The organism is Micromonospora sp. WMMC250 (assembly GCF_027460215.1).
Classification (GTDB): domain Bacteria; phylum Actinomycetota; class Actinomycetes; order Mycobacteriales; family Micromonosporaceae; genus Micromonospora; species Micromonospora taraxaci.
The window spans coordinates 4,348,842-4,406,512 of sequence record NZ_JAPZBJ010000002.1 but is presented as its reverse complement, the minus strand read 5'-3'; the positions used below and the strand labels follow the sequence as shown (position 1 = coordinate 4,406,512).

The window sequence follows — 57,671 nt, the reverse complement described above, 5'->3', positions numbered from 1 at the left end:
AGGACCTTCAGCGCCTCGCGCAGTGCCGTGAGGCTGACGTCGAACTCCTCCTGCAACGCCACGATGTTAAGGGTCGCGCCGGCGGGGATCTCACCGGTGAGGATGCGGCGGGCGATCGCTTCGACTGTCTGTCCGTGGATGCCGCGGCGGGCGTACTGTGCCAATGCTCCTGGCCTTTTCGCTGGTCGGTATCGATCTCTCAGGCCGAGGCTTTCACCGCTGTCCAGCCACCGTCCACCACGAGGCTCGCCCCGGTGATGTAGGCGGCGTCCGGTGAGGCGAGGAAGGCGACTGTCGAGGCCACCTCGTCCGGGGTGCCGAACCGCTTCGCGACGGTCTCCGCGACGCTCTGCCGACGGTCCTCTTCGGAGACGTCGTCCCAGGCGGCGGTGAGGATCGGCCCCGGCAGCACCGTGTTGACGCGTACCTGCGGGCCGTACTCCACGGCGAGCTGGCGGCCGAGTGCGACAAGGCCACCCTTGGCGGCGGCGTACGCGGGCCGGCCGGGCAGCCCGACCAGCGCGTGCACCGAGGAGATCAGCACCACGGCTCCGGAGCGGGCGCGCAGATCGTCCAGACAGGCGCGGACGCCGAGGAAGGAGCCGGTGAGGCTGACGCCGAGCTGGTGGTCCCAGGACTGTCGGCTGGTCTCGTGCGCCGGGGCGACCTGCACGGCGTACGCGGTGCTGACCAGGATGTCGACCGGGCCGAGGTTCGCCCGCGCGACCGACACCGCAGTCGACCAGTCGTCCTCCTCACTCACACTGCCCATTACGGACAGTGCTCGGTGCCCGGCGGCGGTCAGCTCGTCGGCCAGCGGAGCCGGATCGTGGACGTCGAGCAGCGCGACTGCTGCCCCCTCGGCTGCCAGTCGTCGGGCGATGGCCGCACCGATCCCACCCATAGCGCCGGTGACCAGCGCGTTTTTGCCTTCAAGCCGGCGCATAGGCTGATCCACCTGACTCCCGCCCTGGTCTCATCTAATCATTAATTACGAAGATATCTTGACAGCCGCCAACGGCCGATGCAACCTTCTGGTCACAGCATTCACATGGACGACACATCGCGCGGTGACGCTCCGTGTCGTAGAGGAAGGGATACCTCCGTGAGCGACTTCGACCCCGGTCGCCGGCGATTCCTTGGTCACCTAGGGCTCGCCGGCCTGGGTGCACTCGGCGCCAGCTCGTTCCTCAGCGCGTGCGCCAGCTCCGCCAGCGGGCCGACGACGAGCGGCGGCTCCGGCGCGGTCACCATCCAGTCCAACCTCTCCTCGCCGCAGGCCAAGGCCGCGATGGAGAAGCTGATCGAGACCTTCAACGCGCAGGGCAAGGGCACGGCGAGCCTCAACACGATCGCCTCGGAGACCTTCCGGACCCAGCTCCCGACCTACCTGACCTCGGCCAACCCGCCGGACCTCTACACCTGGTACGCGGGCTCCGTGGCCAACGACTACGCCAGCAAGGACCTGTTGCTGGACGTCTCCGACGTCTGGAAGTCCCTGGGCGACTACCCCGAGTCGCTGCGCACCCTCTCCACCGCCGCCAGCGGCAAGCAGGTCTTCGTGCCGATGAACAACTACTGGTGGGGCTTCTTCTACCGCAAGTCCAACTTCGCCAAGTGGGGAGTGCAGGAGCCGAAGACCTGGGCCGACTTCCTGGCGCTGTGCGAGACGCTGAAGAGCAAGGGCATCCCGCCGATCGGCATCGGCCTCGGCGACACCCCGTGGGTGGCCTCGGCCTGGTTCGACTACCTGAACATCCGGATCAACGGCGCGCCGTTTCACCGCGAGCTGCTCGCCGGCAAGCAGCGCTTCGACGACCCCAAGGTCAAGGCGGTCTTCACCCGCTGGCGCGAGGCGCTGCCCTACTTCGACCCCAAGGGCAAGGCCTACCCGTTCCAGGAGGCGACCACCGCCCTGCTGGCCGGCAAGACCGGCATGTTCCTGATCGGCACGTTCTTCGCCGACGCGGCACCGAAGGACGCCCTCGGCGACCTGGACTTCTTCCGATTCCCGATCATCGACCCGGCGGTGCCGCTGGCCGAGGAGGCCCCGACCGACGGCTTCTTCGCCAGCGCGAAGACCGCCAACCCGACCGGCACCAAGGCCCTGCTGACCTACCTCTCCGGGGTCGAGGCACAGGAGGCGTACGTCAAGGCCAGCTCCGGCATCGTGCTGCCGGCCAACCCCAGGGCCAAGGCTTCCGACTCGCCGCTGGTGGCCAAGGGGAAGGCGATGCTCGGCGAGGCCAAGGAGCTGACCCAGTTCTTCAACCGGGACTCCAGCGACGCCCTCCAGCCGACCGCGGACACCGCGCTGACCAAGTTCATCGACAAGCCGGACCAGATCGACGCGATCCTGCGGGAGTGGCAGGCCGGCGCCGAGAAGGTCTTCAAGGGCTGACGTGACAGCAACGATCTCCCCGACTTCGGTCACCCCCACCCGGCGGCGGCGACGGTCGGCTCGACTGTCGCCGCTGCTGGTGGCGTTCGTCCTGGTGCCGTTCGCGGTCGAGAGCATCTGGGTGTTCTGGCCGGCGCTCCAGGGCTTCTGGTTCTCGCTCACCCGCTGGGACGGGATGTCGCCGCCGACCTTCGTCGGCACTGACAACTACGTCGAGCTGGCCGGTGACGCCACCTTCCGGGGCGCGCTCGTCAACACGGTGATCTGGCTGGTGTTCTTCGGCGGCCTCTCCGTGCTGGGCGGGTTCGGCATGGCGCTGGTCCTTCAGAAGGAGCGGCGCGGGGTCGGCTTCTACCGGGCCGCGCTGTTCACCCCCGTGGTGTTCTCGCTGGTGGTGACGGCGCTGGTCTGGCGGGTCTTCTACCAGCCCGACGGCATCGCCGACACGCTGCTGCGGGCCGTCGGCCTGGAACACCTGATCCGGCCCTGGCTGGCCGACCCGCAGACCGCCCTGTACGCGGTGATCCTTCCCGCCCTGTGGCGGCAGATCGGCTACGTCATGGTGCTGTTCCTGGCCGGACTGAAGGCCATCGACCCGGCGCTGCACGAGGCCGCCCGGATGGACGGGGCCAACTCCTGGCAGCGGCTGCGGCACGTCACGATTCCCCAGCTCAAGGGGGTGAACGCGGTCGTGCTGTCGGTCATCGTGATCGACTCGCTGCGCTCGTTCGACATCGTCTGGTCGCTGACGAAGGGCGGCCCGTACCACTCGTCGGAGCTGCTCAGCACCTACATGTACTCGACAGCGTTCCAGAGTCTGCGGCTGGGTTACGCCTCCGCCATCGCCGTCGTGATCTTCGTGCTCGCGCTGGCCGTCATCCTCGGCTACCTGGTCCGCGCGTTCCGGGAGGAAGCGTGATGAACAAGCTCCGTACCGGGGCCTTCCACACCGGCATGATCCTGCTCTCGCTGCTCTGGCTGGGTCCGGTGCTCTGGGTGGTGGTGATGTCCACCCGGTCGTTCGACGACATCGCCGCGCACGGCGTGGGCAGCCTGCCCCGGTCGTTCACGCTGGACACCTACCGGCAGGCGTGGACCGACGGCGGTGAGCTGCGCGCGCTGATCAACAGCATGCTGGTCACCGTCCCGTCGGTGGCGTTGAGCCTCGGGCTGGCCGCGATGGCAGCGTTCGCGCTGAGCCGCTTCCGGATCCCCGGCCGGCGGACCATCCTGCTGCTGATGCTCGCCGGCAACCTGCTGCCACCACAGATCCTGCTCATCCCAGTGGCCAAGTTCAGCGAGCTGACCGGCCTGTACGACACGCTCTGGGCGCTGATCACGGTGCAGGTCGGCTTCGGGCTCGGCTTCTACACGTTCGTCCTGCACGGCTTCATGCGGGACCTGCCGGGTGAGATCCAGGAGGCGGCGACGATCGACGGCGCCGGCACGGCGCAGATCTTCACCAGGGTGATGCTGCCGCTGACCCGCCCCGCGCTGGCCGCCCTGGGGGCGCTCTCCTTCACCTGGATCTTCAACGACCTCCTGTGGGCGATCACCGTGCTGCGTACCGACGACAACATGCCTGTCACCCCGGCGCTCCTCGCCCTCCAGGGGCAGTTCGTCTCGTCCTGGAACGTCATCGCCGCCGGTACGGTCATCGCGGCCGTACCCACCGTCGCGGTCTTCCTGCGTTTCCAGCGGCACTTCGTCTCCGGCCTGGCGCTGGGAGCGGTCAAGTGACCGGGCAGCGGTGGACGCTGCGCGGCGCGCACACCGAGTACACCGTGACGGTGCCGGCGCACGGACGCTGGTTGGAGCTTGTCGCGTGGGGCCCCCACGGCGTCTCGGACGGGCCGTCGCCGGTCGCCTACGACGGCCCGGTGCCGTTCCTCACCGCCGGCGACGCGGCCCCCATCGAGTACGCCACCGACGCCGACCGTCCGTTCACCGGCGCCGACCTGGTGATCGAGACCTCGAACGGGCAGCGCCGGGTGGGCTTCGTCCACACCGGGGAGCGGGTCGACGCCGACCAGCGGGAGTTAACCGTCGACTTCGCCGACCCGGTCACCGGGCTGCGCGCCGCGGTGCACTACCGGGTGCCCGCCGGCACCGACGTGGTGCAGCGGTGGGTCGAGCTGGCCAACGACGGCACCGACGCGCTGCGGGTGGTACGGGCCGGATCGGCGGGGTTCTGCGTACCGACACCGCACGGCGCGTTGCTCAGCCACCAGTGGGGGCAGTGGGCGCAGGAGTTCCAGCTCTCCCACGTCGAGTTGGGCCACGGCGCGTTCAGCATCGGCAGTTCCCAGGGCGTACCCGGGCATCTGCACGTGCCCTGGCTGGCCGTGCGCGACACCGCGGACCCGGCCGGCTCGGCGTGGGGGATGGGGTTGGCCTGGACCGGCTCGTGGGAGATCAGCGCGGAGCGGGACACCGGTGGCCTGACCCGGGTCCGGGCCGGTCGCCAGCTGGTCGACGGCCCGTTGGAGCTGAACCCTGGCGAGATCCTGACCCTGCCGGTGGTGACCGGCGCGTACAGCCCGGACGGCCTCGACGGCCTGGCTCGGGTCTGGCACACCCACCAGCGGTTGCTCGCCGGAGAACGGCTCACCCCGCGTCCGGTGCTCTACAACTCCTGGGAGGCCACCTACTTCACTGTCGAGGCGCAGAGTCAGCTCGCGCTGGCCCGGATCGCCGCCGAGCTGGGCGTGGAGACGTTCGTGGTCGACGACGGCTGGTTCGTCGGCCGCAACGACGACACCGCCGGACTCGGTGACTGGACGCCCGACCCGGCGAAGTTCCCGGCCGGGTTCGACGCGTTCATCGCCGACGTGCGCGCGCTCGGGCTGAACTTCGGGCTCTGGGTCGAGCCGGAGTGCGTGAACCCGAAGTCGACCCTCTACGCCGAGCACCCGGACTGGGTCTACTCCGTCGACGGTCGACCTCTCACCCCGGTCCGCAACCAGTACCTGCTCGACCTGGGCCGGCCCGAGGTCGCCGAGTTCGTCCACTCCACTGTCGATGGTCTGCTTCGTCGGTACGACATCGACTACCTGAAGTGGGACTTCAACCGTCCACGTACCGAGCCCGGTCGTCCCGGCGGGATCGCTCCGCTCGACCTGGACGGCGCGCACGTCGCCAACCTGCACCGCATCTACGAGCGACTGCGTCGGGACCACCCCGGCGTGCTGATCGAGGCCTGCGCCGGAGGTGGCGCGCGCACCGACCTGGCGATGGCCGCCCGGGCCGACGTCTTCTGGCCCAGCGACAACACCGGGCCCCTGGACCGGCTCGCCATCCAGTACGGCTTCCTGCACGCCAACGCACCGCACCTGCTCAGCTCCTGGGTCACCGACGCGCCTGGTCTGTTCGATCCCCGACCGCGCTCGCTCGCGTTCCGCTTCGTCCTCGCGATGGCCGGCGTGCTCGGCATCGGCGCGGACATCCGCGCCTGGACTCCCGACGAGCGGGCCGAGGCGGCCGACTGGATCTCCCGGTACAAGGAGATCCGGGACGTCGTCACGACCGGCGAGGTGCATCTGATCGGTGGCCCCGACCAGGCGCGCTGCGCAGTGCAGTACACCGCGGCGGACGAGACCCAGGTCGTCGTGCTGGCCTGGCACACCGGCCGGCTCGACGGCGCCGGGCTGCTTCCGTCCCGCCCGGTCCGTCTGCCGCTGCGCGGCCTCGACCCGGCAGCGCGTTACTCGCACGGCGGTCAGCACTACTCCGGCAGCCACCTCGCCACTGTCGGCCTGCCCGTGCAGTGGAGCGCGACCCACGACGCCGACCTCATCGTGCTGACCCGCGACTGAGGCCGGAGCACCACCACCCCCACCCCCGAGGGACAGGAGTACCTCCATGCGCCTGAACCGACAGCTGACCGCCGCCCTGGCCGTGCTCGGCCTGGGCCTGGTCAGCCCCACGCCGGCGATGGCCGGCCCACCCCAGGCAGCCCCACCGCAGGCCGGCTCCTCTCCCGCCGGTCCGCCGGTTGCCGGCCGGCCCCCCGCCGGCCCGCCGCCGGCCTCTTCCGGCCCAGGTCGCCCCGGTCACGCTCCGGCCGGCACCGGCGCGGAGGACCAGGGCGCGCCCGCCTACTTCAACAGTGGGCTCGCCCCGACGCCCTACCAGGGCTGGAATACCTACTTCGGCCTCGGTGGTGACCCCACCGAGGCCGAAGTACGGTCCGTCACCGACTTCATGGTCCACAGTGGCCTCCGCGACGCCGGCTACACCTACGTCTGGATCGACGGCAACTGGGCCGCGCCCACCCCACGCAACGAGGCCGGCCAGCTCGTCGCCGACCCGGCCCGCTTCCCCGGCGGGATGGCCGCGCTGGCCGCGTACATCCACAGCAAGGGGATGAAGGCCGGCATCTACACCGACGCCGGTCCCTACCTGCCGGGGCAGTGCGGGCTGGGCAGCAACGGCCACTACCAGGCCGACGTCAACCAGTTCGCCGGCTGGGGCTTCGACGCGCTCAAGGCCGACTGGCTGTGTGGGCGCGCTGCCGGCCTCGACCCGGAGGCCACCTTCCGTGAGCTCGCCGAGGCGGTACGCCAGTCACCGCGCCCGATGCTGCTCAACATCTGCAACCCGGTCAGCTCCGACTGGGGTGGCGGCCCGTACCCCCCGGAACAGCTCTCCACCTGGAGCTACACGTACGCGCCCACCATCGCCGACTCCTGGCGCACGTACACCGACGTGGGGCTCACGGACCCGACCCCGCAGTGGGCGTACCCGTGGGTGCTGCGCAACATGGACGTCAACGCGTACCACCCGGCGGCCACCGGGCCGGGGCACTACAACGACCCGGACTACCTGCTGCCGATGCGCCCACTGCCCGACGGCGGGTACGAGTTGAGCCTCGACGAGTCCAAGACGCAGCTCGGCATGTGGGCCATCATGGCCGCGCCGCTGGTGATCGGCTCCGACCCGCGTGGCCTGCCGAAGGAGATGATCTCGGCGTTGACCAACCCGGAGATCATCGCCGTGGACCAGGACCCGCTGGTCCGACAGGGCGTCAAGGTCGCCGACACCGGCACCGACGCGCAGGTCTGGAGCAAGGTGCTGAACGGCTCCGGCAAGCGGGCCGTCGCGCTGCTCAACCGGCACGACATCGCCCAACGGATCACTGTGAACTTTTCCGATGTCGCGCTCGGCGGCGCGGTCCGCGTCCGTGACCTCTGGTCCCGCGCCGACGTGGACGCTCAGCCTGGCACCGCCGGAATCCAGCCGTTCACCGGCTCGTACACCGTCGAGGTGCCGGCGCACGGGGTGGCCATGCTCCGTCTGACCGGCGCCGACCAGGTGGCCGGCGCCGACCTCGGGGGCACCGCGAGCGCCAGCCCGGCGCTGGTCCGGGTGGACGACACGCACGCCACCGCCTTCGTCCGCGACGCCTCCGGTGCGCTGGCCGTCAACACCCGTACCGGTACGACGTGGGGAACGCACTGGACCTCGCTCGGCGGCCCGGTCGGCGGCCGGATCCTCGGCCAGCCGACGGCGTACGCCTCGGCCGGTGGACGGCTCGACGTCTTCGTCCGTGGCACCGACAACGCGGCCTGGCAGCGCAGCTACACCGCCGGCACGTGGGGACCGTGGCGCAGCCTCGGTGGCACGTTGACCGACGCGCCGACGGTGGCGTGGACCAGCCCGACCCAGTGGACGCTCGTCGGTCGCGGTGCCGACGGCAAGCTCTGGTCGCGTACCCCGAGCAGCGGGTGGACGGGCGTCGGAGCGCCCGACGACCGGCCGTTCTACGGTCGGCCGAGCGCCGTGGTCGACGACGCCGGTGTCCTGCACGTGGCGGTCCGCAGCCGCACCGACGAGGTGTGGTGGAGCAGCCGCACCGGCACCACCTGGTCGGCCTGGACCAACCTGGGCGGCACCACCAACGGCAGCCCGACCCTGCTCGCCACCTCCGGCCGGGTTTACCTGTTCTCGCTGGCCGCCGACAACCGGCTCTGGCAGCGCAACCTGACCGACGGCGCCTGGGGCGGCTGGTTCCAACGTGGTGAGTTCGCCACCGACGCGTTCCGGGGTGCGCCCGGCGCCGCCGCCGGTGCCAACGGTAGTGCCTGGCTGGCGGTACGCGGGGTGGACAACCGCGTACACCAGGTCGTCCTCTGATGCGCGGGTGGCGGGCCGTCGACCAGGTCGCGGCGGCTCGCCACCCGGGGCGTTGACCAGCCAGTGACGGAGGTCGATGATGGGAGGCGGTCACCCTCCGTCCACCCCGGGCGGGTGGGGCCACCGGGGACGGAGGACATGCGATGCCACGCACCCGCCGCTTGACCGCATTCACGCTGGCACTCGTACTGCCAATGCTCGCGCTCGTCGGTGCCGCACCGGCGGCCGCCGCCACCCCCACCCTGGAGATCAACTCGGTGACCCTGGTGGCCAAGGGCGCCGGTGTGCGTCTGGACTACCAGGTGACCTGCGACGAGGGCTCCTACGGCAGCCTGCTGACTGCCACGATCACCCAGGCCGTCGGGAACCGCATCGCCTACGCGTCCGAGCCGCATCCCGGCGGTTGGACCTGCACCGGCCAGCCCCAACCGTTGTGGGCGCTCTTCCCGGCCGATGTCGCTGGTGTTCCGTTCCGTACCGGCGAGGCGCTGCTGCTGGTGTGGCTCTCCGCCTGCCCCGGCGCCAACTGTGAGTACGGCCGAGCTGAACAGGTGGTGCGGATCGTCCGCTGACACCGGGTAGGCCGCTGGTGCGCGGCGCCGGTTCAGGCCGGGACGAGGTCGCGGCACCGGCGCAGGGCGGCCCGGGCCAGTGGCGTGTCACGGCCGGCGATCCCGGCTTCCAGTTCGGCGACGGCCGCCGCGGCCCGGGCCGGTTCACCCGCCGCGGCTGCGGCCTCGGCCAGCACCAGCACCGCGTCGGCAGCCCACGCCAGGATGCCCTTGCCGCGCACCACTGACAGCGCCTCCGTCGCGTGCCGGACCGCCTCGTCCGGCCGCCCCACCACGGTCAGTCGGGCCAGCGCCGAAAGTGCCTGCACCAGCGGCCAGACGGCGCCCACCCGGCGGGCGTCGGCGACCACCTCGCGCAGCGCCCGCTCGGCCGACTCCACCTCGTCGCGACCTCTGCCGCTGTCGCCGAGCCCGGCGCGTCCCTCGGTGCGGCTGTCGGGTCTGTCGTGCCCCCCGGTGCTGCCAGCTCGTTCGGCGGTGGCGGTGAGCGCCAGCACGGTGGCCAGTTCGGCCCGCGCGTCCAGCAGGGTGACCGGCATCCGTTCGGCGGTGGTGACCAGCCGGGTGAGCCGTTCGGCCAGCCCGTCGAACCTCCCGGCGGCCCGGCTCAGCGACAACTCGGTCGCCTCCACCAGCGCGGTCAGCCGCTCGTACCCGGTCTCGTCGACCAACGCCCGACCGGCAGCCAGGAGCGTCTCGGCCTGCTCCGGATGCCCGGCGTGCAACGCGCCCTGCGCCCAGTTCAGGCAGGCTCGGGCGTGCTCCCTGGGTCGGTCGGCCAACGCGGCGGACGCGCGCAGTTCGGTGATGATCGACCAGGCTGCCGGGTCGCCCAGCTCCAACAGCAGCGACGCTCGGGCGATCCGGGCCGCGAGGTGTGCCGCCGGGTCGCCGCTGGCCGTCGCGGCGCTCTCCGCCTCCGTACACCTGGCCAGGTGGTCGTCGACGTGCCGGCCGACGACGGTGTCCGGGGCCGCCAGCACCGCGAGCGCCGGGGCCTTGCGGCGCGGTGCGCGCAGGTACGGCACGGCCCGCTCGATCTCGGTGTACCCCCGCAGCGCCTCGCCCTGTTGACGCAGCATGCGCCCGAGCACCAGGCCCAGTTCGCCCCGGGCGCCGGGTGGCAGCCGTCGGTCGGCGAGCAGCCGCTCCAGCACCGGGATCGCCTCCGCCTGGCTGAGCCCGTCGATGGCCGACCGGCCCAGCTTCGCGGCGAGCCGAACCCGCACCGGTCGGGGAAGCTCGGCGACGTCCATGGTCTGGAGCAGGAAGCTGGCGGCGGTCGCGTCGTCGCCGCGTTCGGTGGCCAGGTCGGCGGCAGCCTCGGCGTTGCGGACGAAGTCGGCCCCGCTGCCGGCCAACCGATAGTGGTGCGCCAGTTGGGCGACAGGCCTCGGTAACTCCTGTTCCAGCACCCGAGCGACCCGCAGGTGCAGCCACTCGCGATTCGGCCGGGGAACCAGGTCGTACACCACCTGTCGGGCCAGGTCGTGACGGAACCGCAGACCGTCCCCGCTGTCGTGCAGCAGTCCCGCCCGGTGGGCGGCGGTCAACGCCGAGCCGACAGTCACCCGGTCCAGGTTGAGTGTCGAGGCGAGAACGCGCTGGTCCGGTGCCATCCCCAGCACCGCAGCGGCCCCGAGCACCTCCCGGGTGCCCTCGTCGAGCGGGCGCAGCCGCCAGAGCAGCACGTCGCGCAGGACGAACGGGACGCTGTCGTCCGCCAACGGGTCACCGCCGCGCTCGGCGAGCGTACGCAGCACTTCCTCCACCACGAACGGGATGCCCGCGGTCCGGTCGAGCAGCGTGGTGGTGAGCTGCTGCGGAGGGTCGTCGAGCCGCAGGGTCCGGGCGGCCAGTCGGCGTACGTCGTCGGCGTCCAGTGGACCGAGCGGAACCCGGGTGACGCTCCATGGTGGGGTCCGGGCCAACGCGTCGTGGATGGGCGTGCTGCCTCCGGGCGCCGCCGTGCGGGCGGTCAGCACCACGGCCAGTCCGTCCACCGGGTGGGCGGCCAGGTAGCCGAGGAACTCGCAGGTCGCCGGGTCGGCCCAGTGCAGGTCTTCGAGGAGCAGCGTGGCGGGGCTCAGCGCGGCGAGCACCGAGGCGACGGCCCGGATCAGCCGGTGTCGTTCGGCCGCCGGATCGGTCAGTGGGGGCGGCGCGGCCGGCAGCACGTCGGCCAGTTCGGGGAGCAGCGGCGCGAGAGCGCCGGCGACCGGGCTCACCGCACCGAGCCGGTCGGCGCTGCCCCGGATCGCGTCCAGGAGTACGCCGAGCGGGAAGGGTTCCGGTACGTCGTCGCACTCGCCGACCACGTGGTGCCCGGGAAGTCCGGTGAGCAGTTCGGCGACCAACCGGCTCTTGCCGATCCCGGGTTCACCCTCCAGCAGGATCAGGCAGGGTGGGGCTTCGACGAGCCGGCGGAGCTGGGCCAGTTCGGAGGCTCGGCCGACGAACTCGACGGGTCCACGCAGACGTTCGGGGCGGACGGGAGTTGGGCCCCCGCCGCCCCGCGTCTTGTCATCGTCGCCGTCGATCACCGTGCGCCGAGCAGATCACCTCCACGGATGGCGCCGATGGTCCGGCGGACCGGCAGTGACCTGGGTCACACGCCGATCCGCCGGGTGGGGGAGCGGTCAGGACTGGATGGTGACGGGCACGGTCTTCAGCGAGCCGTCACCGTTGCGGAACTCCACCACTCCGACGTAGCGCTGCCCCGGGGCGAGGTCGACCCAGCGCATTGTCAGGTTCGCCGTCGTACCCGGTTGCACGGTGCGCTGCTTGGGGTCGACGGTGAACCGGCCGGTGGACGTGCCGGGCGCCCCCGGCAGGTAGCTGGTGATGGTGTACGCGTTGGCGCCGTCCTTGATGTTCTCGGTGAACTCCTGCTCGACCACCACGATGTAGTCACCGGCACCGTCCGGCAGGCTGACCTTGGCGCCGATCCGGGTGCTGGCCGTGGCGGTGACGAACTTCCCGGACGTGTCGTAGACATTGAGGCTGAACTCGGTGCACTCCATCACGCCCTCCTCGTCCTCCCAGTCGATGTGGGAGCAGGTGGGTCGTGCCGACGTCACGTGGATCTCCGGGCTGCGGGTGCCGGCCGGTACGTGCAGTGTGGTCCTGCTGATCGACGCGGGCAGCGGCACCGGCAGGTTGTTCGACGTGCTCCAGTCCCAGCTCGGCCCGTCACCCTTCAGGGTCACCGCGGTGCTCGTACCCGAGGTCAGGCCGGAGACCTGGGAGATCAGCTGACCCTTGTAGCCGACCTCGGCGGGGATCCGGACGCTACCGAAGGTGCCCTTGCCGGTGAGGGCGTCGGGGGTCACCAGTCCGGAGTTGTGCACGACCAGCGGGCTGCGTACCTCGTGCTTGAACTGGTCGCGCCAGGTCAGCGAGCCGTCCGCCCAGGTGTCGAATGCGCCGCCGGTGTTGGTGACCTCGACCGTGAAGCGGGCGCTGTGGCCGGGACGGATCTGCATCTTCGCCGGGGTGACCTTGACCTTGTAGCCCGGCGGGGCCTGCACCGACGAGGTGTAGGTGCTGGTCTTGTCGCTGACGTTGGTGACCGTGCGGGTCACGCTCTGCTTGCCCACCATCCGACCCAGCGAGATGGACGGGTAGTTGAGCTGCGCGGTGTCGATAGCGCCGATCGTGTCGCAGCCGTCCAGGTCGCCGAGCCCGTAGTCGCTGCCCCGGTCGGCGGACACCCCGCAGAGGTACTTGATCCAGTCCTGCTGGTTGGAGTCGTAGACCAGGCCCGGGTCGAAGGCGCTGCCCGGCTCCACCTGGCCGGCACCGTAGTTCAGGGGAGTCGCGTCGTACGTACCGATCTTGATCGGGTTGCCCTTGTCGGTCTTGTCGACGGCACTGGTCATCAGCGCCGAGCGGACCGCGGCCGGCGACCATCCGGGGTGCTTGGCGAGCAGCAGCGCGGCGATACCGGCGATGTGCGGCGCCGCCATCGAGGTGCCCGACTCCAGGGCGAAGTCGTTCCCGCCGATGGACGGGGAGAACGCCGCGACGATGTCCTGACCGGGCGCGCTGATGTCCGGCTTGAGCAGTTCACCGGCGTTCAGGTTCGACGGGCCCGCCGAGGAGAACGCCGCGACGGCGGGGGCCTCGACGGTCTCCAGCCTGCTCGGCGAGATGGTGGCGGTGGCGTTGCCAGCGGCGACGTACGCGGTGACGGTGGCCAGGTCGACCTCGTTGATGTGCACTGTCGGCACCGTCTGCACGTCGGCGTTGAGGGAGTTCAGCTCCTCGTTGTAGAGCACCATGCCGACGCCGCCGGCCCGCGCCACCTCGATGCTCTTGTCGGTGCGGGGGATCTCCCCGCGTACGCAGAGCACGATCGCGCCCTTCACCTTGGCCGGGTCCAACGTGTCGTCGGCGCAGAGGCCGGCACCGTAGGCGCCGTCGGGGTCGAGCGCGCTGTCCTTCGCGAAGACCAGTCGGGCCGGGCCGACACCGGTCTCGCCCATGCCCACGCCGGCGATGGTCGTGCCGTTGCCGAGGGTGAGCTTGCGGGTGTTCTGCCGGTCGGTGGTGCTCGCGGCCACAGTGGTCAGCCAGGGCGTCGAGTTGTCGACGGTGTTGGCGAACGGTCCGGAGTTGCCCGCGGCGGCGGCGACGAACACCCCGGCGGCGGCGGCGTTGAAGAACGTCGCGTCGACAGCGCCGAACTGTTCGGTGTCGTCACCGATCGAGTAGTTGATCACGTCGACACCGTCGGCGACCGCGTCGTCGATGGCGTGCACGATGTCGATGTCGGTTCCGGTCGCGCCACCGGCACCGTTGTCGTACAGCGCCTTGTAGATCGCGAGCCGGGCAGCCGGCGCCATGCCGGAGATCATTCCGAGGTCCTGGGTGCCCGACGTCGCCCGTACGCCATGGATGCCGGCTGCGGTGCTGGCGGTGTGGGTGCCGTGACCGTTGCGGTCACGGGGCGAGGAGTAGTCGTCCGGGAACGCGTCGGCGATGCCGCTGTCGTTGTACCAGCGGGCCCCGATCACCTTGTTGTTGCAGGTGACAGGTGCCTCGATGCCGACGTCGCAGGTGCCCTTCCACTTGGCGTCGATGATCGCCTGGTCGGGGCGAGGGCTGGGCAGCGGCGCGAAACTCGCGCTCTCCGGCCAGTAGCCGCTGTCGATGACCCCGATGATGACGCCCTCGCCCGCGCGGGAGTCCCCGCCGAACTCCTTCTTCCACACCCCGCCCTTGCCGGTCAGGCCCAGGTAGTCAGGGGTGTGTGAGGTTGCCGCGTGCACCTTCCGGCTCTCGTACACCGCCCGCACACCGCGCGTGGCACGTAGCCGGGCGGCCTGCGGCCCGGTCAGGTCGGCGGCGAAGCCGTTGAACGCGGTCTCCATCGTCACGCGGGTGCGCTCGGCCGGCACGCCGACCCGGTCCAGCACTGACGTGCGCTGCTGGCGCAGGTGGTCGCGGTACGCCTTGGCGCTTCCCGATGTGCGGTTCAGCTTCGCGCCGTCGGTGGGCTTGGTCGCCGCGATGCCCGGAACACCACCGGTGTACGTGGCCAGCGGCTCCTCGTCGAGCTGGACGAGGTAACGGGCGGTCGGTCCGCTGTTCGTCGGTGCGGCGGCGGCGCTGCCGGGCAGACTGGTCAGGCCGGCTGCGGTCAGCGCCACGGCAGCCAGCATGCTGACCCCGCGCCTGGCCCGTCCGGTCCGATGTGCGTTCGTTTGTGGCACGTCGTTTGCCTCCACGTTCGGTGCCGGCCGCCACGACTGATGACGGTGGCCGAAACCTAGGAGCGGTAACGATCATCGAGAAGCGCCCGTAACCTGTCCGTAACGTCGGAAACAAGCTCGTAACACAACGGGTACTTTGCGCGTCATTTGGGAGCTGATTCGGGGTGTTGATGCGTCGGTTGTCAGTGCCGTCGATCGAGACGGCCTTCGTCGTCTTCGACGCCCAAGGCTCCGGGTGTCGCTCTTACGGTGTCGAAGAGGCGGGCCAGCGCTGGTTCGTCAAGACGGCCACCACGGCCACCGGCCGCGCGTCCCTCGACCGCGCCTGCGCGTTGCACGCCGCGGTCCGGCACCCGGTGATCGTCCGTCCAGTGCGGACATGCCACGGGCCAGCCGCTCCGACGCTCGTCTACCCCTGGTACGACGGTGACGTCCTGAACCACGCCACAGCCCACGGTGCCGACCGCAGAGGACTGGCCCGATTCCAGCAACTGCCAGTGCCACAGGTGGAGGCGGCGCTCGACGCGATCCTCGACGCCCATCTCGCCGTCAGCGCCGCCGGGTTCGTCGCTGTCGACCTCTACGACGGCTGCTTCCTGTACGACTTCTCCACCGGTCGGATGCGGCTGATCGACCTCGACGAGTACCGGACCGGGCCGTTCGTGCTCGACGCTGACCGCCTTCCCGGCTCTCGCCGCTACATGGCACCGGAGGAGTTCGTCCGTGGCGCGGTGATCGACGAGCGGACCACAGTGCACCTGCTCGGCCGCACCCTGGACCACCTTCTCGACTCTGCGAAGGGCTGGCGGGGCAACGGCGAGCAGCGTCGGGTCGTGGAGCGGGCAACCAGAGAGATGCCCACCGCCCGGTACGCCGACGTGCCAGCGCTGGTCCGCGCCTGGCGCTCGGCAGCGACCTGACGCCCTCGACCGTGCGGCTGCGCTGGCCTGCCGAGTTGAGCGTCGGTTCGGGCGCTCGGGCGCTCGGGCGATTGCCGATCGGCCTACGTTCGTCGGTGGTAGTGGTTGCGGCGGGGGATTTGATCGGGGTCGAGCCAGGCGGGCGGGATGAACTCGGGGCGCCCGTTGTCGCGGAGGCGGACTGTCCACTGGCTGTGGTGGAGGTGTCGGTGATGGTGGCCGCAGAGTAGGACGGCGTTGTCGAGGTTGGTCGGGCCGCCGTCGGCCCAGTGCCGGATGTGGTGCGCGGCGCACCAGCGGGGTGGGCGGTCGCAGCCCGGGAAGGCGCATCCGCCGTCGCGCAGCACCAGCGCCCGACGCAACGCACCGGTCACGAGTCGGCGTTGTCGGCCGACGTCAAGGACCTGGCTGGTGCCGCCGAGGACGGCGGGCAGGATGGTGGCGTCGCAGGCCAGCCGGCGCACGGTGTCGGGGGTGAGGTGGAGGCCGATGTCGAGGGCGCCGGCGCCCAGTTGCCGGGTCAGGGTGTCGTAGCTGGTGGTGACGACGATCTGGGCGGGGTCGCCGCCGTGCTCGGGTAGGTCGCCGGTGCGTAGGGCGAGTCGGCAGATGTCGCTGAGGGCGTCGTGGCGGCGTTGCCCTGGGCTGCGGGTGTCATCCGGGCCGGTGGGTGCGCTCAGTGGGTCGATGGCGGCGCGCAGCAGACCGGCGGCCTCGGCGTCGAGGATGCCGGTGAGCCGCAGGCGACCGTCGGTCTGCGTGGACAGGGTGAGGTGTCGGTCGCGGGTGGCGCGGGCGTCCTCGGCGGCCAGTGCCGCTGCTGCGGCGGCGTCGGCGAGGTCGGGGGCGACGTGGTCGAGGATCCGGGTGCCCACGCGACGCAGCAGGGTGGGGTCGAACTGCCCGGCCCATTCCACGAGGACGCCGACGGCTTTTTCGGCGGTTTCGGCGTCAGCTGACCTGTGCACGGTGGTGACGGTGTCGGCGATGACACGGGCCTGGTCCAGGTTGATGGCACCGTCAGCCAGTGCTTGTCGGATGCCGGGGTTGCCGGTGTCCAGGGCGGTGGCGAGGTCGACCAGGCGGCGCGCGGCCGGAACGGTCATCCGCAGGCGTTCGCGTAACCACACGGCGGTGGTGGAGGCGCCGTGGGTGCGGGCGGTGCCGCGGCCGTCGATCTCACGGACCAGGGTCAGGGTGACGGCGGCGAGGCGTTGCTGAAGGCGGTGCGCGGCGTCGAGCGCGGCGACCAGTTCATGCTCGGTGAGAGGCCAGGCGGCGGCGTCGACGCAGGCAGCGACCGCGTCGTCTGCCTGCGCCAACTCCTCCACCATGACCAAAGATTAGAACAGGTGTACGACACTTTCAGTCATCATGGTCGACTCAGTGTCGCGGTTACGTAGCTGATTGCGCAGCACGCGATCCAGTGACCTCGGCAGGGGTGTGTGCTCGGGAGTATTGATCGATGCACCGCGTGCCCGCCGCATCCACCGCGTGCCCGCCGCATCCTCAGCTGCCGAAACGGCTGCCGTCGTGGCGCAACGCCCAGGCTCACCCTCTAGGTGACATCTGCATCGACTCCCGAGGGCGGGATTCGCCAAAGGTTCCAGGAAAGGGTTCTTCCGACCCGGATGTCGGCGGCGAACACGTCCTCTGCGACACCGAATACGGCCTCTGTGGCGCCGGGCACCGTCGCCTTCACGTCGTTCGATTCCGTGGGCGGATCTAGGTTGATCCACGCCACAGGGCTGAGTTCGCCGGTGCACAGCAACAGCCCGTGTTCGTAGGTCTTGAGGAGTATCCGTCGGTCGCTCAGGAAACATCCGTACAGGTCGAATGCGAAGTCGTCGGTCGCCAGATCGTCCGCGTGGCGCTGAGCGAGAGGACGCCGGCTTGGCCACTCCAGGACGGATACCTTGTTGTCGAAGCTGGGGTGAGGCATAAGCAGCAGACGATCTCCGGACGGTGTGAAGTCCGCCGCGACGACGTCCTCGGCGACAGGCTGCACCTTGATCCTGTCGTTCAGCACCCGAGCGACATAGATCAAAGCGCCGTCCTGACCCATCGCCGCGTCCAGGACCACCGACCCATCATGCGGATGAGGCACTGTGGTCATGCTGGCGTCGACCGCATCGAGGACGGCCCGGTCCAGAACGTGTCCCGAGCCTGAATCCACCAGGAAAACCAGGTGCTCGCCCTTGGCGTCGTACTCGCGACCCTTGTGTTCAAGCCGCTCGAGGGTCGGCGCGGTGACCAGTAGACGGCCGCCCGGCAGCAGTGTGGCAGAGTCGGCCGCCGGAACCTCGACCGGGATCTGTCGGCCCGCCGCCATGATGATGACCCGACGGGTGTCAGTGACGACGATAGTCTCCAGGTCCGGACTTGCGGTGAGAAGCTCTGCCGTGGGCGGCACGTCCAAGGACAGCCGCTTGCTCGGCTGCAACTGCTCATCCAGCACGCTCACCGTTCGGTCGAGTAGGTGGTATCTGACCACCGGCCCCAGCGACCGTGGTGCAAGCACGCGATCCAGTTGCATTTCCGGGAGTCGACGCACCCATTCCGCTTTGATCCGACGCATCCGATCAGCTTGTCAGCATCGGAGCGAGCGTCGCCAGCCTCGTGGCTCCGACAGTCAGGCATCGGCAGTCATCATCTGCTGCGGCCCTGCTCATCGTGGCGGCCCTGCCGCCGCGTCAGGCGCGTCGGATTGCTCCCGGCCCGGCGTTGACGTCGATGTCGCCGCTCTCCACGTCGTGGCCGGCTGCGCAGCGGAGCACTGCGCGTACCGGCTCTCCGCAGTTGCGGTGGGTGGAGGTGACGGACGGGCCGGCCTCGTCGGCGGCCCAGGTGTCACCCCAGTTACGCAGTGCGGTGATCACGGGCAGGAGTTCGCGGCCCTTGCGGGTGAGTTGGTACTCGTGGCGGGTGCGCTGCCCCGGCTCCCGGTAGGGGATCCGTTCGAGCAGGTTGGCGGCGACCATCTCCTTGAGGCGGGCGGCCATGGCGGGCTCGCCGACGCCTACCCGGCGGACGAAGTCGTCGAAGCGGCGTGTGCCGAGCAGTGCCTCACGCATGATCAGGACGGTCGACCTGCTGCCCACGATGTCCATCGCCCGGGCCACCGAGCAGTTCGCAGTCGACCAGGAGTCGCGATCTTCCCGTAGGTCTTCCATGTGGTCCAGCCTACCTGACTTGCGTCAGCGCTAGCCAGGTGTTTCACTGGGACGCTGCTGGCTTATGCAGATGCAAGTCAGCCCGACCAGCACCGAGGACGCCAGTGACCACCACCAGCGCAACAATCGCGCCAGCCGCCGCGCGGCCGTCGCTCCGCGGCTCTCGCCCGATGACCCTGATCGCCACGTGTCTGGGCGCGATGATCACGTTCCTTCAGATCACCGCGACCGTTTCCGCCCTGACGACCATGCAGCGGGACCTTCGGATCGACCCCACCACCGTGATCTGGATTCCCAGCGCCTACACCCTCGTCGTGGCGAGCATGGTGCTGTCCGCCGCCACGCTGGGCAACCGCTACGGACGGCGGCGCATGTTCGGCGCCGGCGTCATCGCCATGATCGTTGGAGGTGCCGTGGTGGCCGGTGCCCCCACTGCTGCCTGGGTGATCGTCGGCCAGTTGGTCGCCGGCCTCGGCGGGGCCCTGATCCTGCCCAACAGCCTCGCGATCCTCGGCGCGACCTTCACCGACCCGCACCGGCGTACCGAGGTCGTCACCGCGTGGTCCGCGGCTTCCGGCATCGGGCTCGCGGTCGGCCCGCTCATCGCCGGCGCGCTGCTGCGGCACTACCAGTGGCACAGCGTCTACCTGTCGACGATCGTGCTGGGTGTGGTCACCCTCGTCGTCGCCGCCATCGGAGTGGCCGAGTCCCGGCCGAGTGCCGCCCGACTCGACGTACCGGGCCTGCTGCTCGGCACCGTCGCCATAGCCGCCGCCGTCTACGCGATGATCCAGGGCGGCAAGGACGGCTACACCAGCCCGGTGATGGTGGCCGCCTGGGTGGCGGCGGCCGTGGCACTCGTCGGGTTCGTGCTGGTCGAGTTGCGCACCAGCGCGCCGATGCTCGACGTACGGCTGTTCCGGTCCGGTTCGTTCAGCGCCGTCATGGTCGTCGCCGCGGTGTCGTTGTTCGGCTTCACGGGCGTGGCCATCCTGCTGGTCCTGTTCCACGAGCGGGCGCAGGCACTCAGCCCGCTGGACACCGGCTGGCGCATGCTGGCGCTGTTCGGCGTCTACGCGGCTGCGGCCTTCGGCGCCGGGCGGCTGATCCGTCGTACCGGATTCAAGGCGCCCCTCACCGCCGGCCTCGTCCTCGGCGCCCTGGCCAGCTTCGGGCTGGCCGCCCAGGGTCCGACCACCCCGTTCGGCCAGCGTTGGCCACTGCTCGCGCTGTTCGGCGCGGCCAGCGCCCTGGTGGTAGCCCCGGCCACGGCGGCGGCGTTGGCCAGCGTCGCGCCCGCCCAGGCGGGCATGGCCTCCGGCGCGGTCAACGCCGCCCGCCAGGTGGGCTCGGTGATCGGCTCGTCGCTGCTGGGGACGCTGCTCACCACCACGATGCTGGCCGACCTCCCGGACCGGCTCGCCGCCCACCAGGTGGGTGAGCCGACCCGGACGGCCGTGCAGGCGGCGGTGGCCGCTGGCGTCACCGGCGACCAGCCACTGCCCGATCCCGTCCGGTCGGCGCTGGCCGAGGCGCTGACCTCTGGTGTCCAGGCGGGCCTGCGGATCAACGGCATCGTCTTCCTGGTGACCGCCGTGCTCGCGCTCACCGTGATCCGCAACCGGCCTCACGAACACTAGAGCCGGCTAGGCGGCAAGTGCGTCCAGTTCCTCGATCGCGTCGGCTGGCAGCTTCAGGTCGGCCGCGGCGATGTTCTCCCGCAGGTGCGCCACGCTCGACGTGCCGGGTATCAGCACGGTGGTGGGGGAGCGCTGGAGCAGCCAGGCCAGGGCGACCTGCTGCGGCGAGGCACCCACTCGGGCGGCGACGCCGTCGAGCGTGTCGGACTGCAGCGGCGTGAACCCACCGAGCGGGAAGAACGCGGCGAACGCGATGTTCTCCGCCGCGCACCTGTCGACGAGGGCGTCGTCCTGTCGGTTGGCGAGGTTGTAGAGGTTCTGCACGGTGACCACCGGTGCGATGGCCTGGGCCTCGGCGAGCTGGTTCAGCGTGACGCCGCTGAGCCCGAGGTGCCGGATCAGGCCCTGCTGCCGCAGCTCCGCCAGCGCGGCGAACTGCTCACCGAGGGGCGCGTCAATGGTGCTCTCCGACATGCCCACCCGCAGGTTGACCACGTCGAGGACGTCCAGGTCGAGGTGCCGGAGATTGTCCTGGACCTGGGCCTTCAGGTCCGCCGGGGCCAGCGACGGAATCCAGGAGCCGTCGTCGCCGCGCCGCGCGCCGACCTTGGTGACGAGGTGCAGATCTTCGGGGTACGGGTGCAGGGCCTCCCGGATCAGCTCGTTGACGACCACCGGGCCGTAGAAGTCGCTCGTGTCGATGTGCCGGACACCTAGGGCGACGGCCTCGCGGAGCACCGCGAGCGCCTGCTCACGGTTGCGGGGAGGGCCGAAGACCCCGGGGCCGGCCAACTGCATCGCCCCGTAACCCATCCGGCTCATGGTGAGGCCGTCGGCCAGGGTCAGTGGGCCGCCGGGAAGGTTCTCGCTCATGTCGTCCTCGATCCGTCATCGCAGTGGTCAGCTGCGACTGTGCGCCGGCAGTCGTCTCGCCGGCAGGGCGAGTCGTTCCTGGTAGTGGCACGACCAGTCACCGGTCGCTGAAGCGGCCTACCGTCGAGGACATGGACGCGACCAACCAGCTCGGCGACTTCCTGCGTGCCCGTCGGGAGCAGATCCGACCCGAGGACGTCGGGCTCGGTCCGGGCGTGGGTCTGCGCCGGGTGCCGGGGCTGCGGCGCGAGGAGGTGGCGATGCTGGCGGGCATCAGCGCCGACTACTACCTGCGGTTGGAGCAGGGTCGCGAACGGCACCCCTCGGTGCAGGTCCTCGATGCGCTCGCCGGGGTGCTGCGGTTGGACCCGGAGGCGACCGCGTACATGATCGGGCTGACCCGGGTGCGTTCGCGTCGGGCGGCGCGGCCGTCCGCCGAGCGGGTGCCGGCCAGCATCCTGCACCTGCTGCGGCAGCTCTCCATGCCGGCGTTCGTGCAGAACCGCTATCTCGACATCCTGGCCTCGAACCCGATGGCGAGGGCGCTGTCGCCGAATCTCGCCCCGGGCGTCAACCGGCTCCGCGCGGTGTTCCTGGACGAGGCCGAGCAGAACCTGTTCCGGGACTGGCGGCAGGCGATGCAGAGCGTGGTGGGGCAGATGCGTGCCGACTCGGCCGGAGACGCGGACGACCCGCGGCTGGCCGCGCTGGTGGGGGAGTTGTCGATCAAGAGTGACTGCTTTCGCCGATTGTGGGCACGCCACGAGGTGCGTCGCCGCGAGGGCATCATCAGCCGACTCCACCATCCGGAGGTGGGTGACCTCGACCTGTACTGCGACAAGCTGGCGGTCGCCGGCGCCGACGGGCAGCTGCTGGTGATCTACCACGCGGAGCCCGGTACGGAGTCGGCGCGCTCGTTGGCTCTGCTCGGCTCGATCGCCGCCAGCAGGGCCGACGACGTCCCGGACAGCCTCCGGCCCGGCGATCCGGCCCGTCTCTACCCGCTGGAGTGAGCGTGGCCGGTCAGCGTTGGCGCGCGGTCGTCTGGGTGGGGAGGTGCTCGTATCGCTTGCGCATCGTCTCGCTGGCGGCCGGGCCGGCGGCGAAGACGAAGTCGGCGTCGTCGAGCGGGCGGGCGGTGCTGCGGTCCACGATCACCGGGTCGGCCTCCACGCCGGTGTTCCGGTCGACCAGGATCATGCTGCGCTCGCTCGGGTCGAGGCGTGAGTTTCCCCAGGCGGCGAGGGCGACGACGACGGGCCGCAGACTGCGGCCGAGTTCGGTGAGGACGTACTCGTAGCGGTCGGGTCTGGTCTGGTAGCGGCGTCGTTCGAGCAGCCCCTGGCTGGTCAGCGTCTTGAGTCGGCTGGTCAGGATGCTGGACGAGGCGCCCAGGTTGGCCTGGAACTGATCGAACCGGGTGTACCCGTCGAAGGCGTCATGCAGGATCAGGAGCGTCCACCACTCACCCACGTAGCCGAGTGCCGTGGACAGCGGGCATTCACGGTCCTCCAGCCGGATCTTCCCTGCCACCGATGTGCCTCTCCCGAGTGGGTGCTAGCGCCGAAGCTAGTAGGTTCTTTTTCAGAAGTAACTATACGGCGTGCACTTCCCTGAGCGCGGGCTTGACGAGTCATTGTTTGTGAGTGCACACTTACAAACATGCGATCGACCGCCGAGGCCCGCCGGGTCACCGTCCTGAACGCCGCCGTGTCGGCGTTCGCGCGCACCGGCTTCCACGCCACGCCGGTCACCGCCGTGGCCGCCGCCGCCGGCATCTCCGAGGCGTACGTGTTCCGACTCTTCTCCGGCAAGCTCGGGTTGTTCGTGGCGGCTGCCGGCGCGTGCTTCGAACGGATCGCCACGGCGATCGAGGCGGGGGCGGAGCGTGCCGCGGGTGGAAGCCCGGAGGAGGTGCTCGACGCGATGGGCGGTGCCTACGCCGAGCTGATCGCCGACCGCGACCTGCTGCTCTTCCAAGTCCAGGCGCAGGCCGTCACGGACATTCCCGAGGTCGCCGAGGCGGTCCGCGCCGGCTACCGCCGGGTCGCGACCTTCGTGCAGGACCGGGCCGGTGCCAGCGACGCGCAGGTGCAGCAGTTCTTCGCGTACGGGCAGCTCTGCCACCTGATCGTGACCGCAGGTCTGGAGCAGGTGCCGGAGCCGTGGGCTCGCGCCCTGACCGCCGGCATCCGCCACCCCTGATCCGACCCTCGACAGTGGGCCGCGCCGGCGGCCCGTTTTTCGGACTTCACAAGTGTGTGAGTGAACACTTACAAACAAGAGGAGAAAACGATGACCACCGACACGACGGTCACCGAAGTGGTGCTGCCCGGCGTGGTCGAGCCCGACGGGCTCCAGCTGCACCGACGCGCCATGCCCGTACCTGCCCGGGGGCAGGCCCTCGTCCAGGTCGAGGCCACCGGCATCTCGTTCGCCGAGCAGCAGATGCGCCGGGCCCTCTACCCCGGCCAGCCGAAGTTCCCGTTCGTTCCCGGCTACGACCTTGTCGGCACGGTCCGGGCCGTCGGCCCCGGAGGTGACGACTCGCTGGTCGGCACCCGGGTGGCGGCGGTCACCAAGACCGGCGCCTGGGCCACCCACGCGCTCGTCGACGTCGACGTCCTGACCCCCGTACCGGTGGACCTCGATCCCGCCGAGGCCGAGACCGTAGTGGTCAACGGAGTGACCGCCTGGCAGATGCTGCGCGGCGCGGACCTGCGGGCCGGGCAGACCATCCTGGTGCACGGCGCGAACGGTGGCGTCGGAACCGTGCTCGTCCAACTCGGCCGCCACCTCGGCCTGCGGGTCATCGGCACCGCCGCCGCGCGGCACCACGCAGACCTGCGCGACCTCGGCGTCCAACCACTCGACTACCGCGATCCGGACCTGGCCGCACGGGTCCGTGAGCTGTCCCCGGGCGGCGTCGACGCGATCTTCGACCCGGTCGCCGGGCCCGGTGTCCGCACCTCCTACGGTCTGCTCGCCCCCGGCGGCAAGCTGGTCGTCTACGGCAACGCCGCCGCGGTGGGCACCGGGCAGTCCGTGCTGTGGGTCTTCGTGAAGCTGCTGGCCCGCCTCTACACCTGGAACGTGTTGCCGAACGGCCACCGGGCCGGCTTCTACAACTTCTGGGCCGGCAGCCTCACTCGACGCGCCTCGTTCCGGCGTCGCCTGCGCGGCGACCTGGGAATCGTGCTCGACCTGCTGCGGCAGGGAGTGATCGTGCCGCAGATCGCCGCCCGATACCCGCTCGCCGAGGTCTCCTCCGCACTGGTGTTCGCCGAGACCCGCAGTCGGGCCGGCAAGGTGGTGCTCGAACCCTGACCCGAGAGCCCGTCGAGGGCGCTGGTGCGGCAGCCCGCGCCGCTCCGGCTACTGTCGGCAGGCGACGGGCTGTCGCGCTGTTCGCCGCGACCAGGTCGACCGCCGGTGACAGGGACGCCACCGTGCTCCTACGGTGGGTACGACACGGGGAGGTGGGCGTGGCCGACGTCGGCGAAGTGGTGCGTTGGCTGCAGCTCAACGCGCCCCGAGGTGGGCCGGACGAGCTGTCCCAGCTGGTCGCCCGGGCAGCTCCCTCCATCAACGCCAGTGAGATCGTCATCTATCTGGCCGACTACACGCAGTCTCTCCTCGTGCCCCTGCTCGGCAACGGTCTGGTCCGAGCCGAGCAGTCGGTCGAGACGACCCTCGCCGGCCGGGCCTTCACCACCCTCGACATCCAGCGCGCGCCCGAGAACCCCGATCGGATCTGGGTCCCCCTGTTGCTCGGGTGCGAGCGGATGGGTGTGCTGGAGATCGTCTCGCCGGAGGCCGCCACCGAGACGATGGACGGCCCCGCCTGGGAGGTGGCGGTCAACGTCGCTCAGATCCTGGTCAACCGCCGGATCTACGGTGACGTGGTCGAGCGGATGCGGCGTCGTCTCCCGATGCAGGTAGCGGCCGAGATCGTATGGGGCCTGCTCCCGCCGCTGACCTTCGCGACCGACGACCTGGTGATCACCGCCATCCTCGAACCGTGTTACGACGTCGGCGGCGACATCTTCGACTACGCGCTGAACGACGACGTGCTCAGCATCGGGCTCTTCGACACGTGCGGGCACGGCATCAAGGCGAGCACGATCGCCTCACTCGTCGTCAGCGCGTACCGCAACGCCCGCCGGAGTGGCCTCGGCCTGGTGGACACGGCGATCAGCATCGACAGGTGGGTGCGATCCGAGCACCCGAACTTCTTCGCGACCGGGTTGCTCGCCGAGTTGGACCGCCGGACCGGTCGACTGAGCATGATCAACGCGGGTCATCCGGGCGCGATGCTGTTGCGCGACGGCAAGGCCATTCGCGAGCTTCCGGGGCCGACCGCGCTGCCGCTCGGCCTGGGCCACCTCTCACCCCGTCGCCCGAGGGTGCACGTGGAGGACCTGCACCCGGGCGACCGCATCCTCGGCTACACCGACGGCATCACCGACGCGCGCAGCGCCGACGGGGAGCAGTTCGGGCTGGACCGGCTGGTCGACTTCGTCAATCGGGCCCTGAACGACAAGTTGCCCAGCCCGGAGACGATGCGTCGGCTGGTACGCGCCGTCGTCGGATACCAGGACGACACGCTCGAGGACGACGCCACGGCGCTCTTCGTGGAGTGGCGACCGCCGCACCTGCCGCTGGCGCACCTGCGCGATCTGGCCGCCAACCGCTACTGACCGAGCGAGTGGGATTTTGCACTCGCAGTGCACTTGTCTCCTCTCGTGGTCGTGTCTAGCGTCACCTCATGGCCGACTCATGGACCTTCGCGGTGACGCGTGACGACCTCGGGCAGACAACGCTCGTCGACGGTGCCGCGCCGGTCGCGGCCGACGGCGAAGCCGTGCTGCGGGTGAATCGCGTCGGAGTCACCGCCAACAACGTGACCTACGCGGTTCTCGGCGACGCGATGCGCTACTGGGAGTTCTTCCCGCCGGCGTCCCGCGGGCTCAGGCCACAGTGGGGCCTGCCGCCGCTCTGGGGTTTCGCCGAGGTGGTCGCCTCGACGGTTGCCGGCGTCGAGGTGGGGCAGCGGGTCTACGGATACCTGCCGCCCGCGGGTCACCTGCTGGTGCGTCCCGACCGTGTGGACGGCTCCGGCTTCCGCGACGCGAGCCCGCACCGGGCCGAGTTGCCGTCGCCGTACAACGCGTACCGGTCGACCAGCGGTGACCCGGCGTACCGGCCTGACCAGGAAGACCTGCTGATCCTGTTCCGGCCGCTGTTCTTCACCTCGTTCATGCTGGCCGACCAGGTCGTCGACAACGACTTCTACGGCGCCGAGTCACTGCTCGTGTCGTCGGCGTCGAGCAAGACCGCGTACGCCGCCGCGTTCGAGCTGCGCGGTCGCGGGCCGCGCCTCGTCGGGCTCACGTCGCCCGGCAACCTGGCTTTCACCCGGTCGCTGGGCTGCTACGACGAGGTCGTCTCGTACGACGACATCGACGGTGTCGACGCCGTCCCGACCGTCTACCTCGACCTGTCCGGCGCGCCCTCGACCCGTGCCACCCTGCGCCGGCACCTCGGCGACCGGCTCGTCCGGGACATCGCGGTAGGGCTCACCAACCAGACACCGAACGCCGACGCCGCCGAGGAGGTGTTCTTCGCGCCGGTCCAGATGCGCAAGCGCAGCCAGGACTGGGGCCGCGACGGTCTCGACGGACGGTTCACCGAGGCCTGGCAACGGTTCACCGCTGTCGTGGGCGGGTGGCTCGACGTCCAGGTGGGGGTGGGTCCGGAGGCCCTCCGCGAGGCGTGGCTCGATGTGCTCGGGGGTCGTACGCCGCCGCGGGTGGGCCGCGTCGTCCAACTCTGAGCGGTCTCAGAAGTCGCTGTCGTCGGAGAGATGGCGACGCAGCGTGGCCAGCGATCGAGTGATCAGTCGGGAGACGTGCATCTGCGAGACACCGACCTGGTCGGCGATCTGGGCCTGGGTCAGGTTGCCGTGGAAGCGCAGGCTCAGGATCTCGCGTTCCCGCTCCGGCAACGTGGCGAGGGCCGGGCCGAGGGCGACCCGGATCTCGACGAGGTCGAACTCGTGGTCGTCGCCGCCGAGGGTGTCCGAGAGTTCTCGGTCGCCGTCCACCCCGATCGGGGTGGACAGTGACGTGGCCCGGTAGGCGCGGGCACCCTCCAACCCCTCCAGCACGGTCTCCTCGGAGAGGTCGAGGTAGGACGCGATGTCGGCCACCGTCGGCGAGCGGCCCAGGGTCTGGGTCAGGGTGCTGTTCGCCGCGCTGATCGACAGACGTAGCTCCTGGAGGCGGCGGGGAACGCGTACTGCCCAGGTGCGGTCCCGGAAGTACCGCTTGATCTCGCCGATGATGGTGGGGATGGCGTACCCGGTGAAGTCGATGCCCCGGCTGGGGTCGAAGTTGTCGACGGCCTTGATGAGCCCGACCGACGCGGTCTGGGTCAGGTCCTCGTCGGCGGCGCCCCGCCCGGCGTAGCGGCGGGCCAGGTGCCGGGCGAGCGGCAACCACGCCTCGATGACGTGGTCCCGCAGGGCTGGGCGGCGAGGGTCGTCGGCCGGGGTCGCCGCCATGGTGGCCAGCAGGTCGTCCGGGCTCTGGTCACTGCTCCGCCGGTGGAGGAGAGTGCTGGTCGCTGTTCCGACGATGCTGGCCATGGGGGTGGTCCTTCCCGCAGACGCCCGACGATCGGATCGACCGGAAGACATCTCCGAACCGGCTGCCGCCGGAGCGCACGTGCGGGCGAGGGTGCGCTGTCGCAAGGCCACGATCACGGGCCTCACCGCCGCGTCATGTCGTTCACTTGATGACGTGAACGCTACCCGAAAGACTGAATATTTACTAGCCGAAAGTACGATGCCGCGAGGGCGGTTGTCGCTCGACCCGCTGCCTGCGGCCCTGGGTGGCCTTCGGCCCTCCGGCAGCCCGACAATTCTGTAATCCGACCCGACGCTGCCAGTCTCCGATCCTGAGGGCGGTCAACGCGCAGCGTGGGCGCCGCGCGGACGAGCACACGAGGAGTGACGCAGATGTCGCCAGCCGGTCGAGCACTACCCGATGCCGGGTTGGTCGTCGCGGCCCGACAGGGCGACCAGCGCGCGCTCGACGACGTCGTCGCGGCCTCGCTACCGCTGGTCTACAACATCGTCGGGCGTGCGCTGCGCGGCCACGCCGACGTCGACGACGTGGTCCAGGAGACGTTGGTACGGGTCATCAGGTACCTCCCCGCGCTCAACGACCCGGCGGCGTACCGATCGTGGCTGGTGGCGATCGCCATCCGTCAGGTGCGCGACTGGGAACAGCGCCGACGCGTCGCGCTCAACCGCGACGCCGGGCTGGACGCGATCCACAACGTGCCCGACCCCGCCTCCGACTTCGCTGGCATGACCATCCTCCGGCTCGGCCTCACCGACCAGCGGCGGGAGGTCGCCGAGGCGACCCGTTGGCTCGACCCGGACGACCAGGAGCTGCTGTCGCTGTGGTGGCTGGAGGAGACCGGCGAGATCGCCCGTAACGAGGTCGCCGACGCGCTCGGACTGTCACCGGGGCACGTCGCGGTGCGGATCCACCGCATGAAGGAGCAGATCCAGAGCGCCCGCGGCGTCGTACGCGCGCTGCGTGCCCGACCGGGCTGCCCCGACCTGCAGGCAGTGACCGCCGAGTGGGACGGCACGCCCAGCCCGCTGTGGCGCAAGCGACTGGCCCGACACGTCCGTGACTGCTCGGTGTGCGGGCAACTCGGCTCCACGCTGCTGCCGATCGACAGGTTGCTCGCCGGCCTGCCGATGCTGCCGCTGCCGGCGGGCCTCAGCGCCCACTTCCCGGGCACGGCCGCGCCGACCGCCGCCGCGCAGGTCGTCGGGCCGCCGAGCCCGACAGGCGCACCCGGTGCCGGGCCGACCCCACCCTCCGACGCGGGCGGCGGGTCCAGTGTCGTCGACCTCGCGATCAACCGGCCCCGGGGCCTCGTTCCATCGCTGGCCGCAGGTGTGGCCGCGGCTGTCCTGGCCATCACCATGGCGGTCGTGATCCTGCCGGACGATCCGTCCGCACCCTCCTGGGCCGCTCCGCCGTCCGCGGCGCCGACCGCCGCCGCCCCGCCGAGCGTCGCTCCGTCACCGAGCGCACGGCCCTCGTCGAAGGCCCCGGTCGTCCCGGCCGTCAGCTCCGCCCGCAAGGGCGTCGGAGTGTGGAACTTCGCCGGAGCCAGCCAGGCGCTCGCGGCCTCGAAGGCCGGCTGGTACTACACCTGGGGCACCCAGCACCCGGGGATCAGCACCCCGAGGGGTGTCACGTTCGTGCCCATGATCCGCAGCGCGGAGAACGTCACCGCCCCGGAACTGGCCAGGGCGAAGGCGGCGGGGCCGGATCTGCTCACCTTCAACGAGCCGGACATGCCCGAGCAGGCGAACATGACCGTCGAGCAGGCACTGGACCTGTGGCCGCAGTTGATGGCGACGGGCAGCAGACTGGGCAGCCCGGCGGTCGCCGTCGGCGCGGCCGATCCGCAGGGTTGGCTCGACCGGTTCATGACCGGCGCCCAGGCCCGAGGTCACCGGGTGGACTTCGTCACCGTGCACTGGTTCGGTGCCGACTTCGCGACCGCCGCCGCGGTCGACCAGCTCCGGCAGTACCTCCAGGCCGTCTACCAGCGGTACCGCAAACCGATCTGGCTGACGGAGTTCGCCCTGATCCGCTTCGACGGCGGTGGTGCGCAGTTCCCCGGCCAGGAACAGCAGGCGGCCTTCCTGACGGCGGCCACCGCCATGCTCGGTCAGCTCTCCTACGTGCAGCGCTACGCGTGGTTCGGCCTGCCGGCCACGGACAGGGACCGGTCCGGGTTGTTCAGCAGCGGAACCCAGACGACAGCTGTCGGCCGCGCCTTCCAGGCCGCCCGTTGAGCGGGCCCGCGCCGGTGGAGTCGCCGGTCACCGCCGGACGCTCCGGGGTCGACGGCCGTGTCTGGCGGATCGTCGGTGTCGTCGCGACCCTCGTCGCGACGACACTGGCCGTCGGCCTCAGCCAGAGTTGGGGCCGTGCCGACCGAGCGGCGGACCGAGCGGCTGCCGTTCCGTCGACGACGGCCGCCTCGCCGGCCGCCGTGCCGACCGTGCCCGTGGTGCTCAACGGCACCGACGACGCCTTCATCCAACTGCTGATCCCGATGAACGAGGGCGCGCTCGCGCTGATCGACCACGTTGACACGCGGCCGACGGGAGTCGACCCGTCACTGCGGGCCCTTCTCGACGACCTCCGGCAGGCGCACCAGGCCGAGTTGCGGGACCTGCGCGGGATCCTCGCCGCAGGCAACGTTCCGGAGCTGAACATCCACGAGGGGCATCAGATGCCCGGCATGGTCACCGCTGCCAGTCTCGACGAATTGCGAGCCACGCCCGACGCCGAGGTGCCGTCCCGGGCGGCTGCCCTGTTGCGGGCGCACCTCGCGCAGACGGTGGTGCTGTGCCGGGGCGAACAGACCGCCGGCGGTAGCCCGGAGCTGAAGGCGCTTGCCGGCCGGATCCAGCAGACACGGGCCACCGAGCTGAGCGCTCTGGACGGCCGGCCGGGCGCTGCGCGGGTCGACTGAGTGCCCGAGCTGCACGCCGTCGTCCGTACCCCGACCCGGGCGTCACCGGCGGCCCACCGTGCCGAGGTGTCGCCGGTCGTCCGTCCTGCTCGGCGCGCGACACACCGCACCCGGACCTCGTCGCCACGGGGTGCGGTCACGACGGCGACCTCGGCGCCGACCGCGCGGTGGCGGGGTGGTCATCGCCGCGCCGCCGGGCGGACCGCGATCGTCGCCTCGATCCTGACGATGAGTGCCGGGTGGTTGTTCGCGATCCTTGTCGCGCCGCACCTCAGCCTCTCCCCGGGTTGGCGGATGGTCGCACTCTTCTGCCACCTGACCTGCCTCGTGGTGGGCTTCGGCGCGGTGTTGACGGTGGACTGGATCAGCCTCCGCTGGCTGCTCCGCCGGGAGTCGCTCGGGAACGTGCTGACCGCCGCACGCGGCGTGCACCTGCTCATCTGGCTGGGCCTGGTGGGTCTCCTGGTCAGCGGCGCGGCCCTGGGCCCGGACACGTCGTCCGGGCTGGTCCGGGTCAAGCTGCTCGCGGTGTTGGCGGTGGGCGTCAACGGGTTGTTCCTCGGCCGTGTCCGGGACCGACTCACCGCCCTGGACGGCCCTCCGCCCTGGTCGGCTCTGCTCGCCGGCGTCGTCGCGGCCACCGTCTCCCAGGTGGGCTGGTGGACCGCGACCCTGATCGGCTTCTGGAGCGCCAACAGCTGACGCCCGCCGCCCAGGTGCTCAGGCCGGTGTGGGGTGGTCCGCCTCGAACCGGTCGCGCGTCAGGAACGCGAGCTGGGCCCGCTTGTCGGGCATGTCGATCTCCGAGTCGAAGGTGAACCCCTCGATCTCCAGCCGGCGTAGCGCGAGGTGGTTGCGCACGTCCGGCTCGACCACGATCCGCTGGGCGGACGGGTCACGGAACAGGAAGCGGGCGAGGGCCGGGCCGACGACGTTGGTGAGGCCGCGGGCCAGACGTCGGTCCGGGCTGAGCAGCAGGTGCATGCCGACGTCGCCGGGCTGGACGCGGTAGCGCTCGCCGACCGGGTCCGCCTCGGGCTGGTAGGTCTGGAAGAGGCCGACCGGCTCCGCGTCGACCATGATCAGGTACGCGTGGTGCGTCGGCAGGCTGTCCACGAAGGCGTAGATCTCGCGCACCTCGTCCACTGTGTGTGACCCCATGCCCCAGAACGAGTTACGGGGAAGGGTCACCCAGCCGTGCAGGAGTGCGGCGTGGCGGTCGGGGTCCACGGTCACCAATGACAGCTCGCCGAGACCGGCGACTTTCTCCAGGTACGTCATCGGGCGCTGTCCTCTGTTCCTTCCAGGACGCAACTTAGGTTAACCTCCCCTAACCAAGGATGACCTTACCTGGAGGGGTGCGTGAAACGGAACTGGGAGGCCCTGGTCCTCAAGGCCATGGGCGGCCGGGACTTTCGGTTGACCGTGCTGGGCACCGAGTCGATCGATGGTCACTACCAGCGGCTCCTGCTCGACGGCGGCGGCCTGCTGGAGGCGTGCGGGGTGCACCCGACGATGTGGATCCGGCTGTGGTTCGACAACGACGGCCGGGCGCACCAGCGGGCGTACACACTCGTCGACCCCGACCCGGTCACCGGCCGCTTCACCCTCGAATTCGCCATCCACGACGGCTGCGCCGCCCGCTGGGCCACCACCGCCCAGATCGGCGACACCATCAGCGCGACGGTCCAGGGCAGCGCGTTCGAGCTGCCCGACCCGGCGCCCGAGCACCTCTACCTCGTCGGCGACGCGGCATCCCTGCCCGCCGTGAACAGCCTGCTCGACGCCGGCGCCGACATCCCGGCGACGGTTTGGCTGGAGTACGCCCACGACGGCGAGAAGGCTCTCGCGCCGCGCGCCCGAACGCACCACGACGTCACCTGGGTCCCCCGGCGTGACGGGGGCCAACACCTCGTCGACACGGTCTGCGCGGCACTGCCCACCGGCGGCGAGGGGCACTACTGGGTGGCCTGCGAGGCCGCGACGACCCGTGGCATCACCCGGCACATCCGGCGGACGTTGGGAGTCGACAAGGACCGGGTTACCTCCCTCGGCTACTGGAAAGCGGCATGAAGGGCCGGCTCGGCACGCTGACCGCGCTGTACGTCACGCAGTACCTCGGGGTCGGCTTCATCACCGTCGGTCTGACCGCCATCCTGCGCGACGGCGGCACCTCGCTGGACACCCTGGCCCTGCTGCAGATCGTCGGCCTGATCTGGCCCGTCAAGTTCCTCTGGGCGCCGATCCTGGACCGCTACGGTTCGCGGCACCGGGGTCACTACCGCTCCTGGTTGCTGGTGCTCCAGAGCGCCCTGGTGCTCGCTCTGCTGGCGTTGCTGCCGTTCTCCGACCCGGCCGACGCGCTCGGCCCGATCGTCGCGATCTGCGCCGCGTACGTCTTCTTCTCCGCCACGCAGGACATCGCCGTGGACGCCGTCGCGGTCCGGATGCTCGCCGAGTCGAGCCGGGGGGCCGGTAACGGGATCCAGGTCGCCGCGAGCTACCTCGGCAACCTGCTCGGCGGCGGAGCCTGCGTCCTGGTCTACGACCAGTTCGGCTGGGTGCCAGCGATCGGCCTGCTGGCCGCGATGACGGCGGCTGGCCTGCTGGTGGTGTGGCGGTTCCGGGAGCCACCCCGCACCGATCGGGTGGCCGGGATCGGCACCGCCTACCGGGCGTTGCTGTCGGTGTTCGGCCAGCCGGGCTGCCGGTGGTGGACGTTCGGTGTGGTGCCGCTCGTCTACGTCGGGGCGGGGATGGCGTACGCGCTGGTGACGCCCGCCCTGGTCGACGCCGGGTGGTCGTTGGGCCGGATCGGCGTCGTCACCGGGGTGGTGATCAGCGTGCCGGCCATCGTCGCCGGTCTGGTCGCCGGTCTGGGCATCGGACGGTTCGGGCGCAGCGGCGTCCTCGTGGTCGGCGGTGCGGCCCTCACGGTGTCGACGCTGCTCCTGCTGCCGCTGATGAACGGCCGGGCGCCGTTGGGTGCGACGGTCGTCGCGCTGTGCTGCTTCATGGTGGCCTACACGATCGCCAACGTGGTGCTCTACACCGTCAACATGGACTACTCCCGCCCGGACACCGGCGGCACCGACTTCACCGTCCTGTCGTCGTTCGGCCTGGTCTGCTCGTTCGTGGCCGCGTCCATCGGCCTCGCGGCCGCCGACCGGGTCGGCTACCCGGCGGTGGCGGTCGCCGCCATCGTGCTGGTGGTTGCCGGAGTCGTCCTCGGCCTGGCCCACCAGCGGCGGTTTCCGCCCGTTCCCGGTGCCGCCCCCGACTCGGCGGAGCAGCCGACGACGGACGGTGTGAAGGCCGTGGCGTGACCACTGTCGGCGGTCGACGGAGGCGTCGTTGCGGCTGTACCTGACCGCGCTCAACCCCACCGACGCCGTGGTGGAGGGGCTTCTCCCAGCGGCGTCGGCGCTGGGGCTCTCGGCCACCGTGCTGACCGACCGGCCCGCCGAGTGGCCGGCGGACGTGCCGGTGGCGCTCTGCGCGGTCCGCGACCCGGCTGCGGTGGTCGCGGCGACCGCACCGACCCGACCGGTGGCGTTACTGTCCAATAGCGACCACCTCCAGGAGGCCACCGCGATCGCCGCCCGACAGCTCGGCCTGCCCGGCAAGGACCCCGACGCCGCCCGTCTGTGCAAGGACAAGGCCGCGGCCCGCCGGGCGATCGCGGCTGCCGGGCTCGACCTGGTACGCACCGTCGCCATCGATCCCGGTGCCGTGCCGGAGGTGCCGGCCGGGATGTTCCCGGCCGTGGTCAAGCCCCGCTCGGGGGTGGCCAGCGAGGACGCGTACCTGGTCGTCGACAGTGCCGATCTGGTCGCCCGGGTCACCGAGATCCGTGGCCGTCGGCCGGAGGTGGCTCTGGTCGTCGAGGAGTACCTCGCCGGTGAGCTGCGGACCTTCGAGACCCTCGGCGACGGTGACGCGCTGGCCTCCCTGGGCGGTTGGTGTACCGGCCTCGGGCCGCCGCCGACCTTCACCGAGGAGAGCCTCTCCTGGTCGCCCCCGGCGGAGCGCGAGAGCGCCCAGTTGCGGGCGTGCCTCGACGCGCTGGGGGTGGGCTTCGGCGCCTGCCACACCGAGTACGTCGTCTCCGACGGCCGGGTCCGGCTGATCGAGGTGAACTACCGGCTCATCGGCGACCGGATGGACCTGATCCTCGCCGAGCTGCTCGACGTGCCGTTGTTCGAGCACGTCATCCGCCTGCACCTCGGCGAGCCGTTGGCCGCGTTCGACCTGCCCGCCACTGTCGAGAGGTACGCCCAGGTCGAGTACGTCTGCGCGGACCGCCCCGGCCGCCTGGTCACCGCCCCGGGGCGGGTGGAGGCCGTGGACGGCGACGTCCGGCTGGCCTGCCATCCGCTGCGCGAGGTGGGCCACGTCGCCGACCTCACCGGGACGAACCGTGACTACCTGGCCGTACTGCACGCCGTCGGCGCTGACGAGGGCACCGTGCGGCGGTCGTTGGCCGCCTTCCGCAGAGACCTCCACTGGACCATCGTCGCGTGACCGACGACTGCGAGCGGGAGCTCTTCGCCCGGGTGCTCGACGCCCTGCTGCGCGAGGACCACCTCGGCCTGGTGAGCACCGGCCGCCCGGACGGCCCCGGCTGGTGGCAGGTGCCGCATCGCGCCGGCCTGCTGCGCGTTCCGGTGCGGGCGGACGGGTTCCAGCAGGCCCTCCGCAGCGCCGCGCCGTTGGTGCTGCTGCTCGACCGTGACGGCGACACCCACCGCACCGACACCCTCGAAGGGCTGTTGACGTTGCTCGCCCCGGGCGACAGCCCCGAAGCTGAGGCCGGCTGGCGGGACTTCGGCGTCGAGTGTCGCGCCGACCTGCGGGCCCGGCGGCTCGCCGCCCGCAACCGGCCACTGGTGCTCGCCCAGGTGGCCGCCGACCGTGCGGTCGCCCCGACCGGTCTGCCGGCGGCGCTCCTGGACGACGTGCTCGCCGCCCACCACGGCCACCCCGTCTACCCTACCGACCGGTGCCGGCACGGCCTCGACGACGACGAACTGCTCCGGTACGCCCCGGAGCACGCCCCACGTCTCACGCTGCGGTGGCACGCCGCCCCCGCCGAGGACGTCCGGCTCAGCGGTGAACTCCCGTCCTGGTGGCCGCCCGCGCAGAGCCCGGACCAGGTCCTGATCCCGGTGCATCCGATCACCGCGACACGCGACGCGCTACCGGTGACGGACCTGCCGGCGATCACCGTACGACCCACCCTCTCCATGCGGACCGTCGCGCTCGACCGCGACCCGTACCTGCATCTCAAGCTGCCGTTGCCGACCGCGAGCCTCGGCGCCCGCAACCGACGCACGCTGCGCCCGGGCTCACTCGCGGACGGCGCGGCCGTCGCCGCGCTGCTCGACCGGATCGCCGACACCGAACCCACCTTCGCCGGACGGATCCGGCACGCCGACGAGGGCACCTGGGCGGACGTCGACGGGGACGAGCGGCGCAGCTTCCTCCTGCGCCGACTCCCGCGCGATCTGGCGGACGTGCACGTGGTGCCGGTGGCGGCCCTCGCCGCGGCCGACCCGGTCGCGGGAACGGTCCTCCAACGAATCCGCCCCGAGCAGCCGGTGACGCTGTTGGAGTCCTACCTGGACCTGCTGCTCGACTGGCACGTCCACCTCTGGCTCCGGCACGGGATCGCCCTGGAGGCGCACCCGCAGAACATCCACCTGCTGGTGCACCCCGACGGCACCGTCGGGCTGCTCTACAAGGACAACGACGGGGCCCGGCTCGACGCGCGGCACGGCGGCGCGGGCGGGCTCGTCCTCGACGACGACCGGATGTGGGCGCGCGACCCGCAGGAGTTGGCCGACGTCTTCATCACCATCACCCTGCACCTGGCCGCCGCCGCGCCCCTGGTCGCGCTGGCCGCCCGAGGGCTGCCCGTGCCGTCGCCCGCCGAGGCGCTGGCACCCCGGCTCGCCGCCGCCCGCGACCGTTGGGGTGACGGGCCCGCGGCGCGAACCTTCACCGAGCAGGTCCTGCGGGCCGCCCACCTGCCCGTCAAGGCGATGCTCACCGCCGGCACCCTGCTGCCCAAACAGCGGCTCGGCTGCGCCGACATCAACAAGTACTACCTGCGTACCGGCCCGAACTACCTCCGGGAGACACGATGACGGGCGCTCAGCTGCGCACCCGGCCGGCCACCGACACCCATCGGATCGCCGACCTGGCCGCCGCGCACGCCGTCTTCGGCTGCCTGATCCGCGAACTGGCCCCGCCGGACAGCACACCCACCGTGGTCGACGGTGCCGCACACCTCCTGCTCCCGCACCTCGACGTCACTGTGCGCTGCGAGGTCGCGCGGCACTCGCCACTCGGGGCACACCGCTACGTCGGCCCGGTGCAGCGGACGACCGGCAGCGGCCGGTGGGCGGACCTCGACGCCGACGGGTTGGCGCGCCTGGTCGCGGCCGAGCTCACCACCCGTACCGACCTGGTCAACGACGAGTTCGTGGAGCAGGTCCGGGCCAGCCGGGACACCGTCGCCCGGCTGTTGGCGGACCGACCGGCGAAGGACCCGGACCCCACCGGCGAGCCCGCCATCGACGCGTACGTCGACTCCGAACAGTCACTGGTCTTCGGCCACCCGCACCACCCCACCCCGAAGTGGCGCAGCGGCGAACCCGACCGTTGGCGGGCGTACGCGCCGGAGCTGCGGACGTCGTTCCGGCTGCACTGGCTCGCCGTACCTGACGATCTGGTCGTCGGCGCCGGGCCGTTCGACGCGCTCGTGGCCGCCCTCGACCCGCCGCGACCCCCGGCCGGGCACCGCGCCCTGCCGGTGCATCCGTGGCAGCTGTCCCTGCTCCCGCCGACGCACCCGCTTCTGCGCGACCTGGGCGAGGCCGGCGCGCCGGTGCGACCGACGGCGAGCGTCCGCACTCTCTACGCCCCGACGGCCGACCTGTTCGTCAAGACCAGCCTGCATGTGCGGATCACCAACTGCCTACGCAAGAACGCCCGCTACGAACTCACCGGGGCGGTGGCGCTGACCGACCTGCTGGCAGGGGTGCCGATGCCGGCCGGCGTCGGGCTGCTCACCGAACCCGCCTACCGCACCGTCGACGTTCCCGGCCCGGACGAGGCGTACGGGACGATCCTGCGCACCGGCCTACGCCCGCACCTGCGTCCCGGGGACACCCCGATGCTGGCGGCGGCGTTGGCCGCCACGCCGCTGGTGACACCGGACCCGGTGGACTGGTGGCGCGCGTACATCGGATTGCTGGTGCCGGCGGTGCTGCGGTGCTGGCTCCGCCACGGCGTCGTGCACGAGGCGCACCTGCAGAACGTGGTCGTCGTGCTCGACCGCGACCACCGCCCGGTCCGCATGCTGTTGCGTGACCTGGAGGGGGTGAAGCTCGACGCCGACCGGCTGGTCGGCTGGCCCGACGGTGTCCCACAGCAGGTCCGTTACGGGTCCCGGGACGCCCGTCGCCGGATCGTCTACTGCCTGTTCGTGAACCACCTCGGTGGCATCTGCGGTGCCCTGGCCGACGCGCGACCCGGGATCGAACGGAGGCTGTGGCAGGAGCTACGGACCGTCGTCGAAGCGGTGGCGACCGACCTCGATGATCCACCCGAACTGCGGGCGCTGCTGAACGGGGAGCCGTTGCTCGCCAAGGCGAACCTCCTGGTCCGGTGGCGGCGGGACGCGGACCGCGCCGCGCCCTTCGTGCCGGTGCCGAACCCGATGGGCGGGCCACGATGACGCGACCCGTCTACGTTCACGACCTGGACGCGCTGGCCTCCCAGGCCCGCGCCATCCGGGCGGCGCTGCCCCGGGAGGTGGAGCTGCTCTACGCGGTCAAGGCCAACCCGGATCCGGGTGTGCTGCGTACCCTCGCCCCGGTCGTCGACGGGTTCGAGGCCGCGAGCCGAGGCGAGCTTCGGAGGCTGGCCGAGCTGCTACCGGGTCGGGCCCCCGCCGCGTACGCCGGGCCGGGCAAGACCGACGCGGACCTCGCCGCCGCACTCGCCGCCGACGTGCGCCGCATCCACGTCGAGTCACCCGCCGAGCTTCGGCGGCTCGGCGCGCTGGCCGCCGCCTCGGGCCGGTCGGCCCAGGTGCTGCTGCGGGTGAACCTGCCGGTCGCCGCCCCGGGCGCGAGCCTGGTCATGGGCGGGGGACCCAGCCCGTTCGGCATGGACCCGGCCGACGCGATCGAGTGCGCCCGCCGCCCGCCCGCCGGCATCGACGTACGCGGAATCCACGCCCACCTGGCCAGCGGGCTAGACGCCTCCCTCGCCGGCGCGGTCGCCGCCGCCGTCGTCAGCTGGGCCGTCACCGAGGTCGGTGCCACCGAGGTCGACGTCGGCGGGGGCATGGCCGTCGACTACGCCGACCCGGGAGCCCGATTCGACTGGGTCGACTACGGGCGGGCACTGGCGGACGTCCTCGACACCTACCCGGACGTGCGGCTGCGCATCGAGCCGGGCCGGTCGGTCACCGCGTACTGCGGGGCGTACCTCACCGAGGTCGTCGACGTGAAGCGCTCCTACGGCGAATGGTTCGTGGTGGTGGCCGGTGGTACCCACCACCTGCGCACCCCGGCGGCGAACGGCCACGCGCAGCCGTTCAGCGTGCACCGACGACACGACGTCGACGGCCCGCGTACCGACGGCGGGCCGGTCACCGTCGTCGGGCAGCTCTGCACCCCGAAGGACGTGTTGTCCTTCTCGGCCACCGCCGGGCCGATCGGCGTGGGCGACGTACTGGCCTTCGCCATGGCCGGCGCGTACGCCTGGAACATCAGCCACCGCGACTTCCTGCTGCACGAGCCTCCGCTGTTCCGGACTGGCGACCCGCAGCAGGTGGCCGCGGAATGGGTGGCCAGACCGCGCGGCTGGTGACGTCGTAACCCTTTTCACGGGCCCGGTCCGTCTCGCCTGTTATCGATAACATGCTATCTTTCACCCGGGAGTGAAGGGCACGCTCCCGGTCACCTCAACAGCCGGCGAAGACAGGCCGAGGGCACGTCTCTCCCACAACCTCTCCGGTCGGTGACCAGTCCGGGCCCCGTCGACGTCACGCGACCGCGGTTAATCGCCGGACGATTCCGCCCGGTCGCACGCCCAGCTCCGAAGCTCCACCATGGGCGACCCTCCGACGCCGACGGATGGCGGACGCACACACGCTGTGCCGCTGCCGAGTCACGAGCACCAGACGCCCACCGGCAAGGAGCCAAGCAATGCTCAAACGTAGGCACCTCTTCCCATCCATCGCGGCCGCGGCGCTTCTCCTCGCGGCCACCACCGGCGGAGCGCTCAGCGGTGGCCTCGGCGGGGCCGCGGTGGCCTCGACGTACGGCACCCTCGCGGCAACCGCCGGCTGCGGCAAGGCCCCCACGCTGACCAGCGGCACGCGCACGATCCAGAGCAGCGGGCAGAGTCGTACCTACAACCTGCGGATCCCGGACGGGTACGACAGGAACCGCCCCTACCGACTGATCTTCGGCTTCCACTGGTTGAACGGCTCGGCGAACAACGTCACGTCGGCTGGCTACTACGGGTTGCAGCCGCTGTCGAACAACAGCGCGATCTTCGTCGCTCCGCAGGGTCTCAACGCCGGCTGGGCCAACACCAACGGCCGGGACCTGACCCTCTTCGACGACATCTCCCGGCAGGTCGAGAACGATCTCTGCGTCGACACCACCCAGCGCTTCGCCCTGGGCTGGAGCTACGGCGGAGCCATGAGCTACGCGGTGGCCTGCGCCCGGCCCACTGTCATCCGCGCGGTCACCGTCATATCCGGTGCGAACCTCAGCGGCTGTAACGGCGGGACGCAGCCGGTCGCCTACTTCGGTATCCACGGCATCTTCGACAGCGTGCTGAACATCTCGCAGGGCCGGCAACTGCGCGACACGTTCGTGCGGAACAACGGCTGCACCGCGCAGAGCCCGCGCGAGCCGAGCCGGGGCAGCCTCACCCACATCACCACCGCCTACTCCGGCTGCCGAGCCGGGTACCCGGTGCAGTGGGCCGCGTTCGACGGCGACCACACGCCCAGCCCGGTCGACGGGTCGGGCAGCCCAAACGACTCCCGGACGTGGACCTCGGGCGAGATCTGGAGGTTCTTCAGCCAGTTCGAGTCGACCACCCCGCCGACGACGCCGCCCCCGACCACCCCGCCGCCCACCGACCCGCCGCCGACCACTCCGCCGCCCACCGGTGAGCCGGGCACCTGCACCGCCACCTACCGGGCGCTGAACACCTGGCCCGGCGGCTTCCAGGCTGAGGTGACAGTGGCCAACAACTCCACGGCGGCCCTGAACGGCTGGACCGTGGGCCTGACCCTGGCCGGCGGACAGGCCATCAGCAGCCTGTGGAGCGGTGTCAACACGGGCACCACCGGCAGCGTCACCGTCCGGAACGCCCCCTACAACGGCGCAGTGGGTCCGAACGCGTCAACCACCTTCGGGTTCACCGCCACCGGCAACGGCGCCACCGCACCCAGCAACGTCACCTGCACCAGCTCCTGACCGAGGGCACGAAGGAGGGCCCGGAGCCGCCTGGCTCCGGGCCCCACAGGTGCGCAAACGACGCGGGTACGCGAGCCGTGACCCTGTGACGTGGCGGCTGTCGCATCGACAGGTCTGCACACCTTGGCAGCGGCTCACGCCTCCGCTACCGTCCATGGGAACGCTCCCACAAACTTGGATACGTCAATGTGATCAGGAGGAAACACGTCGTGGCTATCCTCTCCCCGCTCCGCAGCAGATCGGCGGCCGTCAGTGTCGCGGCCATCGCGGGCACCGTCGCCGCGGGCGTCTGCTTCGCCGTCAGCGGCGCATCCGCCGGCACGGTGTCCGGATCGCTCTACCGCGACCCGAGTTCGGCGGTCGTCCGCTGGGTCGCCGCCAACCCCGGCGACTCGCGTGCCGCGGTCATCCGCGACAAGATCGCGAGTCAGCCGCAGGCCCGTTGGTTCGCCAACTTCAACCCGTCCACGGTGCAGGCCGAGGTCTCCGAGCACATCGGCGCTGCCAACGCGGCACAACAGATCCCGGTGCTGGCGGTGTACGAGATCACCAACCGGGACTGCGGCGGGGCCAGCGCGGGTGGCGCGCCGGACCTCAACCAGTACCAGACGTGGGTGTCCAACTTCGCCAGAGGACTTGGCAACCAGACCGTCCTGATCATCCTGGAGACCGACTCGCTGGCCCTGCTGACGTGCCTGAACAGCAGTGAGCTCGCCGCGCGCAACCAGGCGATCTCGACGGCCACCCGGACCATCAAGTCGGCCAACCCCAACGCCAAGGTGTACCTCGACGCCGGCCACTCCACCTGGAACAGCGCGAGTGAGACGGCCAACCGGCTCCGGGCGGCCGGCGTGCAGTACGCCGACGGCTTCTTCAGCAACGTGTCGAACTACAACTCCACCTCCAGCGAGGCGAACTTCGGCCGGGCGGTCATCTCCTCCCTCAACGGCATGGGCATCTCGGGCAAGCGCCAGGTCATCGACACCAGCCGTAACGGGGGTGCCAGCGGTGACTGGTGTGGCGACGACAACACCGACCGACGCATCGGGCAGTACCCGACGACGAACACCGGCGACGCCAACATCGACGCGTACCTGTGGGTGAAGCCACCGGGGGAGGCGGACGGCTGCCGCTACACGGCCGGTTCGTTCCAGCCCGACCTGGCCTTCAGCCTGGCCAACGGCGCGCCCAACCCGCCGACGACCACGCCGCCTTCCACGACCCCGCCGCCGACCACGACCCCGCCGGTCACTCCCCCCAACACCACGCCGCCGGCCGGTGACGGCTGCTACGCGGACGTGGCGATCAACCAGTGGGCCGGCGGGTTCACCGCGAGCGTGACGGTCACGGCCGGGAAGTCGGATATCAGCGGCTGGACCGTGACCATCGTGCTGCCCAGCGGCGCCGCGGTCACCGGCACCTGGAACGCCCAGGCCAGCGGCACCAGCGGAACCGTCCAGTTCCGCAACGTGAGCTACAACGGACGTGTCCTCGGCCGGCAGTCGACCAACTTCGGCTTCCAGGGCACCGGCACCGGCCCGGGTACGCAGGCCACCTGCGTGACCGCCTGACCCCAACCGGTGTGGCGGGCCCGGCGCGGAGGACAGTTCTCCGTGCCGGGCCCGCTGCCGTCGGGGGTGTCCCTGTGGGTCTGGTCAACTCCCGGAGGGGGTTGACGTCAACCGGTGGTTTCTGGCGCTGTCGCGTTGACGGTCGGGATGACCCGTCGCCTCAGGCGCGAGTCAGACCGCGCCCCGGTCGACCAGGCTGAACGTGGTGTCGATCGGGGCGTCGCCGAGAAACTCCACGTAGATCTCTTTCTTGGTGGGGCTCCACTGCACCACGCCGTGCTCCTCGTTGATGAGGGAGTAGGACGTGCGTCCCTTGTCGTCCCTGCCCTCGCGGGCTATCCCGAACAGAGTTGCGGCGGTCGCGTAACACTCGGCTCCCACCAGTGACTTGTACCCCTTCGCATCGAGCTTGACGCCGAGGCACGGTCGGTGGGCGATGTCCGGGTTCACCGACTTGATCATGTAGTCGACGCCGACCGGTTCGAGCACGAAGAGCGCGTCCTTGCCGGTGCCGTCGCCGACTTCGAGTTCGCCGTGAGACGGCAGCGACAGGTCACGGTCAATCTCCACGACGTGCAGCAGGAATCTCCGCTGACCGGTCAGCATGGCCCGGGTGGGGTCCACGCTGGCCGACGGTGACACGGTCGACGTACCCGATGCGGCAGCGGACGCGCTAGCCGCCGGTGTGCTCGCTGGCGGGCTGCCGTTCGCCGGGCTGTCGGCACGATCCGGTCCGGAACGGCCCCGCAACAGTTGCGGGGCGAAGAGGGAGACGGACACCAGCACCGCGATCACCGTGGCTGCCGTCCCCAGCACGGTGAGCCAGCCACGCCGGCGCCAGCCCGCGCGAGCGGCAGTTGCCAACCCGGGTCCCGTCGACCGCTGGTCCTGGCCGCCGGCACCGGCCGCGGGGGACGCACCGGCCGTCGGCGTCGCGGCCAGGACCTGGGCCGGCCCGCCGGCACCCGCCGGATACCCTGCGGTCAACAACCCGTCCAGCAACTCCCGGGCCGTGGGCCGAGCAGCCGGATCCTTCTCCAACGCCCGGGAGACCAGCTCCCGCAGCGGTCCATCGAGCCCGGTCAGGTCCGGCGGCTGCGTGAGGATCCGCATCGCGGTGGCGGTGGCGGAGTCGCCCCCGAACGGGTTGCGGCCGGTCGCGGCGTGCGCGACCAGGGCACCCCAGGCGAAGATGTCCGCGGCCGGGCCCACCGGATAGCCGGACGCGGTATCCAACCGCTCGGGAGCCATGTACGAGACGGTCCCGACCATCTGGTTGGTCCGGGTGTGCTGGCTCGTCGCCTCGAACGCTCGGGCGATGCCGAAGTCGATGACCTTGATCCCGCCGCGCGCCACCAGGACGTTCGCCGGCTTGAGGTCCCGGTGGATCACTCCGGCGCCGTGGATCGCGGTCAGCGCGGTGGCCACCCCGACCGCGATGCTGTGCAGCTGCGCCGCCCTCAGCGGTCCCTGTTCCCGGACCACCTCGGCCAGACTGGGGCCCTCGACGTACTCCACCACCAGGTACGGCGGGTCATGATCCGGGTCGGCGTCCAGGACCTCGGCGGTGCAGAACGGTGGAACCTGGCGCGCGCGGTTCACCTCACTGCGGAACCGACCCCGGAACTCCTCGTCGTGCGAGAGTTCCGGGCGGACAACCTTGACCGCCACCCGCTGTCCCTGCGGCGATCGGGCCAGGAAGACACTGCCCATGCCGCCGTCGCCGAGCCGGGCGAGGACGTCGTACCCGCCGAGGCGGACTGGGTCACCGGGGCGTAGCCCGTCGTTCACGCCAGATGCCCGCAGGCCGCGATCACCACGGGAACCGTTCCGCCTATCACCCGTTCCCCTTAGGTCAGTCGGACGCCGCCAGCAGCCTATCGTCCGTCCACCAAGCGTCGTCGATGCCGTCCGCTCCGGGTCGGGACCGGACCTGCGCGACCGCGTCGGCGAACAGATCAGCCGATGCCGTCGACCGCTGCCCGGAGTGCGTTGATCGACGGGTCCCAGCTGAAGTTCAGGACGGGGATGCCGGACGCGGCGGCGTTGCTGTCGCCACCGAGGACCACTGCTCGCGGCTTGCTGGTGCCCTGCGGCACCACCAGGTACCAGTTGCCCTTCACGTTCGCGATGAACACGTCGTCTACCTCCTGGTCGGGTGGGTTCGGGTTGGTGACGTCTCCGACGTAGGTCTCGAAATCGACTGTCGCGCCGAAGTTCGTGGGACTGCCGGTGCTCAACCACAGGCTCGTATGCACGTGTGGTCCGACACCGGAGTTGCTGCCGTTCGCCGAGGCGCCGGAGTACGCGATCGTCTGGCCCCGCGACACACGTTGACCGATCGAGACGGTGATCGAGGACAGGTGCAGATGGCGGGTGTAGTTGCCGTCGTCGTGAGCCATCCCCACGACACGTCCCGTCGCGGTGGAGGTGTCGGTCTTCACGTACCGGACCGTGCCGTTCGCCGCAGCCTGGACGGGAGTGCCGGTGCCGACCGCGTAGTCGGTGCCCGGCTCACCCGACGGCGGCGTCCGGCTCCGGTGATCTTGCCAAGAGCTGGAGATCCGGACATTCCCGCATGGTCGCAGGTAGCTGCCGGCAGCCTGGGCGGAGCCGGGCAGCAGACCGAAGGCGGCCGACACCCCGGACGCCACCATCGCGGCGCTCGTGAGGAAGCCCCGCCTCGAAAGCCCTCGCAGGTACGCGATGCCACCGAGGTCCTCGGGCCGCAGACCGTCGTGGCTGACGTTTCGGGGAGGGGCAGGGTGAGGCTCCTCGTTGAGGATCATCGATGAAACGTAAGGCCCCTTCCGTTGAAGGGCAAGAGTTTCCAGGTGGCGCTCAACCCAGCGACCAGCGACCTTCCCCCTCGACCCAGCCCTGTTCACACCCGCTGGCTCGTCGTTGGCTGCGTTCGCGGCGTGTGTACGGCGGCGCGATGCCTGGCGGGCAGCCCTGGACGCGCCGGCCGCGTCGCCGCTCTGGGACCGAGCACGATAGCGATTCCTCGACGAGGCGTCCTGAGCCCACCCCGAGTGAACAGCGGCAAATGAGCGCACTTGATCTTCAAGGTAAGGATGATGGTCAATCACGAGTGAGAACAAGCCTTACTGTCGAGTGGTCATCTGTCAGATCGAAGACAATCACGGTGCGGACTTCCGTGAGTTGTCTTCATCATTCATCATGGACGTCGTGGCCTATCGTCGGATGACGGCAAGAGGCAGGAGCAACTAATGACCTCTGGTGCTACATCGGGCGGGCTGATCGGCGAAGAAAATTGCGATGTATTTAGGTACGACGCGTTCATTTCCCATTCGCACGCCGATCGAGGTGCGGCCGCACGCATAGCCGAACGACTCCGAGAAGCAGGCATTTGCTACTGGTTGGACGCGGAGCAGATCACGTTCGGTGACCCGATCGTCGGCAAGATCGAGGACGGCCTTCGGAGCAGCCGTTTCGTCGTGGCTGTGCTCAGCGCAGCGCTGGCCCGCTCGGGATGGTGTCGGGCAGAGTACGGATCCGTCCTACATAGGGAACTCAGCGGAGATGCGTCACGACGGGTGATCCCGCTCAGCCTCGACGGGGCGACCGATGGGGCTGTGACCCCGATGCTCCTCGTTGGCAAGCTGCGAGTCGACTTCACGAACGAGCGCAGCATGGCCGATTTTATCGAGTTCCTGAAGCATTCGCGAGGGCCGGTCTGAGGCGGCCGTGGAGGCGGGCCACTCACACCCGGACGTCAGCACACAGCTACGAGGGGCTAGTTCTATGTCAAATGAACCGCTCAGCATGACTATTCACGTAGATCGACCAGTGGTTCGATCAGACGTGCCCTCCGATATCGATATCGTGGTCAATCTGATGACCAGCCGTGGGCTGGAAGGTCAAATGGCCAAGCGCCCGATCAACCTGTGCCTGGTCATCGACCGCAGCGGAAGCATGGATGGAAATAAGCTCGAGCAGGCAAAGCGCGCCTGCCTCGACATCTTTCGTAGCCTGACGCCCGATGATCACTTCACCGTCCTCGCATTCGACAACGAAGTCATCTCTGTTGTCAACCCGCAGACCCCCGAGGCAGAGGTGGAGGACCGGATTCGTGCCTTGGACGCGGGTGGGAGCACGAATCTCTCCAAGGGCTGGTACCTCGGGCTCCTGGAGCTACAGACCTACGGCACCCCTAAGCACATAAACCGCATGATCTTGCTATCTGACGGGATGGCGAATGCCGGGGAGCGGAAGTCAGCAGTCCTCGGCCAAGAGTCAGCGCGGGCCAGGGATGAGCTGGGCATTACGACGTCCACGATTGGCATTGGCAAGGATTTCCAGGAGGACATCCTCGCGGCGCTGGCAACCGAGTCCGGGGGGCGCTGGTGGTATATCGGCAACCAGGCGATAGCGGACATCATTCGGGAGGAGTTCAGCGGCGCGCTCTCTGTGGTGATGGAGCGTCCGGCTGTGGAACTGCAGCTGCCGCAGGGTCTAGTCGTTCAGCAGGAATTCAACGATCTGGCCAAGACGGGCGGCAGGTACCGGTTGCGGCCGATCAAAGCCAACGACGCCTTCGCCTTCGCCCTACGGCTCAGGTCCGACCCTACGGCGCTGTTGCCTGAGATGGGCATTGTCGCCACCTTGTCTGATGGTGCACAGCAGGTCGCCTCCGCCCAGTTGGAGCTTCGGCTGGGCACAGTCCAGGAGTACGCCGACAGCGTCGAGGATCCAGCCGTCGCCATGGTGGTATCCAAGTACCTCGCTGACAAGGCGGACGAGCGGATCGTCGAGGAACTCGACGCGAAGAACGTCACGACCATGATCAGCATGCTGGAGAGCCAATCGCAGTTGTTGCGCGACCTCGAGACGAAGCTGGCGGGTGCCCGCGCCATGACTTGGGAGGAGAGGACCGAGCTTGAGCAGGAGCGCGAGCGTGAGATGCGGGAACAGGAATTAGAGCGAGCGGTGCATGCCCTTCAACAGAACGACGCACTGATGGCAGTTGCCCAGTTGTTGCAAATCCTGCAAGGCTTGGGAGCCATGGATGGTGCCTCACGCCTCGTCTCTCTGACCGGCATGCTGGGTAGCTTCAGAAAGGAGCACGTGCAACGGATGTCTCGCAATGCGGCATGGCATAGGGCAGCGTCGGACTACTTCCTTGACGACGAGTCGCTCCGCGATTTGCTCTCGGCGGCCAGAGAGGTCTGCCTGGAATCACGCCAGGCCTACCCAGCGGCGGCGGCGGAAATCGACGACATCCGAGGCGATATCGATGAGCGACTGGCGCGTCTTTCCTGAGCGGTCATGGGCGGAGGTCCGCGGCAGCCTCAGTGGCTTCGGCCGTGGAGCAGACCCGTTCGGTATGGCCTACGCCGTCGACACCAGCAAACGCATCCTCAACGGCCGTATATCTGCCCGCATTCGCCTGGGTAATCCCGCCCGGGCAGCTGGCGCCGGGGTTGTCTGTCGCGCGGATGACCTGCGGTCGATGGTGGCCTTCTATGTAATCTCCGATCCGCAGGCTCCCGGCCTGTTTTCCGTCCGCATCACGGCTTTCAAATATGGGACTGTCGTGGCAATGGCCGGGCTGACCGTACCTTTCGCCCTGGCGGACGGTGAAGTCCACGTCTCGTTGCAGTTCTTCTCCGGAATTATGCGCGGCGAGATGCGCAGCGGTGATGGCTTTGTCGCCATAGACCGGTTGGTCCCGGAAGGGCCCTTTGCTGGCTACGCGGGCTTGGTGCGGTTCTACAACTGCGCCGTATTCGCTCACGAGGTGCACATCGAGGAGATCGGGATGAGGCCAGTCCTCCCCGAGGCAACAGGCAAGCCCGGCGCCCGGCAGTACAAGTTCGACGTCTTCCTGTCGCACGCGCAGGGCGACAGCGACCTCATAGCGCAGGTCACGAGACGTTTCCGGCAGGCAGGAATCTCGTACTGGATCGATGAGGAGCAAGTTAAGTTCGGTGACCGGGTCGTACAGAAGATCGAGGACGGCCTGCGGGACAGCCGGCTCGTGGTTGTCGCGCTCAGCGAGGCCCTCGGAGAGTCCGGCTACTCGCGGTCCGAGTACAGCCCGATCCTCTACCGGGAATTCACCGGCGAAACGTCACGCCGTGTTATCCCGCTGAGCCTGGACGGATCTGACAGCGAAAGGGCGGTCCCCTTGCTGCTCTCCGAAAAAATGCGTGCGGACCTGACAAAAAGGGAGAATTTTGAGTCCTTCATCGAGTTCATCAAGAACTCGGATGTGCCATAGGGCGCCGGCGAGACGATCGCCGCTGTGGGGTGGCGCCCAGGCCGAACGGGTCATCTCAGCCGATCTTCCATGAATGCGGTTCGTCATGGTCTCGGTGTTCGGCGCGAGGACGGATGCGGTCTGCGGAGCCAGGTTCGTTGATCGTGATCATCTGCATGACCGCGCGGTGTTGGGCCTACTGGTTCCCTGGTGGTGGCACCCACTGTGGGCATGCGGACGGATCTCCGTTGGTCTTCGATGACGTACGCGACAGGTGCTCTCCGAGCTTGGTAGAACAGGTTCGCGGCTTCGGAGGGGATGTAGCCGACCTCGTCGACGATCAGCAGCCGGATCCGGCCGAGTCTGGCGAGCTCGTCTTGCAGCCGGCCGGCGTGGCGGTCGCGCGCTGAAGCGGCACGAGCGGGGAAGCAGGAGAACGCAAGGCTGCCCTTGGCGCAGGCCCAGGCCTTCGGGAGTTCGCGCGACCCGTTGAGATGCCGCCCCGAGCCGTCAACAGGTCACCGTCGCCATGGACGCTCTGTGTGAACTTCACTAAGGCACAGTTCGAGGGGTTGCTGACCGATGTCAGCGCGGGTTTGGACGACCTGAGCGTGCCCCTGGACCAGATCGGGCCGGCCGCTACCGCCGCGGCTGATCGTTGGCACATCCCACGCGGCGTCGCCGATTCGATCCTGTGGCTGGGCAGGGAGACCGTCACGGTCGGCAGGCAAGCCCTCGACTTCCTCATCGACCTGATGAAGGGCGCCACTGCCCCGATCTTCATGGTCAAGGACGGCCCGCGACTACGAGACCCGCCCCAGCACACAGCCGGATGGACGCGGCACGAGCGCCGCGTCCATCCGGTTGCACGATCACGTGTCGCAGACGTGGACCCCATCGATTACATTGTTGTAGGCGGGCATGTCGACGCCAATGTTGCTATTCCAGTCGAGTGCAGTACTGCTGAAGAGCAGGTTCCAGCTACTCACACCGTTCCAGTTGTAGAAGTAGGTATTAGCCCCATCCGTCTGGTTGTTGACGTAGGCCGACACCTTGTCGTTCCACTTTCCGCCGGGCGGGAAATTGATCGCCCCGAGGTCCATGAACGCGCAGTCATAAAACCTGATCTTGTAGCCCGAGATGAAACCCGCGTCAGCCCACAGGCATAGGTACTTGTATTCGCATGTGTAAACCGAGCCTCCGGCGGCCGCGGACGCGCGCTCAGCGGGCTTAATTGCGCGAACCGGCGCGAGAGCCTTTGCCGGAAGGGATGCGGCGGGCCGGACAGGGCCAGGGGACGCAAGGGCCGCCTTGACCGCCTCCTTGGAAAGGACACGCTGGTCCCGAGGCTGGTCCGGCGGCATGGTGATGTCAACGCCAGGAGCGATGCGGAGGGTGTCTTCACTGACCACCTCGGAGCCTGGGTACAGCTCCATCAGTGACTGAAGAGCCACCGACACCTTCAGGTCTGCGGGCTTTGCCGAAGTGCCGGCGGCGAGCGCGGAGCCGCCAGTTGCGGCCACGACGGTTACGGCAGCAGTCGTGGCCAGCAGGAAACGAGCGAACCTCTTGGGAATTGCCATTAAATCCTTCCCCCATGTGAGCTTTAGCTGTTTCACCAAAAACCACCGCATAGCTAGATGGACAGCGGTTTGCAGCGAAGTGGCAAGCGGTTCTTGCCTCAGCGATCGACTCAGGCTAGCCCAAGTTGATCGATGGCGTGGACCCACTCGAATCGTCTAGACACATCGATGCTCGCTGACACACAGCGTTGCGGAAATTGCGCCGGGCGGCGACGTGGATGCGCAGGTCGGAACGGTGTCGCCGAAGTCCAGCAACCCTGCGTATTGATAACAGATCGATAACACTGTCGTCGATGGCGCCGGTTGAGCGAACCCTTCAGCCGCCTCGTGGATAGATGGGACATCCAACGAGATGATCCTGGGAGGCGGGTTGAGGCAAGTGATCGACACGGATGGCGGTGGTCAAGGCCCCTTGTGCGCGGCTGAGAGCACCGACGCCGAGGTCATCAAGGAGTCGCTAGCAGAGCCGGACCGGTTCGGATTGCTGTACGAACGGCACGCGAGGGTGTTGCACGGGTACGCGTACCGGCGCCTCGGGCGGGAGGCTGCGGAGGACGTCGTCGCTGAGACCTTCATGAAGGCCTTCCGCGCCAGACGGACCTACGACCTCGGTCACAGTGATGCCAGGCCCTGGTTCTTTGCTATCGCGATCAGAGAGATCGCCCGTCACCACCGGGTCGAACAGGCCAGATACCGGGCTCTTCTGCGCTCTACCGAGGATCGAGGTGAGGGGGACCTCGCCGATCGAGTCGCTGATGCCGCCTCCGCTCACCTCTGGCGCAGGCCGCTGGTCGCGGCGCTCGCGAAGCTCTCCCGTCGGGAACGGGACGTGCTGCTTATGGTCGCCTGGGCTGACCTGACCTACGAAGAGGCAGCCAGGGCGCTCGGGATACCGCTGGGCACGGTCCGATCGCGGTTGCATCGTGCTCGACACAAGATCCGTAAACATCTGCCTGACGACATCGCTCTGGAGCTGACATGAAGGACTTGGATCTCATCAAGCAGTTGGGGGATGACCTAGCCCCTCGTGGCGATGAGCCTCTCGCCGGCCCGCCTCTGGCGGCCTTCCACGACTCGCCCCGGAAGCGGCCACTCAAGACTTGGCAGGCCGGGGTGCTGACGATCGCCGTGGTGGGCGCGATCGCGGGCACAGCGGCCTTGCGGCCGAGCCCGAACACTTCCGGCGAACAAGCGGCCATACCCCGAGCCGCCACGGTCCTGGACAACGCCGCGGCCGTCAGCCAAGAGTTGACCGTCCCACGGCCTCTAGACGACGGATACATCTTTACCGAGACGGTCAGTAGCTACCCAGAGCAAGTTCAACAGCCCGACGGCTCGATCAGGACCACCGCGGGAGCAACGGTCGTCACACAAGTTTGGCTTCCCGTGGAGCCGACGAAGGACGGCAAGCAGCGACAGCGGCTGGAGGGCGGCAGCGCCGGGTGGGAACCGTGGATTGTGCTCACGGGCTGCCCAAGGGAGCAGAGTCCGACCAACCTGGGCAGCGATCTAGATCGCTGCCCAAGGGGTGTGCTACCGGCAAGCTTCCCCACCGAACCCACTGCGGTGCTGGCGCGGCTGAAGGACGAGGGCCGGAGCACGGCGAGCTCGCAGCCGCCAAGCGCCGAACCGAGCACCGGTCAGGACGCTTTGGCGTTCGAGAGGGCGCGATCGCTTCTCATGACAGGGACATATCTGCAGCCTGACCAGCGCAGCGCGATCTTCAAGGCTCTGGCGAGGCTCTCTGGAGTCACCGCAGTAGCTGATGTTCGGGACGGTGCGGGTCGACGGGGTATCGGCATCTCCGCTGGCGGCAGTGAAGCGCTGGTGTTCGACTCCACCTCGTTTGCGTTTCTCGGCACCACCAGCTCAGCGGTCATGAGACAAGACATCACGACCAAGGCGGGTGAGATCCCCTCCTGAGTTGGCTGTGCTGCCCAGGCACGTTGCAACCCTCTGCGGGTGCCGCGGGGATTCCGCGGCGTCCGCAGCCGAAGGCCAGCGCCAGCCCGATTCGATCAGATCGCGGCGGCTTGGGCGGGTGTGAAAATGCCGATGAGGCCGGCGTGCCGGTCGCGAGGGTGACGACCGACCCGGTCAGGCTGGTCAGCCGCCGGTGCGCTCGTGCGGGGGTGCGTGCGGACATTCGTCCTCGCCGTGTGGTCTCCAGCGGAAGTTAATCCGGGTCAGTCGGTGCTGCTCCGGGTCAGTCGGGGTCAACGATCTTGGTCGCAGACCCATCCGGTGTGATCAGCGTGTGGTCATCGGTCGGAGCGGTTCGCCAGGCCACGCAGGTCAACGGGGGTCACTCCCTGCCCACGCGGGTCGACCCGCAGGTCGCTAGACTGACCACTCGCGCCCCCGTAGCTCAGGGGATAGAGCATCGGTTTCCTAAACCGTGTGTCGCAGGTTCGAATCCTGCCGGGGGCACCTCGAAGATCAGCCAAGCGCCATCTGGTTCTGCCAGGTCACACCCGTCTCGGTGAGTGGTAGCGAAACGGCAGGGTGGCGGGATCGCGACCGTGACGAGCTCAGGCCGCGACAACGGTGAGATCGACGCAGTCGGCCATCGCGCTCATCCCCGCGTCGGTGAGATGCAGGTTGTCGGTGTGCGCATAGGTCGCGAGGAGCTTCGACCCGTCCGCTGGATCGCGGAGCGCAGCGTCGAAGTCGATGACCCCGTCGAATACGCCGCTCGTCCGGATCCACGTGTTCACCTCCTGCCGCACGGCTTCGCGGGCGGCGGTGTGCAGGCTGGCTCCGCCGAACGGCAGGATCGTGCCGCCGTAGACGGTGACCCCGCGGGCGTGCGCCTTGCCGACCAGTTGCCGGTATCCGGCCTGCAGTTGGGTCGCGGTGGCGTCGGCGGCGATGTCGTTGACTCCTTCGAGCAGGATGACGGACCGCACCGTGGGATGGTCGAGCGCGTCGTGGTCGAACCGGTTGAGGGCGCTGCGCCCTCCCGCATCCGGGCTGCGGTCGCTGAGCACCATGTTGCCCGCCATGCCCGCGTTGACGACGCCCAGTCTCGGTCCGCCTGGCTGGGACGCGAGACGTCGGGCCAGGTAGTCGGGGTACCGCCGGTTGGTGAGCTGGCTCGACGCGTACCCGTCCGTGATCGAGTCGCCGAAGGCCACGACGGTGCCGGAGGCGGTCGAGCTGACGATGTCGAGCCCGCTGAGGAAGAACCAGGACCATCGACGTGGCGTCGGGAAGTCGGCACTGCTGTCGTCCGCGGCGTGGTTGCCGGCGACGGAGACGTAGGTGTTCGTGAGCGCGGCCGGGTGCACCGTCGACGGGCCGGTGGTGCCGGGCAGGTAAATGCTGATCAGGAGGTTCTGTCCGGAGACCACGGTCATGTCGGCCGGGTCGCTGATCCGCTCCTGGCCGGCCGGGATCGTGACCGTCCCGGCGCCACCGAACGTGAGCCGGCGGTGGGTGCCGGTCTTGGCGACCCCGCCGATGCTCTGCTCGGCGAGGTCGACCTGGCCGACGGTCAGGGCTGTGGTGCCCCGCAGGTTGGAAACCCGTACGCGAGGTAGCGTGCCACCGCTCGACGCGTAGACGACCTGGCGGATCGTCTGGTTGCTGAACGACTCACCGGAGGCTTCCACGGCCGGCGCCCAGATGCCGACCCGGGCTCTGAACGTGGGGGGCGATGGGTCGTCCGTCGTCGGAGGCGTCGCGGCCGGCAGTGCGACCGCGACGACCAGTGCGACGAGTGCGCGCATGTCAGCTGTTGTGAATCGCGACCCAGCCGAGGCTCTGCCCCGTGGAGGAGAAGACCTCCATCTTGCGGACGATCGAGCCGACCGACGTCGCCGTGACAGTGTTGCCCACGCCGAGCCCGCCGCCGGCGATCACCTTGCCGCTCGTCTTCAGCGAGCCCTGCGCGGTGATCATGGCCGGACCCGACCGGTGCATGACGACCGTCTCGGCCGGTGCGGCGTACGGGATCGCGGCCTCGACGGTGTTCCACGCCAGGGTGACGTCTGTCGAGATCAGGGTGCTGTCTTTATCGTCGTTGTCCTTGACGAAGAGCGCCGGCATCGCTGGGTTCGCCTGCCGGACGTGGTTGCTGGACACGACGACCTTGCTGCACTTGAGGTTGACGGCGATCCCGGACGACGGCTTGGTGGCGCTGCCGTTGGCGACGCGATTGCCCACCACCGTCGCATCGGTTGTCGCGATCAGGTTGATCTGACCCAGACAATTGACCACCACGTTGCCGGTGATCGAGACGCCCATGGCCCGCCCGTGCACACTCTTGCCCGCGTCGCCGAGTCCGTCGATTTCGATGCCCCGCAACTGGCATCCGGTCACCGTGTTGTCCGCGACGACGACGTTCGAGACCGCCTGGACGTAGACACCGCTCTGGCCGCACTCGGTGATGGTGTTGTTGGCGACCACGGTGCGGTCGGCGCCGGCCCAGACGCAGATGCCGTCGAAGTAGTCGGAGTCGCTGCCGTAGCCGGGGTGTACGCCGCCGTAACGGCGGGCCTCGTCGGTCGACGGCCAGTCCATCGCCACGTGGTTGTCGGTGATCCGGACGTCCTTGCCGTTCGACGAGATGCCGAACCGCGTGTCCTCGGTCGTGCAGTTGGTGATCAGGACGTTGTCGGTCGTTCGAGGCGGGTCGTCGAACACCACGATGCCGTTGACCCGGACGCTGTGGACCCGGACGCCGTCCACGACCATCTCCGTGGAGGAGGAGATGCGGACACCGTTGTACTGCTGGGAGCGGTCGGTGTCGCGCACGGTGAGCCCCACCAGTTTGACCCGCCGGCAGTCGCGGAACTGCAGCACGGCCTTCGGTGCGTCGACGACCGAGTACGCCGCGCCGGTGAGGGCCACTGTCGCGCCGTCGCCGGCGATGACGACGTCGGTGAGCCCCTGCGCCGTGAGTTGATCCCGGACCCGGAAGACCCGACCGGCAGGAAAGTACACACTCTGCCTGCTGGTGGCAGCCGCGTTCAGCGTCGCCTGGATGGCCGCGGTGTCGTCGGTCGTCCCGTCGCCGACCGCGCCGTGGTCGAGGACCGAGATCCAGCCGACGCCGGTGTCCGCCGTCGCGCCGACCGGCGCGGCCTGGGCCGCCACTTCGCTCGCCGCCAGGCCGCCGACCGCCACGGTCGACACCAGACCGGCACGCAGTGCGCTGCGCCTACTGACCATCTCCATCGAGAGCCTCCCCCGCTGATCTTCCTGACGGGGAGAGACTACGTAAGATCACCGATTCGCACTGACCCGTTCGCGGAGCGTTGTCGAGCGTACGGGCGAACGGATCACCAACGGTAGGTCAGGTTCACCGCCAGCGCGGCGATCGACGTGGCGAAGAAGACCGCCGGTCCCACGAGTTTGCGGGAGCCGACCCGCAGGTGTGCGACGAGCGCGCCGACGAAGTACAGCACGAGGCCGGCGGCGGCGAGGGTTCCGATGAGTGGAACGACGAACCCGGCCAGCAGTCCGAGGGAGCCGGCGGCCAGCGCCGCGCCCAACCTCGGTAACCAGGAGTGCGGCACCCGCTTCATGTCCGCCTGGGCCTTCGGATAGTCGTGGCCCATCAGGTAGGTGACGGCGGCGGTGCCGGTGAAGACCGAGGCGAGGATGGTGACGGTGACGTACGTGGCGAACATGTGCCCTCCCTTGTGGCTGTCTGCCTCAAGGACGGGGTGGCGCGCACTGATGTTACGTACGTCGGCGTGACCTGCGGCACATTGTGGGCTGCGGTTCCCCGCAGCCCACAGTGCCGGCGCGTCAGAGGAACTTGTACATGTCCTCGGCGGCGGCCTCGGTCTCGCCGGCCGGCGGTGCCTCCACGGTGACGGGCTTGCCGAAGTCGCTCATCCGCATCTCGGTGACAAGGTCACCGAGGGTCTTCGTGGCGATCGTGTAGGAGAGTGCGGTCAGGCGGCCGTCGGCGTCGACGGTCGCTTCGAACGGGATCGCCTTCGCGTCCTTCGCCAGCTTGGCGGTCGACTCGAGGCCCGCGCGCATTCCGCCGTCCGTGCTGGCGGCGGCAGCGGCCTTCTCCAGGTCGGCGACACCCGTGTAGCGGCCGTCGCCGACCTCCTGCGCGGACACGACGCCGCCGATGAGGCCGGTCTGCGCCTTCAGGTCGAAGGACTGGCGCAGCGAGCTGTTCGGCCTGAGCTTGGTGAGGTCGATCTTCATCCACGGCTTCCCGCCGTCGGCGGAGTCCGACTTGATGTAGGCGGTGTCGCCGATGATCCGCGCCTCGATCGGCTCCGGGGCCTTGCCGGTGGCCTGGAGGGTGCGGGCGGCGGTGTCCATCTTCCCGGTGACGGTGACCGACTGGTTGCCGGCCTTCACCGAGGCGTCCATGGTGAGCGTGCCGGCGAGGCTGCGGTCCATGCCCTGCGTGATGGCGGCGACCGGCTCCAGTTTGGACGCGCTGGGCGCGGCGGACGATCCTGACGCCGCAGGGGTGCCGGAGTTCGTGTTGCAGCCGGCGACGAGGGTCGCGGCGAGGGCAATCGAGATTGCGGGGATCAGTCGACGCATAGACGTGACCCTAACGGGCGGCCGCTACCCGATTTCGGATGCGGCAGCCGCCGCCCGTCGTATCGGCCGGGGCGGCGGGTGCCGGATTCAGACGGTCGTCAGCTGTTCGGCTCGGCTGAGCACATGGTCGACGAGGCCGTACTCCCGCGCCTCCTCGGCGGTGAACCACCGGTCCCGGTCCCAGTCGCGCTGGATCTCGTCGAGCGTCCGTCCACTGTGCTGGGCGATCAACTCCTGCATCG

48 protein-coding genes, 1 tRNA gene and 1 pseudogene (2 of these 50 cut by a window edge) are annotated in these 57,671 nt (G+C 69.8%); 30 read left to right on the top strand and 20 right to left on the bottom strand.

Annotated features, from left to right (window positions below; all coding sequences use genetic code 11):
- Nucleotides 1-164, bottom strand: the 5' end (the start) of a protein-coding gene (locus O3438_RS19715; RefSeq protein WP_269681327.1) for a FadR/GntR family transcriptional regulator. It extends 547 nt beyond the left edge of the window; 164 of the gene's 711 nt are visible here — the first part of the coding sequence; the start codon lies at nt 162-164; its stop codon lies beyond the left edge, outside the window.
- A 35-nt stretch (nt 165-199) separates the two neighbouring features.
- Nucleotides 200-946 carry an SDR family NAD(P)-dependent oxidoreductase gene (locus O3438_RS19710; RefSeq protein ID WP_269681326.1) on the bottom strand — a complete coding sequence of 249 codons (747 nt, stop codon included), beginning with the start codon at nt 944-946 and terminating at the stop codon, nt 200-202.
- A gap of 159 nt (nt 947-1,105) precedes the next feature.
- Between O3438_RS19710 and O3438_RS19705 the strand changes: the two genes are divergently transcribed.
- The 6 genes from O3438_RS19705 (at nt 1,106) to O3438_RS19680 (ending at nt 9,108) form a co-directional block, all read left to right on the top strand.
- Nucleotides 1,106-2,401, top strand: coding sequence for an ABC transporter substrate-binding protein (locus O3438_RS19705; protein ID WP_269681325.1), 1,296 nt, complete (start codon nt 1,106-1,108; stop codon nt 2,399-2,401).
- A gap of 1 nt (nt 2,402) precedes the next feature.
- Nucleotides 2,403-3,320: a carbohydrate ABC transporter permease gene (locus tag O3438_RS19700; RefSeq protein WP_269681324.1), complete on the top strand. Its 918-nt coding sequence runs from the start codon at nt 2,403-2,405 to the stop codon at nt 3,318-3,320.
- Nucleotides 3,320-4,141 carry a carbohydrate ABC transporter permease gene (locus tag O3438_RS19695; RefSeq protein ID WP_269681323.1) on the top strand — a complete coding sequence of 274 codons (822 nt, stop codon included), beginning with the start codon at nt 3,320-3,322 and terminating at the stop codon, nt 4,139-4,141. Before O3438_RS19700 ends, O3438_RS19695 begins: the two co-directional genes overlap by 1 nt.
- Nucleotides 4,138-6,216: an alpha-galactosidase gene (locus tag O3438_RS19690; RefSeq protein ID WP_269681322.1), complete on the top strand. Its 2,079-nt coding sequence runs from the start codon at nt 4,138-4,140 to the stop codon at nt 6,214-6,216. Before O3438_RS19695 ends, O3438_RS19690 begins: the two co-directional genes overlap by 4 nt.
- Nucleotides 6,217-6,262: 46 nt before the next feature.
- On the top strand, nt 6,263-8,536 hold the full coding sequence (locus O3438_RS19685) for a glycoside hydrolase family 27 protein (RefSeq protein ID WP_269681321.1): 2,274 nt from the start codon (nt 6,263-6,265) through the stop codon (nt 8,534-8,536).
- Nucleotides 8,537-8,679: 143 nt separating this feature from the next.
- Entirely contained in the window at nt 8,680-9,108 is a 429-nt protein-coding gene (locus O3438_RS19680; RefSeq protein WP_269681320.1) for a hypothetical protein, read from the top strand.
- A gap of 32 nt (nt 9,109-9,140) precedes the next feature.
- On the opposite strand, the gene O3438_RS19675 is transcribed toward O3438_RS19680, so the two are convergent.
- Complete coding sequence (locus tag O3438_RS19675) at nt 9,141-11,651, bottom strand: ATP-binding protein (RefSeq protein ID WP_269681319.1); 2,511 nt, start codon at nt 11,649-11,651, stop codon at nt 9,141-9,143.
- A gap of 96 nt (nt 11,652-11,747) precedes the next feature.
- Nucleotides 11,748-14,762: a S8 family serine peptidase gene (locus O3438_RS19670; RefSeq protein ID WP_269681318.1), complete on the bottom strand. Its 3,015-nt coding sequence runs from the start codon at nt 14,760-14,762 to the stop codon at nt 11,748-11,750.
- A 233-nt stretch (nt 14,763-14,995) separates the two neighbouring features.
- Here O3438_RS19670 and O3438_RS19665 point away from each other — a divergent pair, with 233 nt between their 5' ends.
- Nucleotides 14,996-15,745: a serine/threonine protein kinase gene (locus tag O3438_RS19665; protein ID WP_269681317.1), complete on the top strand. Its 750-nt coding sequence runs from the start codon at nt 14,996-14,998 to the stop codon at nt 15,743-15,745.
- A gap of 83 nt (nt 15,746-15,828) precedes the next feature.
- On the opposite strand, the gene O3438_RS19660 is transcribed toward O3438_RS19665, so the two are convergent.
- From O3438_RS19660 to O3438_RS19650, 3 genes are all read right to left on the bottom strand, one after another.
- The gene (locus O3438_RS19660; protein WP_269681316.1) at nt 15,829-17,079 is read right to left on the bottom strand and encodes an HNH endonuclease signature motif containing protein; all 1,251 of its coding nucleotides are present in this window, start codon (nt 17,077-17,079) and stop codon (nt 15,829-15,831) included.
- A gap of 224 nt (nt 17,080-17,303) precedes the next feature.
- Nucleotides 17,304-18,323, bottom strand: coding sequence for a hypothetical protein (locus O3438_RS19655; RefSeq protein WP_269681315.1), 1,020 nt, complete (start codon nt 18,321-18,323; stop codon nt 17,304-17,306).
- A 115-nt stretch (nt 18,324-18,438) separates the two neighbouring features.
- A complete protein-coding gene (locus O3438_RS19650; protein ID WP_269681314.1) occupies nt 18,439-18,918 on the bottom strand; it encodes a winged helix-turn-helix transcriptional regulator in 480 nt (159 codons plus the stop codon).
- A gap of 170 nt (nt 18,919-19,088) precedes the next feature.
- Between O3438_RS19650 and O3438_RS19645 the strand changes: the two genes are divergently transcribed.
- On the top strand, nt 19,089-20,558 hold the full coding sequence (locus O3438_RS19645) for an MFS transporter (RefSeq protein ID WP_269681313.1): 1,470 nt from the start codon (nt 19,089-19,091) through the stop codon (nt 20,556-20,558).
- A 6-nt stretch (nt 20,559-20,564) separates the two neighbouring features.
- Here O3438_RS19645 and O3438_RS19640 read toward each other — a convergent pair whose 3' ends face one another.
- Nucleotides 20,565-21,431 carry an oxidoreductase gene (locus O3438_RS19640; protein WP_269681312.1) on the bottom strand — a complete coding sequence of 289 codons (867 nt, stop codon included), beginning with the start codon at nt 21,429-21,431 and terminating at the stop codon, nt 20,565-20,567.
- Nucleotides 21,432-21,562: 131 nt separating this feature from the next.
- Here O3438_RS19640 and O3438_RS19635 point away from each other — a divergent pair, with 131 nt between their 5' ends.
- A complete protein-coding gene (locus tag O3438_RS19635; protein ID WP_269681311.1) occupies nt 21,563-22,444 on the top strand; it encodes a helix-turn-helix domain-containing protein in 882 nt (293 codons plus the stop codon).
- A 10-nt stretch (nt 22,445-22,454) separates the two neighbouring features.
- On the opposite strand, the gene O3438_RS19630 is transcribed toward O3438_RS19635, so the two are convergent.
- Nucleotides 22,455-22,964: a winged helix-turn-helix transcriptional regulator gene (locus O3438_RS19630; RefSeq protein ID WP_269681310.1), complete on the bottom strand. Its 510-nt coding sequence runs from the start codon at nt 22,962-22,964 to the stop codon at nt 22,455-22,457.
- Between the two features lie 129 nt (nt 22,965-23,093).
- Here O3438_RS19630 and O3438_RS19625 point away from each other — a divergent pair, with 129 nt between their 5' ends.
- From O3438_RS19625 to O3438_RS19610, 4 genes are all read left to right on the top strand, one after another.
- On the top strand, nt 23,094-23,636 hold the full coding sequence (locus O3438_RS19625) for a TetR/AcrR family transcriptional regulator (protein ID WP_269681309.1): 543 nt from the start codon (nt 23,094-23,096) through the stop codon (nt 23,634-23,636).
- 90 nt (nt 23,637-23,726) lie between these two features.
- A complete protein-coding gene (locus O3438_RS19620; protein WP_269681308.1) occupies nt 23,727-24,758 on the top strand; it encodes a medium chain dehydrogenase/reductase family protein in 1,032 nt (343 codons plus the stop codon).
- A gap of 122 nt (nt 24,759-24,880) precedes the next feature.
- Complete coding sequence (locus O3438_RS19615; RefSeq protein WP_269681307.1) at nt 24,881-26,131, top strand: PP2C family protein-serine/threonine phosphatase; 1,251 nt, start codon at nt 24,881-24,883, stop codon at nt 26,129-26,131.
- Between the two features lie 68 nt (nt 26,132-26,199).
- Nucleotides 26,200-27,267 (top strand): DUF2855 family protein, encoded by a 1,068-nt coding sequence (locus O3438_RS19610; RefSeq protein WP_269681306.1) that lies wholly within the window; start codon nt 26,200-26,202, stop codon nt 27,265-27,267.
- 6 nt (nt 27,268-27,273) lie between these two features.
- On the opposite strand, the gene O3438_RS19605 is transcribed toward O3438_RS19610, so the two are convergent.
- Nucleotides 27,274-28,080 (bottom strand): RNA polymerase sigma factor SigF, encoded by an 807-nt coding sequence (locus tag O3438_RS19605; protein WP_269681305.1) that lies wholly within the window; start codon nt 28,078-28,080, stop codon nt 27,274-27,276.
- Between the two features lie 372 nt (nt 28,081-28,452).
- On the opposite strand from O3438_RS19605, the gene O3438_RS19600 reads away from it, so the two are divergent.
- The 3 genes from O3438_RS19600 to O3438_RS19590 are packed head-to-tail and all read left to right on the top strand — an operon-like array spanning nt 28,453 to nt 31,712.
- Entirely contained in the window at nt 28,453-30,324 is a 1,872-nt protein-coding gene (locus O3438_RS19600) for a sigma-70 family RNA polymerase sigma factor (protein ID WP_269681304.1), read from the top strand.
- Nucleotides 30,321-31,010, top strand: a complete 690-nt coding sequence (locus O3438_RS19595; RefSeq protein ID WP_269681303.1) for a DUF305 domain-containing protein — start codon at nt 30,321-30,323, stop codon at nt 31,008-31,010. The genes O3438_RS19600 and O3438_RS19595 overlap by 4 nt, the downstream gene beginning before the upstream one ends.
- The gene (locus tag O3438_RS19590) at nt 31,011-31,712 is read left to right on the top strand and encodes a hypothetical protein (protein WP_269681302.1); all 702 of its coding nucleotides are present in this window, start codon (nt 31,011-31,013) and stop codon (nt 31,710-31,712) included.
- A gap of 18 nt (nt 31,713-31,730) precedes the next feature.
- Here the strand turns inward: O3438_RS19590 and O3438_RS19585 are convergent, their stop codons facing one another.
- A complete protein-coding gene (locus O3438_RS19585; RefSeq protein ID WP_269681301.1) occupies nt 31,731-32,291 on the bottom strand; it encodes a GNAT family N-acetyltransferase in 561 nt (186 codons plus the stop codon).
- Between the two features lie 81 nt (nt 32,292-32,372).
- On the opposite strand from O3438_RS19585, the gene O3438_RS19580 reads away from it, so the two are divergent.
- From O3438_RS19580 to O3438_RS19545, 8 genes are all read left to right on the top strand, one after another.
- Nucleotides 32,373-33,083 (top strand): siderophore-interacting protein, encoded by a 711-nt coding sequence (locus tag O3438_RS19580; RefSeq protein WP_269681300.1) that lies wholly within the window; start codon nt 32,373-32,375, stop codon nt 33,081-33,083.
- Complete coding sequence (locus O3438_RS19575) at nt 33,080-34,336, top strand: MFS transporter (RefSeq protein WP_269681299.1); 1,257 nt, start codon at nt 33,080-33,082, stop codon at nt 34,334-34,336. Before O3438_RS19580 ends, O3438_RS19575 begins: the two co-directional genes overlap by 4 nt.
- A gap of 28 nt (nt 34,337-34,364) precedes the next feature.
- The gene (locus O3438_RS19570; RefSeq protein WP_269681298.1) at nt 34,365-35,534 is read left to right on the top strand and encodes an ATP-grasp domain-containing protein; all 1,170 of its coding nucleotides are present in this window, start codon (nt 34,365-34,367) and stop codon (nt 35,532-35,534) included.
- The gene (locus tag O3438_RS19565; RefSeq protein WP_269681297.1) at nt 35,531-37,159 is read left to right on the top strand and encodes an IucA/IucC family protein; all 1,629 of its coding nucleotides are present in this window, start codon (nt 35,531-35,533) and stop codon (nt 37,157-37,159) included. Before O3438_RS19570 ends, O3438_RS19565 begins: the two co-directional genes overlap by 4 nt.
- Nucleotides 37,156-38,754 carry an IucA/IucC family protein gene (locus O3438_RS19560; RefSeq protein ID WP_269681296.1) on the top strand — a complete coding sequence of 533 codons (1,599 nt, stop codon included), beginning with the start codon at nt 37,156-37,158 and terminating at the stop codon, nt 38,752-38,754. Before O3438_RS19565 ends, O3438_RS19560 begins: the two co-directional genes overlap by 4 nt.
- Nucleotides 38,751-39,896 (top strand): alanine racemase, encoded by a 1,146-nt coding sequence (locus O3438_RS19555; RefSeq protein ID WP_269681295.1) that lies wholly within the window; start codon nt 38,751-38,753, stop codon nt 39,894-39,896. Before O3438_RS19560 ends, O3438_RS19555 begins: the two co-directional genes overlap by 4 nt.
- A gap of 338 nt (nt 39,897-40,234) precedes the next feature.
- A complete protein-coding gene (locus tag O3438_RS19550; RefSeq protein WP_269681294.1) occupies nt 40,235-41,524 on the top strand; it encodes a cellulose binding domain-containing protein in 1,290 nt (429 codons plus the stop codon).
- A gap of 209 nt (nt 41,525-41,733) precedes the next feature.
- Nucleotides 41,734-43,095: a glycoside hydrolase family 6 protein gene (locus O3438_RS19545; RefSeq protein ID WP_269681293.1), complete on the top strand. Its 1,362-nt coding sequence runs from the start codon at nt 41,734-41,736 to the stop codon at nt 43,093-43,095.
- Between the two features lie 171 nt (nt 43,096-43,266).
- Here O3438_RS19545 and O3438_RS19540 read toward each other — a convergent pair whose 3' ends face one another.
- Together O3438_RS19540 and O3438_RS19535 are read right to left on the bottom strand one after the other, a co-directional pair.
- Nucleotides 43,267-44,886 (bottom strand): serine/threonine-protein kinase, encoded by a 1,620-nt coding sequence (locus O3438_RS19540; protein ID WP_269681292.1) that lies wholly within the window; start codon nt 44,884-44,886, stop codon nt 43,267-43,269.
- 167 nt (nt 44,887-45,053) lie between these two features.
- Nucleotides 45,054-45,884, bottom strand: coding sequence for a M23 family metallopeptidase (locus O3438_RS19535; protein ID WP_269681291.1), 831 nt, complete (start codon nt 45,882-45,884; stop codon nt 45,054-45,056).
- Between the two features lie 444 nt (nt 45,885-46,328).
- Here O3438_RS19535 and O3438_RS19530 point away from each other — a divergent pair, with 444 nt between their 5' ends.
- The 3 genes from O3438_RS19530 to O3438_RS19520 all read left to right on the top strand — a co-directional run bounded on the left by O3438_RS19530 (nt 46,329) and on the right by O3438_RS19520 (nt 49,342).
- On the top strand, nt 46,329-46,799 hold the full coding sequence (locus O3438_RS19530; RefSeq protein WP_269681290.1) for a toll/interleukin-1 receptor domain-containing protein: 471 nt from the start codon (nt 46,329-46,331) through the stop codon (nt 46,797-46,799).
- A gap of 124 nt (nt 46,800-46,923) precedes the next feature.
- The gene (locus O3438_RS19525) at nt 46,924-48,381 is read left to right on the top strand and encodes a vWA domain-containing protein (protein WP_269681289.1); all 1,458 of its coding nucleotides are present in this window, start codon (nt 46,924-46,926) and stop codon (nt 48,379-48,381) included.
- Nucleotides 48,356-49,342 carry a toll/interleukin-1 receptor domain-containing protein gene (locus O3438_RS19520; protein WP_269681288.1) on the top strand — a complete coding sequence of 329 codons (987 nt, stop codon included), beginning with the start codon at nt 48,356-48,358 and terminating at the stop codon, nt 49,340-49,342. Before O3438_RS19525 ends, O3438_RS19520 begins: the two co-directional genes overlap by 26 nt.
- Nucleotides 49,343-49,608: 266 nt before the next feature.
- Here O3438_RS19520 and O3438_RS34195 read toward each other — a convergent pair.
- Together O3438_RS34195 and O3438_RS19515 are read right to left on the bottom strand one after the other, a co-directional pair.
- Nucleotides 49,609-49,722 (bottom strand): annotated as a pseudogene (locus O3438_RS34195) (IS21-like element ISAau2 family helper ATPase IstB); the annotation flags it as partial.
- A gap of 471 nt (nt 49,723-50,193) precedes the next feature.
- Nucleotides 50,194-50,904, bottom strand: coding sequence for a hypothetical protein (locus O3438_RS19515; RefSeq protein WP_269681287.1), 711 nt, complete (start codon nt 50,902-50,904; stop codon nt 50,194-50,196).
- Between the two features lie 379 nt (nt 50,905-51,283).
- Here O3438_RS19515 and O3438_RS19510 point away from each other — a divergent pair, with 379 nt between their 5' ends.
- The 3 genes from O3438_RS19510 to O3438_RS19500 all read left to right on the top strand — a co-directional run bounded on the left by O3438_RS19510 (nt 51,284) and on the right by O3438_RS19500 (nt 53,334).
- Complete coding sequence (locus O3438_RS19510; RefSeq protein WP_442929625.1) at nt 51,284-51,886, top strand: RNA polymerase sigma factor; 603 nt, start codon at nt 51,284-51,286, stop codon at nt 51,884-51,886.
- Complete coding sequence (locus O3438_RS19505) at nt 51,883-52,827, top strand: CU044_5270 family protein (protein ID WP_269681286.1); 945 nt, start codon at nt 51,883-51,885, stop codon at nt 52,825-52,827. The genes O3438_RS19510 and O3438_RS19505 overlap by 4 nt, the downstream gene beginning before the upstream one ends.
- Before the next feature lie 434 nt (nt 52,828-53,261).
- A tRNA-Arg gene (locus O3438_RS19500) sits at nt 53,262-53,334 on the top strand.
- A gap of 101 nt (nt 53,335-53,435) precedes the next feature.
- Here the strand turns inward: O3438_RS19500 and O3438_RS19495 are convergent.
- From O3438_RS19495 to O3438_RS19475, 5 genes are all read right to left on the bottom strand, one after another.
- Nucleotides 53,436-54,635 (bottom strand): SGNH/GDSL hydrolase family protein, encoded by a 1,200-nt coding sequence (locus O3438_RS19495; protein ID WP_269681285.1) that lies wholly within the window; start codon nt 54,633-54,635, stop codon nt 53,436-53,438.
- Nucleotide 54,636: 1 nt separating this feature from the next.
- Nucleotides 54,637-56,085 carry a right-handed parallel beta-helix repeat-containing protein gene (locus tag O3438_RS19490; RefSeq protein ID WP_269681284.1) on the bottom strand — a complete coding sequence of 483 codons (1,449 nt, stop codon included), beginning with the start codon at nt 56,083-56,085 and terminating at the stop codon, nt 54,637-54,639.
- 104 nt (nt 56,086-56,189) lie between these two features.
- Nucleotides 56,190-56,540: a DoxX family protein gene (locus O3438_RS19485; RefSeq protein WP_269681283.1), complete on the bottom strand. Its 351-nt coding sequence runs from the start codon at nt 56,538-56,540 to the stop codon at nt 56,190-56,192.
- A gap of 121 nt (nt 56,541-56,661) precedes the next feature.
- Entirely contained in the window at nt 56,662-57,429 is a 768-nt protein-coding gene (locus tag O3438_RS19480; protein WP_269681282.1) for a hypothetical protein, read from the bottom strand.
- Between the two features lie 87 nt (nt 57,430-57,516).
- Nucleotides 57,517-57,671, bottom strand: the 3' portion of a protein-coding gene (locus O3438_RS19475; RefSeq protein ID WP_269681281.1) for a ClpP family protease. It continues 445 nt past the right edge of the window; 155 of the gene's 600 nt are visible here — the last part of the coding sequence; the start codon falls outside the window, past its right edge — the gene reads right to left on this strand; the stop codon is at nt 57,517-57,519.

Bases quoted from the DNA above. Each gene is read 5' to 3' on its own strand.
- O3438_RS19710 (WP_269681326.1), bottom strand. From the start codon at position 946: ATGCGCCGGCTTGAAGGCAAAAACGCGCTGGTCACCGGCGCTATGGGT.
- O3438_RS19695 (WP_269681323.1), top strand. From the start codon at position 3,320: ATGAACAAGCTCCGTACCGGGGCCTTCCACACCGGCATGATCCTGCTC.
- O3438_RS19685 (WP_269681321.1), top strand. From the start codon at position 6,263: ATGCGCCTGAACCGACAGCTGACCGCCGCCCTGGCCGTGCTCGGCCTG.
- O3438_RS19680 (WP_269681320.1), top strand. From the start codon at position 8,680: ATGCCACGCACCCGCCGCTTGACCGCATTCACGCTGGCACTCGTACTG.
- O3438_RS19665 (WP_269681317.1), top strand. From the start codon at position 14,996: ATGCGTCGGTTGTCAGTGCCGTCGATCGAGACGGCCTTCGTCGTCTTC.
- O3438_RS19660 (WP_269681316.1), bottom strand. From the start codon at position 17,079: ATGGTGGAGGAGTTGGCGCAGGCAGACGACGCGGTCGCTGCCTGCGTC.
- O3438_RS19655 (WP_269681315.1), bottom strand. From the start codon at position 18,323: ATGCGTCGGATCAAAGCGGAATGGGTGCGTCGACTCCCGGAAATGCAA.
- O3438_RS19650 (WP_269681314.1), bottom strand. From the start codon at position 18,918: ATGGAAGACCTACGGGAAGATCGCGACTCCTGGTCGACTGCGAACTGC.
- O3438_RS19645 (WP_269681313.1), top strand. From the start codon at position 19,089: ATGACCCTGATCGCCACGTGTCTGGGCGCGATGATCACGTTCCTTCAG.
- O3438_RS19640 (WP_269681312.1), bottom strand. From the start codon at position 21,431: ATGAGCGAGAACCTTCCCGGCGGCCCACTGACCCTGGCCGACGGCCTC.
- O3438_RS19635 (WP_269681311.1), top strand. From the start codon at position 21,563: ATGGACGCGACCAACCAGCTCGGCGACTTCCTGCGTGCCCGTCGGGAG.
- O3438_RS19625 (WP_269681309.1), top strand. From the start codon at position 23,094: ATGCGATCGACCGCCGAGGCCCGCCGGGTCACCGTCCTGAACGCCGCC.
- O3438_RS19620 (WP_269681308.1), top strand. From the start codon at position 23,727: ATGACCACCGACACGACGGTCACCGAAGTGGTGCTGCCCGGCGTGGTC.
- O3438_RS19610 (WP_269681306.1), top strand. From the start codon at position 26,200: ATGGCCGACTCATGGACCTTCGCGGTGACGCGTGACGACCTCGGGCAG.
- O3438_RS19605 (WP_269681305.1), bottom strand. From the start codon at position 28,080: ATGGCCAGCATCGTCGGAACAGCGACCAGCACTCTCCTCCACCGGCGG.
- O3438_RS19600 (WP_269681304.1), top strand. From the start codon at position 28,453: ATGTCGCCAGCCGGTCGAGCACTACCCGATGCCGGGTTGGTCGTCGCG.
- O3438_RS19585 (WP_269681301.1), bottom strand. From the start codon at position 32,291: ATGACGTACCTGGAGAAAGTCGCCGGTCTCGGCGAGCTGTCATTGGTG.
- O3438_RS19575 (WP_269681299.1), top strand. From the start codon at position 33,080: ATGAAGGGCCGGCTCGGCACGCTGACCGCGCTGTACGTCACGCAGTAC.
- O3438_RS19560 (WP_269681296.1), top strand. From the start codon at position 37,156: ATGACGGGCGCTCAGCTGCGCACCCGGCCGGCCACCGACACCCATCGG.
- O3438_RS19555 (WP_269681295.1), top strand. From the start codon at position 38,751: ATGACGCGACCCGTCTACGTTCACGACCTGGACGCGCTGGCCTCCCAG.
- O3438_RS19550 (WP_269681294.1), top strand. From the start codon at position 40,235: ATGCTCAAACGTAGGCACCTCTTCCCATCCATCGCGGCCGCGGCGCTT.
- O3438_RS19535 (WP_269681291.1), bottom strand. From the start codon at position 45,884: ATGATCCTCAACGAGGAGCCTCACCCTGCCCCTCCCCGAAACGTCAGC.
- O3438_RS19530 (WP_269681290.1), top strand. From the start codon at position 46,329: ATGACCTCTGGTGCTACATCGGGCGGGCTGATCGGCGAAGAAAATTGC.
- O3438_RS19520 (WP_269681288.1), top strand. From the start codon at position 48,356: ATGAGCGACTGGCGCGTCTTTCCTGAGCGGTCATGGGCGGAGGTCCGC.
- O3438_RS19515 (WP_269681287.1), bottom strand. From the start codon at position 50,904: ATGGCAATTCCCAAGAGGTTCGCTCGTTTCCTGCTGGCCACGACTGCT.
- O3438_RS19505 (WP_269681286.1), top strand. From the start codon at position 51,883: ATGAAGGACTTGGATCTCATCAAGCAGTTGGGGGATGACCTAGCCCCT.
- O3438_RS19495 (WP_269681285.1), bottom strand. From the start codon at position 54,635: ATGCGCGCACTCGTCGCACTGGTCGTCGCGGTCGCACTGCCGGCCGCG.
- O3438_RS19490 (WP_269681284.1), bottom strand. From the start codon at position 56,085: ATGGAGATGGTCAGTAGGCGCAGCGCACTGCGTGCCGGTCTGGTGTCG.
- O3438_RS19485 (WP_269681283.1), bottom strand. From the start codon at position 56,540: ATGTTCGCCACGTACGTCACCGTCACCATCCTCGCCTCGGTCTTCACC.
- O3438_RS19480 (WP_269681282.1), bottom strand. From the start codon at position 57,429: ATGCGTCGACTGATCCCCGCAATCTCGATTGCCCTCGCCGCGACCCTC.